We start from the raw sequence: 56,775 nt of genomic DNA, 5'->3' as shown, positions 1-56,775 counted from the left end.
CTTCGAAAATGATGTGAAGTTCTTGGAACAATTTAATTAATTCGAAGTTGAAAATCGTTAAACGTTTGTAAATCTAAAAGAATTCAGGAAAACAAATATGAAATTCAGTGAAAGCTGGTTAAGAGAATGGGTAAGCCCAAACCTGACAACACAAGAGTTAGAAGCTCAAGTGACAATGGCGGGTTTAGAAGTTGATGCAGTTGACCCAGTAGCGGCCGAATTTAGTGGTATTGTGGTTGGTCAAGTTGTGACACGTGAACAGCATCCTGATGCTGATAAACTCAGCTTATGCCAAGTCACTGACGGCACAGAAAACTTTCAAATTGTGTGTGGTGCTGCCAACGTTCGTGAAGGATTAAAAATTCCTTTCGCAAAAATCGGAGCTGTATTGCCTACCCCAGATGGTAAAGGTTTTAAAATTAAAAAAGCTAAGCTTCGTGGTGTCGAAAGTTTTGGTATGTTGTGCGCCGAATCTGAAATGGGCATGGCAGAATCATCAGACGGATTAATGGAATTAGCAGCTGACGCTCCGGTTGGGCAAGATATTCGTGAATATTTGAACCTAGAAGACACTATCATCGAAGTGGATTTAACTCCAAACCGTGCGGACTGTTTAAGTGTGAAAGGTTTGGCTCGTGAAGTGGGTACATTAAACAATATTGATGTTAAACCATTAAACATTGAAACAATGGCGGCTCAAATTGATGATGGTGTAGCCGTAACATTATCAGCCAGTGATGCTTGCCCTAAATATTTAGGTCGGGTAGTGAAAGGGGTGAATGTTTCAGCCGCTACACCTTTATGGATGATTGAAAAACTGCGCCGCAGCGGTATTCGTTCAATCGATCCAATTGTGGATGTGACTAACTATGTTTTGTTAGAACTGGGTCAACCAATGCACGCATTTGATTTGGCCAAACTCGATGGCGGTATTAACGTGCGTTACGCTACTGAGAAAGAAAAGCTAGCGCTATTAGACGGCCAAGAAGTAGAGCTAAATACCGATACCCTAGTGATTGCTGATGCATCTAAGCCATTAGCGATTGCAGGCGTAATGGGCGGTGAGCATTCAGGTGTGACTACTGAAACACAAGATATCTTCTTAGAAGTGGCGTATTTCAATCCGGTTTCTATTGCTGGCAAAGCTCGTAACTACGGTCTGCATACAGACTCTTCGCACCGTTTTGAGCGAGGCGTAGATTATCGCTTACAAAACGATGCAATTGAGCGTGCCACACAACTGATTGTTGAAATTTGTGGTGGGCAAGTTGGCCCTGTAGTGGTGTCACAAGATGATACCCACATGCCAACAGAGGCAACGGTTGAGCTGCGTGCACAGCGTATTATTGATGTATTAGCGTTAGAGTTACCAGCCAGCGACATCGAAACCATGCTAACTCGTTTGGGTATGCAAGTAACGGCTAACGACACTGGCTGGACAGTAAACGTACCTAGCTATCGTTTTGATATCAGCATTGAAGCGGATCTAATAGAAGAGATCGCCCGCATTCATGGCTATAACAACCTGCCAGTATCAACGCCTATGGCCGCACTTGATTTACAAAGCGAGCCAGAAGTTGAAACCCCAATTAATACCCTAAAGCAATACTGGGTGAGCCGTGGTTATCAAGAAGCCATTACATATAGTTTTGTTGATCCTAAAGTTCAAAAATTAGTGGACCCAGAGATTGATGGTTTAACCCTTGCAAATCCAATTTCAGCGGATATGTCGGTTATGCGTTCGACCTTATGGGTTGGTCTCATAAAAGCAGCGGAACATAACCTTAAGCGTCAACAAGATACCGTACGTTTATTTGAAACGGGCTTGCGTTTTGTACCTAAAGACGGTGAGTTAATTCAAGAACCTATGATGTCTGGTTTAATTTGCGGCTCACGTATTGCAAAAGGCTGGACAAACGATTCAGAGAAAGTGGATTTCTACGATCTTAAAGGTGACATCGAAGCCATGCTTGCAGTTAATGGTGGTGTAACGTATCGGTTTGAAGCGGGTGAGCATCCAGCGTTACATCCGGGTCAATGTGCTGCGATTTACCAAGGTGATAAACAAGTGGGTTTGATGGGGGCATTGCATCCGGTACTGCAAAAACAACTTGGAATTAAAACACCTTTGTTTGTATTCGAATTGCTTTTAGATGACATCACGCAAGGTCAATTGCCAGAATTTGGCTCGGTTTCTAAGTTCCCTGAAGTGAGTCGCGATTTGGCTTTTGTACTAGAGGAAACAACCCAGTGGTCACAAGTTGAACAAGCAATTCGCAACAAAGCCGGGAATTGTTTAAAAAATGTGACACTTTTTGACGTTTATCGTGGCCAAGGTATTGAAAATGGTAGAAAAAGTCTTGCTTTAGGCTTGACGTGGCAAGATCCTTCGCGCACTCTTAATGATGAAGAAATAACCAGTTGGGTTGATGCTATTGTCACTGAACTGGCTGAAGGATTAGGTGCACAACTACGAGGTTAGTATGACCGCGATCACCAAGGCTGATATGGCAGAAAAGCTATTTGACGAACTTGGCATAAACAAGCGTGAGGCCAAAGAAATGGTCGATGTCTTCTTTGAAGAGATCCGCACTTGTTTAACCGAAAAAGAACAAGTCAAACTGTCTGGATTTGGTAATTTTGATCTGAGAGAAAAACGGCAGCGCCCTGGGCGCAACCCCAAAACCGGTGAAGAGATTCCTATCTCTGCTCGTTGTGTGGTCACGTTTCGTCCAGGTCAAAAATTAAAAGTACAAGTAGAAGCATATAACGAAGAATAACGTTATACATTGGTGAAAAAGAGCAGCTTTGGCTGCTCTTTTTTTTGCATAAAATAAATTCGTAAATCCCAGTTTTAGCATCATAATGTAACTAATTTAAAAATAGTTAAGCGTGGCCATATATGGAATCTTTATTAGTAATCACAACAGGCGGCACCATTGATAAAGTGTATTTTGATGCCCTAAGTGAGTTTCAAGTGGGCGAACCTGTCGTTGCAAAGATATTAAATAACATGAATGTGGCGTTTGATTTTGAATGTATAGAGATATGCCGTAAAGACAGCCTTGAATTGACAGATGGCGATAGAAACACCTTAAAAGATATCATTCACAGGACTCAGCATAAAAAAATCCTTATAACACATGGCACCGACACCATGGTGAAAAGTGCACAAACCATTGGTGAACAGGAGGATAAAACCATAGTATTTACAGGGGCAATGCAACCTGCTGCATTTACAGAAACAGACGCTGTATTTAATATTGGAACAGCGATTGGTGCGTTAATGTCACAAGGAATGACAGCTGGAAGTTATATCGCTATGAGCGGCCAAGTATATCCGGCCAGTCATGTGGAAAAAAACTATCAAAATAAGCGATTTGAAGGAAAATAAAAAAGCCCTACTAATAGGAGCTAGCTTGTTACAAACAGTTAGGCCTGAGGTGTTAACGCTTCAGGTTTTTTAGCAAAACGGTTGGCTCTCAATACACTTTCAAAATCATTAAATCGCACCCCGTTTTCTTGCAGGACAGGGTATACCTTTTTTGCCACCATTTGACGTAAATAAAATGGCTGACTCACTACAAAATGATGAATAGCGTGAGTGGCACCAAAATTACAACAAAACAACTGTAATGGTAGTAATGACCAATGGTTCATGATCTGGCACTGCTTTAACAGAGAATCCACATCTCCATAATAATGCAATGCAGCAGTCATATTGTGCAGACAAAAAGCACGTAATGCATTTGGAATAATCCAAACCACTAACATCACTTCCACCCAATTTAAAACATCTAAAAACCAAGAAGTGTATTCAAAGCCTAGAAGGGTATTTAGGTTGAATAAATCGAAAGTCAAAAAGGTTAAATAACCATACAAACTAACGACATATATGTGGGTTAATGGTGCACCTTTAAAAGCAAAGCTTAAATATTGATAACCCTTCATGCTACTTAATTCTTTGATGCGTATGGTTATAGATAAAAAACCATCTAACGATGCCACTATTCGTTTAATGCCAAACGTCATACCATTACCCAATATGCGTTCTTCCACATCGTTTTGAGTACCGGAAACTTTATGATGGTTAAAGTGTAATTGACGTCGAAACCATGGGTTTATCGTGTTTGGGCGCATAATCCAAACTATGGCCATCATCATATTTTGAATTAAAGGCTGTTTACGGAAGTACAAGCGATGAATTAAATCGTGTTCTAGCTCATGACTAATAGCTGCAAAAAAAGCGCTGCATAGAATACAGAGCCAAGCCGGAATAAATCCGTAAATGTATCCTAAACCAGAGGCAATCATGCCTATAAATGCAATTAGTCCAATGATCAAACCAATGGCATTTTGATGGCGTAAAATGGGGTGAGCCACTTTCAAATCTGCACCTGCTTGGCGGATAGCGTTTTGAATATTCTTAGTTGCAATGCAATTGTGATCAGTCTTCATAACGTCACATCTAAAACTTTGTTGATACATATAATCCTAGCAGGCCTTAATGAATCGAGCTGAAGGTGGTTAGCCGTTATGATTGGGTGGCGGGTTAATTTTAGAAAGATTGGCTATATGAATCATCACGAGATTAAATATGAGAGTTAATCCATTTAAAACGACTCTCATGGCCATTTTTAGAACTAAAACATGAAATTCAATTCCCTATAATACAAAAAAAGAATAACTCAGCAGGGTAAATAAGCTAAAGAAAATCCTCTATTAGTCGATAAGTGGGTATCACTTAATTAATTTTGGCCAAGGCTGGCTACCAAGATCACTCAGAGGTGTGCCATGTTGTCGTTTAACTCTGCGTTATTCAATAAATCTAACCTGTATTCTCAGCCTGTACAGCCAAAAGTTATGGCTGAAGAAAAACTTGATCAAGACAAATTTGCCCATCAACGTCTAGGGAATGCATTAAAGGACAACCTAGGTGTAGATCTACCCCCTGAGAAAACCGTCTCTGAAGCTAAAAGCCTATTTGATGTAGATGCTGTTGTTGACACGGTTATGCAGCATATTGGTAAGCGTATCGACCAAGCTCGTGCAAATGGAGCCAGTGAAGCCGATCTTAACTCCTTATTTGAAGCGGCTCAAAGCGGTGTAGAAACTGGCTTTAAGCAAGCTAGAGAGCAAATTGATGCTCTAAATAAAATGGATGAACCTTTGGCAGAAAAGATTGATGCGGCCGAACAAGGCATATATGACGGCATTGATCAGCTAAAAGAAGGCACCTTCAATCCAAATCAGGAGATATTCAAAGCCAATACCGTTGAATACGGTAAAGCCTACGAGCGCACCAAAAACAACTTTGAATTTGAACTGACAACCCAAGAAGGGGATGTAGTGAAAATCAAAGCCATGAGCGACTACGAGTCTTATAAAGCAGCACTAGCAGCCAATGATGGTGACACCCAGCTATACGCCAGTTTAAGCGAAGAGACTAACCGTTCAGGTTTCAGTTTAATGGTAGAAGGTAACTTAAACGACGATGAAATGGCCGCTATCGAGTCTTTAATGGCGCAAGTGAATGATTTAGCCGGTGAGTTTTATAGTGGCGATTTAGGCACAGCTTTTGATATGGCCATGAATTTAACCAGCGACGCAGATCAAATCGCACAATTTAGCTTAAATCTAAAACAAAGCCATGTAAGTGCTTCTGAATATGGCGCTATGCAAGGTGATGCATTAGCTGGCTCAAGTAAGGGTAAAGGATATGACGATTTACTACCTAAAGGCTTAGCACAACCCCTTGCTGACTTTGCCCAAGGGGTGAAAGCGGCATATGAGGAAGCCAGCCATTTTGCTAATTCTCGTTCATTGCTTGAGGGTTTATTTGAGCAAATGGATCAAGTAAGTGAGCAATTAGGTAAAAGCCAGATCCCTGACTTACTAAAGCCTATGCTTGATAATCTAAACGCGTAAATAGTGATCAAAGCCATAAAAAATGGGTAATCTTATGATTACCCATTTTTTATGGCTGACGTTTTTAATTCTTGCGTACCATGGTATTCTCAGGAGATTCAAAACTTCTAGGAAATACCGTGCAAATCCAGCTCTTAGGCACCTCGGGTTGTCATCTATGTGAAGTGGCAGAGTCAATCGTTAAGCGTATTGCCCCGGTTTTTGGTTACTCTACAGAATATGTGGATATCGCCAACGACGACGCCTTGGTAGAGCAATACGGCATGCGCATTCCTGTGTTAATGTTTCAGCAAGAGCAAGAACTTGGCTGGCCATTTGATGAACAGCAATTAATTCATTGGCTAGAGTCACTTAATAAAAACAAATAACTAAAACCTAAGGAGGCCCAAGTGCTTCAGCGATTAACCTTAATCATGTGTGTACTGGCCATCAGTGCCTGTAGCAGCAACTCAAGAACACCAGATGAACAGGCCATTAGCTATGCACTGGTTCAAGACGTTATCGTACGTAAATTAACCGATACGTGTAGCGACATAAGCGTGACCGCCAAACAAGCCGCATGGCGCGGGTACCGTAGCTGGTGGAAACGTAATGGCAGCCTAGTAGAAGCGGCAGATTACGGTCTTAGCTACAACTTAATTACCCTGACGGATAATCGTCAAGAAACCGGTGCCCGTTTAGCTATGGGCTTAACATTTGATATTGTTAATGAAGCAGAACAACATGTGAAAGAATTGTTAGCAGAAGGAGATAAAACAGAAACATGTTTAGGTACTATGGCTGAATATCGTGACGGTAACATGGACTTACGCGAAGATTCAAACATGTATCCGTTGCTAGTTAAACTGCAACAACAGCATGATTCTAAAGGTCAAGACTTATACATTAAAATGAGTGAAATTGAAGATAAATCTCATAAAAAATACTCACGCAGTGCATTTGCAGTTGAGCGTCTAACCAAGCGTGAAGGTTGTGTAAACCCTAAAGTACGTACCTTAAAAGCCGATGGCCCTAATGAGGTATTAGAGGCAACCTGTGCGGATAACAGCTTTTTCTTGATTCGCTGTGAATGGCGTAACTGTAAAATTCAAGATTAATTATATATTCAGTTAAGTAAATTTAGAAAAACCGATAAGTAAAAGCTTATCGGTTTTTTTTATTAATCAAATAAATGGTTTTGTTCATGGCGAATGATGATATCAACAATAGGCTGGCTCATTCTCCCTTTGAAACCGTTGCCATTAATGTGTGTATTAATGGCTTTTGAAAAAGCAAGAGGGTGTTGGGTTTTCTGAATTACTTGAACAATTTAGACAGATTCGTTTTCAGTCACTTGAAGAACATATACTAAGCTCTGCGGCTTTAGCTGACACCTTAGGGTTTACTGATGTGAGTAGTTTTTTGAAGGCTAAAAAGCGATGGTCAATCCAAAAAAATTGAGCCTTGGTATTACATAAGCAATAAAACAAAGCGTCCCAAAGAGGCACGTTGTGAAGCAGGGCTGAATCGACTAGGGTAGCTGACAATAATAATGCATATTAAGGTGAATTATGAAATTTAAAAAGTTGGGTAATACAGACATAGACGTAAGCTTAATATGTTTAGGCACCATGACTTGGGGCGAGCAAAACTCAGAAGCACAGGCCCACGAACAATTAGACTACGCCTTAGCGCAAGACATTAATTTTATTGATACCGCTGAAATGTATCCGGTGCCGCCCAAGCCGAAAACTCAGGGATTAACCGAGCAATACATTGGTACTTGGCTGAACAAGCGTGGTAAGCGAGACGATATCATTTTAGCCACCAAGGTAGCAGGGCCGGGAAATGGATTAACTTACTTAAGGAATGGCCCCCGTTTAACCAAAGAGCACATTAATCAAGCCATCGACACCAGCTTAGCTCGTTTGCAAACCGACTACGTGGATTTGTATCAGTTGCATTGGCCTGATCGCAGTACTAACTATTTTGGCCAGCTTGGCTACAAAGCCAATGACAACGAAAGCATGACACCTCTACTAGAAAGCCTGCAAGCCATGGACGAACTGGTGAAACAGGGCAAGGTACGTCATTGGGGTTTTAGCAATGAAACCCCTTGGGGTGTAATGAAAGCATTAAGCTTGTGTGAAGTGCATGGACTTGCCAAACCAGTTTCTATACAAAACCCATATAATTTGTTGAATCGTACTTATGAAATTGGTTTAGCAGAAATTAGCCACCGAGAGAACATTAGCTTGTTAGCGTATAGCCCCATGGCATTTGGTGCCTTAAGCGGAAAGTATTTAGGTGAAACACCACCAGAGGATGGTCGTTTAACATTGTTTGATCGCTTTGTGCGTTATACCAATCCGCAAGCACTTGAAGCCACACAATCTTATGTGGATATTGCCAAAGAGTTTAAATTGACCCCTGCACAAATGAGCTTGGCATTTGTAAATCAACAAAGCTTTGTGGATAGCAATATCATTGGGGCCACCAGTATGGCGCAATTAAAAGAAAACATAGCATCGGTTGATTTAATCTTAAGTGGTGATGTATTAACAGAAATTGAGAAAGTGCACACATTACAGCCGAACCCTGCACCATAAAATGAGTCAAGTACTGTTAGTTTAGTTTATGTATGACACTTATAATACTTAGATAGAAGTAGATGATAAAAATATGGATATCAAGCCCGATTGGAATCAAGTTGCATTAAACCTTGAAGAGAAAAATGATGAAGAATCTCTGAATGGACGTTGGGCATTAGAGTGCCACAAATGGTTAAAGGTGGTCGCAGATCATTTTGGTGGTGATTACACAATCAAGGAGTCAGATAACTTTTTTATCATGTCCAATGAAAGCGATAGGTATGTGAATGTTTTTTCTATCTTTTTAGAAAGAACATTAGATAGAATACTTAAAGCATTAGATGAAATCGCTTCTGATGAAGGGTATGGTAAGCATGCTGTAATGATCTTCAAAAATATTGACCATTATTACGAATATGTGAATTTATTCTATCCTGATGAAGGGGAGTTTGGCTTAAGTTCTGGAATGTATATTAATGATGGTTATGGGCATTTCGCATTCCCTTCGCAGGACATTAGTTATTCAGAGCCGATTGCCGTGCATGAGATGACTCATGCATGCCTTTCGCATCTATCCATACCTACATGGTTAAATGAAGGACTAGCCGTTGTAATGGAGGATGTTTTAGCTGGTAATTCATTATTTTTAGATAATGAAATTATGGCTAGGCATAATCGATATTGGAATAGTCAAACAATTAATGATTTTTGGAGTGGTGATGCATTTTATGGATCGGATGACGGACAAGAGTTGAGTTATAATCTTGCCCATATATTGGTCAAAAAAATGTCCTCTGATTACGATAGCTTCAAAAATTTTGTCAATCATGCTTCATATGAAGATGCAGGTGAGAAAGCGTGTAAGTCTAATTTGGGCTACTCACTTCACTCTTTTGTTGGTTCATTTTTAGGTGACGGTGATTGGATACCAACGACATATGAACCTTAAGGAGTGATTTCAATTTAACAGCCTAGTATCTCTAAGACTCTGGGCTTTTGACATTAGATTTCTATCACTTATTTCATTCTGATTAAGCAACTGGCTCAGCTTATGTGGTGTAAGTGAGATAAATCAGGAATTAGCAGAAATAGCGAAAAATCCGTTAAAAAAATTCCCAGTTTCGATATTTATTATATTGTGTGGGACTTATGTACTCTTTAAATCGCATGTCTTGCATGATTCTTAAATACTTTCGCTTATGACGATTGGCTAGGTATTTGTTTTGATAAACAGTAAAGTGGTATTTTCTAGGACTGGGCATGAGTATGGCTAGAAACGCACCTTGGGCCGCGTTTAATTCACTGGGCGGTAATTTAAAATAGTATAGCGATGCTTGTTGTATACCATAAATATCGGGCCCAAATTCTACAATATTTAAGTAGATTTCTAGTATTTCATTTTTATTGAGCGCTTTTTCTAAGCGTCGTGTAACAAGAATTTCTTTGAATTTTCTATATAGGGTTTTACCGTTTTCAAAATAAATATTTTTCACCGTTTGTTGGCTAATGGTACTTGCGCCAAAACTCCATTCACGGCGTTTGATGTTTTCCCCTAACGCGTTGATGAGTGCGTCATAATCAATGCCTTGGTGGTTAAAAAAATCACCATCTTCACTCATCACAATGGCGTAGAGTAACTCACGATTAATATCGTCGATGCTGCTCCATTGGTACTGTTTAGCAGCTTCTGGGTTGTTAGCTAAATGGGTTTGTACTTGTTTGATGGCTGACGCTTTCACCTGTTTAAATGGATGCTGGTGAAAATACGGTAGGCTGTCGAACATAATGAACGCGCTAATGAATAACACTGTAGCCCCAATCCATACTAAAGCACCGGTTATCATGCAGATAGAACGAATAAGGTGGTAGGGGCTTAAAATCAAACGAATAAAGCGGTTGCGTAATCGCTTCCAAGGTTGGGTTTCAAACTCGTTTAGGTACTCATCCTTGATGCCAAACATGTTATGTCACTTTGCTATTTGAGTGAATAATAACAGCTTACCCTAGGATGAGTGCTTGGCCAAATGTGCCATGGCTGCAAGGGCGTCTGGGTCTTTGGCTTTGATTTTGTTAGCAATGGTATGCTGGAAGAAGTAATGGAAGTCTTTCCTGTGCTGAACACTGAATAAACAATCATCACCAGTTAATACTGGTGTACTGTGTACGTGGTCTTCTTCGACACACATGGCCAGTACAGAGCCGTCGTTGTATAGACGCCAGCTGTGGATTTCTTGAATGGTGAAGCTGTTGAATTGGTCGTGGCTAAACACCGCGTGGCTACCAATTAAATCGGGGATTTCTTGAATAATATCTGCGGCTTGATTAGTCACAACTGGGTAATAATGGGCGCTTTGCTTTAAATACTCGCTTTTATAAGCAGGGGTTTCAAATAGAACTTGGCCAGTACGGGTATCTAAAAAACCTTCCCAATGGCCATTTAAAGGGTCATCAAGGCTACGACAAGCCACGATTTTGTTCATCCAAGGCACAATGCCATCTATGTGACCATCGCTCCATATAGCCCAACACAGAACCTTCAAATTAAAGACTTGGTCTGAAGAGTCATTGGTATATAGCATCTCTATACCATCTAGCTCGGGCACTAAACGGCGTATTTTAGGTAGATTGCGTTTGTGTTGCCTAAAATCAATAACATCGGCTTTTTTGGCCATATTTACTCCAAGGCTGTTGCGACTGCTTCCTGCACCTTCTTTGAGTATAGGTACAAAAAATCCGAGGAGTATGAATAGTTTTGAATAACTGGCAGGGGGCTAATATCCAGTTGATTGATGTCTAAAGGGTTAGTTGCGCCTTTTATCAATAAAAGGCGCTTAAGGTCTAGGTTGCGGTGTTTGATGCAAGGATTACCTTTCGGCTGACCACCCGTAATCGAGCTAACAAAAATACTGCATTAACGCTTAAACCAATGATTAATCCCACCCAAAAACCAGCAGCGCCCATGGGAGCATCTTGCGCTAATCCTAAATAATAACCAAGTGGCAGGCCCACACCCCAAAACGCAATTAAGCTCAGAACAAACGTGGCAAGGGTGTCGTTATAGCCCCGTAAAGCCCCTGCGGCGGTGATTTGGATGCTGTCGCTTATCTGAAAGACAGCGGCATGTAATAACAAGTAGGTGGCGATTTCTATGACATGGTCATCTTGGCTGTATAACGTCACCGCGCGTTCACCTAAAAAGTAGATGAATGCGGCATTGAAGGTGGCCAGAAAGAGGTTAACGTAAAGCGCGTTTTTCCATGCGAGTTTGGCCCCTGTTTGATTTTGTTTGCCTAATTCGTTTCCAACTAAAACCGTTAAAGCCATGCCAAGGCTAAGAGGAATCATAAATAGCACAGTGGATATATTTAGTGTTATTTGATGAGCCGCCACAATGTCAGGGCCGAGACGGGCAATGAATAAAGCGATGATGCAAAATAAGCTGACCTCAGCAAATATGGCTAAGCCAATGGGTAAGCCGATTTTTAAAATGTGTTGCATATGAGCTAAATTCGGTTTTTTAAATGTATGTAAGGGTTTCACCTTTTGGTGAAAGCGGCTGAAATAGGTATAAAGCCAGATGGCGATGGCCATCATATAAAAAACGATCAAGCTGGCTAAGCCACATCCGGCTCCGCCCATGGCATCAATGGGCCCAAAGCCAAACACGAATAACAGATTTAAGGGGACGTTTAATACCAAGCCTGCAAATGCAATGATGGTCACAGGTGATGTTAAATGTACGGCTTCATTGTATGAGCGAAATGCTTGATGCACCGCCACGGCAGGTAATGAAAGTGCGATGTATAGTAGATATTCTTTGGTAATCAGTTGAATCTCTTGGCTTATCTCCATGATATTCATAACAGGAGCCGTGCCAAAAAGTAGAATTAGCATTGCGATTAAGCCAATCACTAACCCAAGGTAAATACCTTGTTGTAAATGACGGGCTGATTGAGCTTTATCTTTAGCACCTTTGGCTTGGGCAACCAGAGGAGAAAGTGCCAGCATGATGCCACTTTCAAATAATACAAGAGGTAGCCAAATGCTACTACCAACAGCGATTGAGGCTAAATCTAAGGTGCCAGCCATGCCCGCAACTAAGGTATCCACGACCCCCATGCCGGTTTGGGCCAGCTGTGTGCCTAAAATGGGGATCATTAACATTAACAGGGGTTTTGCTTGCTTATAAAAAATATTCAATGGCTACTCAAACAATCTGGTAAAAGCTGGCCCCAGTATCAGGAAAATCCACCGAATTGCAATGCTCAAGGCTTGTCACTGGTAGCGCTGGCCCATAACTGGTATAAAGCAGACCAGTAAAATGTTGTAAGAAGTCTATGTATCAATGTCCGACGGTGATTAAGCTTTTTAATGACAGCTTTAAATCATCCTTAAACACCGAATTGGTCAGAGGGGGGCATGAGCCCATTTATATCCCTAGAAGCCAATATTACCCTTGGGATCGTGTGATTTTTGCCCATGGTTTTTTCGCCAGTGCATTACATGAAATAAGCCATTGGTGTATCGCCGGAGAGCAGCGTCGCAAATTAGTAGACTTTGGCTACTGGTATAATCCTGATGGGCGAACTCCAGAGCAGCAAGCAGAATTTGAACAGGTTGAAATTAAACCTCAAGCACTTGAGTGGATTTTATGCAAAAGTGCTCAATTTGTATTCAATGTCAGTATCGATAATTTATCGGCAGACCCTCAAGCCATTGAGGCCTCTGCCAATATCTTTAAAGACAAAATATATGAGCAAGTACAACAGTATTTGCAACAAGGGCTGCCTAAACGGGCACAACAATTCAGCGATGCTTTGATTGCTCATTACCGAAGTGATCAGCCGCTAAGCCCATCAGAATTTAAACGGGAAGAGTTATAAATGCCAATTGGATTGATCAAAAAACTGTTCAGTAAGGACGAGCCCGCTAAGCCGTCGCCAAAACAAATCAGTGATAAAAAAGCGACAGCACCAAAAAAGCCAAAAGAAACGGTTAAAAAAACACCAAAGCCTAAAAAGAAGCCAGAACCTTGGGATGCCGCTCAATTTAAAGTTGAACCTCAAGAAGGCAAAACTCGCTTCCATGATTTAGATCTTGATGAACGCATTATGCATGGTATTTTTGATTTAGGGTTTCAGTATGCAAGCCCAATTCAAGCGGCCGCTTTGCCCTATACTTTGGCTGGGCATGACATTATTGGTAAAGCACAAACCGGTACCGGTAAAACAGCTGCCTTCTTAATTACCGTATTGCAAAAATTACTTACCAAGCAGCCAGCTGAACGTTATGCCAGCGAGCCGCGAGCTCTTGTTATTGCGCCTACTCGCGAGTTGGCCATGCAAATTGCAAAAGATGCTGAAGGCTTGTCTAAGCACACAGAACTAAATGTAGTAACCATTGTTGGTGGTGTGGATTACGATAAACAAAAACAACAACTTAATGATATTGTCGATATTGTAGTGGCCACCCCTGGTCGTTTACTTGATTTTCTTCAGCAGAAAGTAGTGTTTTTAGACCAAGTAGAAATGTTAGTTATTGACGAAGCCGATCGCATGCTCGATATGGGTTTTATTCCTGACTTAAAACGCATTATTCGCGGCACTCCAGAAAAAGACATACGCCAAACTCAATTGTTCAGTGCGACCTATCCATACGACGTTGTGGCGTTAAGTGAAAGCTGGACCTACAAACCTCAGCAGGTTGAAATTGAGCCTGAATCCGTTGCAACTGATACTGTCGATCAGCGTTTTTATAGCCTGCAAGAAACAGAAAAAGATCAAGTGCTGGTGGATTTTTTAAATCAAGCCACGACCGGTAAAGCTATTATTTTTGCTAACCGTCGTGACACCTCAAGGGATCTAGCCGATCGCTTAAATAAAATGGGCGTAAAAGCCATGTTATTAAGCGGTGAGGTGGCTCAACAAAAACGGGTGAAAACCCTAGAACGCTTTAAGAGCCAAGACAACACCGTATTGGTCGCCACGGATGTAGCCGGACGTGGTATTCATGTAGATGGTATTACTCACGTATTTAACTATAACCTACCAGATGACCCAGAAGACTATGTACACCGTATTGGTCGTACTGGTCGCGCTGGAGCAAGTGGCATGGCCATTACCTTTGTCGATGAATATGAAGCGTATGGTTTAATGGATCTTGAAACCTATTTAGGTAAGAAAATCATTACTGAGCCTGTGCCTAAAGGTTAAATCATGCAAGTGAAGTGGCTCACTCTTGTAATATGTTTATTTTTTGGCGCGCATGCTTTTTCCATGAATGTAAAACATGGTCATGAGTTAATTCATAAACAAGCCCTTAATTTTCTGGGGAGCGCCAGCCAACTGGTTAGTGTTAATTATGTTGACCAGCTTTTGAATGTGACCGAGAGTATTCAGCACGAGAAGCTTTTAGGTTGGCACTATTCTCGTGATGGATTCCTTGTACGTTTTGAAACAGGCCAATCAATCTTCTCTAAAAACACAGGCATAAATAATGTAAATTTATTGTCTAGTTCGTTTTCAGATACTTTACACCAAAGTCATTCCACCTCATTTTTTGTACTCAGTCCTTAGTTGTGAAGCAAGCTCATTTAATTGATATTTCAGCAGTATTCTTTCGCTATTATTTTGCCCCCGGGCCAAGTATCGTCACCGATGATGGCTGGGAAGTGTATCCGTTGCTGGCTTCGTTACGCTGGCTGGTGCAGCCTAGGTTTATTCAGTCGGATGTAACGGTAGCAGCATTTGATGAAAGCTTAGGAACCTGTTTTAGGCATGAATTAGACCCTCATTACAAAGCAAATCGGGCTATGCCCAATGAAGACATTTTGTACCAGTTAAGTTTGTTAAAGTCGTTCTGTGAGCATTTAGGGTTTGTGGTATTAGCCGGAACTGAATTTGAAGCGGATGATTACTTGGCCACAAGTGTGGCTTTATTACCTGAGCATGAGGTTACTCTTCATTCTAGAGATAAAGACCTGCGCCAATTACTCACCACGAATGTCATCATGCAAGACAATGCCACCGAGGCTATTTGGGATGTAGAACGTCTAAAACAAGAGGTGGGGTTAGCTCCTAATCAAATAGTGGACTTCCTATCCCTAGTGGGAGATGCCAGCGACTTTATTGAAGGAGTGAGTGGTATCGGTGTGAAAACCGCCACCAGCTTGCTGCAAACCTACGGCGATTATCAGGGTATTTATCGTGTGATTGATTCAAATGCCAGTTTGAGCGTGCGAGGTGCTGAGCGCATTGCTCAGTCATTAATTGATCAAAAGGACAGAGTACTGTTAAATCGTCAATTAATCGAATTACGTAAAGACATTCCAATATCGTTAACGGCTTTACCTTTTGATCAAGATGGCTACTTTTTTGTCTATGCCTTGGTTGAACAGCTAGGGCTGATGAGACCGTTTAATAAACAACTTGAAATACTGGCAGGATTGCACCAATGAAAATAGTTGCAGACGAGAATATCCCATTATTAAATGCGTTCTTTTCGGATATGTGCCAAGAGCTAGTCACCTTGCCCGGTCGAGAAATGCGTGCTGAGCATGTTAAAGATGCTGATATTTTATTGGTGCGCTCCATCACCCAAGTGAATGCCAAGTTACTACAAAACTCTAAGGTTAAATTTGTAGGCACCTGTACCATAGGCACAGATCACTTAGATACAACTTATTTGGAGCAGGCTGGTATTCAATATGCCAATGCACCTGGCTGTAACGCAAAAGCTGTGGTGGATTATATTTTAAGTGCTTTATTGGTATTGCAAGAGCGCAAGCAAACCCCTTGGCAATCACTGAGTGTTGGAATTGTTGGTGCGGGAAATGTTGGTGGGCTGTTATACGATACCTTAAAGGCATTGGGTATGAAGGTTGTCGCGTACGATCCAAATGTAGAGGCATTTGCTAGTAATGAATGCTCTGAACAAGTTTGGCAGCAAGATGTGGTGACGTTACATACGCCAATTATCAAACAAGGTGAACATACTACCTATCACTTAGTTGATGAAAATCGCTTCGCTAAGATGAAAGACACAGCATGTTTAATTAATAGTTGTCGCGGTGAAGTAGTGGATAACCAAGCTTTATTAAAGCATAAAAATAGTCATCCTAACTTTGAATGTATTTTAGATGTATACGAGCAAGAGCCAGCACCAACGGATGAACTAATTAAAGCATGTTTATTGGCCACCCCTCATATAGCGGGTTATAGCTTAGATGGTAAATATGGCGGCACCGCCATGATTTATGAAGCCTTATGTGATGTTTTAGCTTTACCAAAACGGTTACGTTTAGCTCAACTAATTTCCGAAGCGCCACTTCGCAAATTAAGCTTCTCTGGTGAAGCGGATATACAATACATTTTAAAACAAGTGATTCAATCGGCCTACGATATTAGAGATGATCACTTTCGTATGCTCAGCTTGCTTGGGCTAACTAAAGATGAAAAAGCAAAAGCATTTGACGGCTTACGCAAAGAGTATCCGATGCGTCGTGACTTGACTTGTCAGGTGGTCTCGTCTCGGCGCTTGTCTCATGCTGTTTGGTTGCAAGCCATGGGTGTGCGTATAAAACAATAAATATTTATGATGAAGTTATTAAATATTTGTGACATAAAAAAAGCAGCCTATGGCTGCTTTATATTCTAGAAAAACGTTAAGACTTGGTGGCTTGTAAGATTTCCTCTAAGGCTTTTTGGATCATCTCCTCAGTAATGGGAGTCTCCTTGCCTTTGCTATCCACTAAGGCTGCACCATGTAGGTAATCTTGCTCTGCTTGTGCGGTCTGTGTGGTTGAGTTCTTCATGACATCACCCAATTAGTATGTAACCTCAGTATAGTAATAGGCTAAGCTCTAAGCCAAGAGATTTATGGAAAATAATTCAGTTTTTAATTTAATTGTTGAAAGTTTGCCCAGTAGTCAAGCCAAGCGCCTTGTTCATGGACGCGGTGGTGTAATAAAGGGTTGGGAACAGATAAATATTGAGGTGTATCCGCCTGTTCTTTGGGTAATGGTGTACCAAAGTTTAGATGAAACCGATTTATTAAAAACTTTGAATGAGATTGCTTCTCAAGCTCAAGGGCTTGGTATTGAGGCCATATATATTCAGCGCCGTTTCCAAAAAGATGACCCTGTGGAAGTGTTTTATGGTAGTGATGCTTTTATCGGCATTGATCACAGGATAATAGAAGACAATTTATCTTATTGGGTGAACCTTGGTCGAAACCAAAACACTGGTTTATTTTTAGATATGAGTGAAGGGCGTGCTTGGGTTAAAGCAAACGCACAAAATAAACATGTATTAAACTTATTTTCTTATACGTGCAGTTTAGGTATTACAGCAGCGGCGGGTTATGCGTCGTCTGTAGTGAATATTGATATGGCAAAAGGGGCGATTAAACGTGGTCAGCAAAATTTAGCGCTGAATGATGTGCCATGTGTGAGCAATACATTTATTGCACAAGACATTTTTAAGATGATTAAAAAACTCACGCAAAAAGGGCCATATGATTTATTAATTGCCGATCCACCTAGTTTTCAAAGCAAAGCATTTGATGTGCGTCGTGATTATGAAAAACTGCTGACAAAGTTAAAACCATCATTAGCGCCTAATGCACAATTAATGTTGTGTTTGAACTCGCCAGCATTAACCCCAGATTTTCTACATGAACTGGTAGAGAGAGTATTTCCACAAGCACAGTTTATTACGCGAATAAAAAATCCGCCTGTGCTGGCGGATCAAAACGAAGAGCATTCTTTAAAAGTGATGTTGTATCAACTGCCTGCTTAAAAAGCGTGAAAAAAATATTGTTCAATAATGCGCTGCATATCAATGCTGGATTGTTCTCGCAGCGCTTGTTGAATTTGAAATGCGAGAGTGCTTTCGCGTTTTTCAATAGAATGAGCGTTGGCTAATTTTTCCTTACTCAGATTAGGTGTAATCAATTTCACAAATGCTTTTTGAGTGAGAGTACATTCCTCTGCGCTTTCTTGTTTAATGATATCCAAATAACGAATATAACCTTCGTCATGTAGCCACATAAGTGCGCCAACGGCGGACAAGTAGCGTTGGCTATGTAGGCCAAATTCATCCATCTCATCAGGCCCGCTAATATCATCAATAAATAAACTAACCTTGCGAGGAAACTGCTGAAAAAGGCTTAACAAAATAATGCCAATGTCATGATAAAAATCGTCGATGTTGACATCGTTCATAACCTTTTCCTATTGGCTGTAGTGTTCAAAGAAATTGCCAATTTTGCCAATGGCTTCTTGTAGATCATCAACCCTTGGTAAAAAAACCAAACGGAAGTGATCAGGCTCAGGCCAGTTAAAGGCACGACCATGCACAATCAATATTTTTTGTTGTTCAAGTAAATCCAATACCATTTTTTCATCGTTTTTAATGTTGAACTTGCTTTGATCCATTTTTACAAAGCTGTATAGGGCGCCTTTAGGAAGGGTACAGCTTAACCCTGGTATATCGTTGATCAGTTCATGGGTTAATTGGCGTTGCTCATAGATACGCCCCCCTGGGCGCACAAGGTCGTTAATGCTCTGATACCCACCCAGTGCGGTTTGAATGGCGTACTGGGATGGTACGTTAGCGCATAGGCGCATGCTTGCTAGCATGTCTAAGCCTTCTAGGTAGTCTTTTGCCTTATGTTTGGCACCACTGACCACTAGCCAGCCACTTCTAAAGCCTGCAAGGCGATAGGTTTTTGATAAACCATTGAAGGTAATGATCAGTAAATCCTCAGCTAAAGAGGCAGTGGATACATGCTCGGCTTCATCAAAGATGATCTTGTCGTAAATTTCGTCTGAGAACACCACTAAGTTGTGCTGGCGGGCGATTTCTAGCATGCCCAGTAATACTTCCTTGGGATATAAGGCACCCGTTGGGTTGTTTGGGTTTATTAGCACCAAAGCTTTTGTATTTGCGGTTATCTTCTTACGGATGTCGTCTAAGTCAGGGTTCCAGTCCGATTGCTCATCGCAGCGGTAATGCACTGGTGTGCCGCCAGCTAGGCTTACTGCTCCAGTCCAAAGAGGGTAATCCGGAGAGGGAATCAGGATCTCGTCGCCATTATTAACTAAGCCTTGTAGTGCCATTACGATAAGTTCGCTGACACCGTTGCCCAAATAAATATCATCAATATCGACCCCTTTAATGCCTTTTTGTTGGCAGTACTGCATCACTGCTTTGCGACCGGAGTAAATCCCTTTACTGTCAGAATAACCTTGGGCATTGGGTAGTTGATGAATCACATCTTGAAGAATTTCATCTGGCGCGTTTAATTCAAATGGAGCAGGGTTGCCGATGTTGAGTTTTAAAATACGATGGCCTTCATCTTCCATACGCTTGGCGGCACTGAGTACGGGCCCGCGAATGTCGTAAAATACATTGGCCAGTTTGTTTGATTTATGCAATTCGTGCATGAAAGACCCCAGAAGCCCTATGGTTTAATGATGGCAATAAATAGATTATAAAGATGTGCGGATAATACCTAGCTTTTGCGTTGGCTCCAAATGCTAGCTGAAGACAATAAGAAGAATACTTAATTTTAAGGTAATTAAAGTGGATAAGATCAAAAAAACACCACAGCAATGGCAACAAGAACTGGACCCAGAAACCTATCGTATTACCCGTGAGCATGGCACTGAAAGAGCGTTTACTGGTGCGTTATACTCCAACCAAAAAGCGGGTATGTATTTGTGTGTATGCTGTGCTCAACCTTTATTTGAATCGGATACGAAATACGACAGCGGTTCCGGCTGGCCAAGCTTTTACGCACCGGTTGAAGGTGGCGCTATTGATGAAAAATCAGATAGCTCTTTGATGATGCAGCGTACTGAAATTCTGTGTAGTCGTTGTGATGCGCATTTGGGTCATGTGTTTCCTGATGGGCCTGCTCCCACTGGTTTAAGGTATTGTGTCAATAGTGCATCTTTAACGTTTGAAGAAAAATAATGAAAGATTTTGACTGGATTTATCATCGAGCCGAAGAGCTAAAAGGCGCGGATTTTGAACGCCTACTACCTGAGGTGATTAGCGCTCAGGAATTGGTTGAGCGCTCTAGTGACTATTATTTATCTTTAATTGGCTTAAGGATATTTCGTGCCGGATTAAAACACAGTGTAGTGGATAGTAAATGGCCCAACTTTGAAAAAGTATTCAATGGCTTTAAACCTGCCTATGTGGCCAGTTTGAGTGATGAAGCCTTAGAACAACATATGTTGGAGCCTGGGTTAATCAAGCACTGGGGTAAAATAAAAGCCTTGCGTATTAATGCTGCTTGGTTGCTCGACCTAGAGAGAGAGCAGGGTGGTTTTGGCCAGTACATTGCTAACTGGCCTGTTACGGATATTGTTAGTTTATGGCTTGAAATGAAAAAGCACGGGGCGCAGCTGGGTGGTCGCAGTGCGCAGGCTATAATTCGTATGGCAGGCAAAGATACCTTTCAGCTCAGTGAAGACGTTATGGTGCAATTGAGGGCCCTTGGGGTGGTGAGCAAGGTTACAGATAACAAAGCAAAACGAGATTTAGTGGCTATTCAGCATGCATTTAATGAGTGGCACCAACAATCTGGTTATCCCATGTCCCATATTTCAAGAATGCTGTCGTTTACTTAATATATTCTTGTTTGATTAAAAACTAGACACTTTTAATTGATTGCTGTAAATTATAATTGTGTACAATTTAATTTATGGCAATTTAAGTCTAAAGGGGATTTATGTCAGTATATGATTTTCAAGCGTTGGATATTCAAGGTAATCAGCGCTCATTATCTGAGTTTAAAGGCAAAGTTTTATTGGTGGTGAATACGGCTAGCAAATGTGGCCTGACGCCACAATTTGAAGGCTTAGAATCCATGTATGAAGACCTTAAAGCACAAGGCTTAGAAGTACTTGGATTCCCATGTAATCAATTTGCGGAACAAGATAAGGGCACAGACTCTGAAATTGCTGGTTTCTGTATGAAGAATTACGGTGTAAGTTTTCCCATGTTTTCAAAAATTGAAGTGAATGGAGATGATGCTCATCCGCTTTATAAATATTTGAAAAAAGAAGCTCGAGGCGTATTAGGCAGCCAAAAAATCAAATGGAATTTTACTAAGTTTTTAATCAATCAAAATGGCCAAGTGGTTAAGCGATTTGCGCCAACAACCAAGCCCAGTGCCATTAAAAAACACGTAGAAGCTTTGCTAGAGAGTTAAATGACGTTTGACCCAGTGGGCGGTTACAGGTAAGTTTCACGATTATTAAATAGATATAAAAAGGGCTTTCATGGATAAAGTAGATGAGTTACTAAAGTTAGATAACCAGTTGTGTTTTCAACTTTATAGTGCTTCTCGGTTTATGACCAAGATTTATCAGCCTTTATTAAAACCCTTGGATTTAACCTATCCACAGTATTTAGTTATGTTGGTTCTTTGGGAAATGCCCATAGGGCATAAATTTACGGTGACCAGCTTGGGTGAGCGTTTAAAACTCGATAGTGGTACATTAACGCCACTTTTGAAACGCTTAGAAAGTAAGCGATTAATTCAGCGACAGCGCAGTAATGAAGATGAACGACAAGTGTGGGTTCGGCTGACTGCGTTGGGTGAGTCGTTAAAGCAGCAAGCTAAGAAAATACCTGAAAAACTCATGTGTGATGCTAGCATCAAACCACAAGAGCTGGTTGCACTGCGTGATACTCTAAAAAAATTATTTAATAGTGCAGAAGGTTAGTCGTAAATATTTTTTTTACTTTCCCAATCTTCTTCTTCTTTGATTTTATCCATACCACTTGAAAGCTTATTGGCAGACTGCTGACTGGCTTTCTTCCTGCCTTCATTAAGCCTATGTTCTATTTTTTTAATGACTCTTTCTAGTTCGTCTTTAAATGGTGTTAGCGCTTGTTTAGACGGACTTTTTAGTACCAAGCTCAAGGTGACTTTAAATTTACTCATGGCAGGGCCAAACTTCTTATTACTGAGTAGATGTTGGGCAATATTGTAATGCATATCCATAACAGTACGTTGCATGATGACTTTTAGGTTTTTCACTACTCGAGAACCTTGAGATTTGGGGATTAACCCTGTTTTGACAGATTTTAATATTTGATCATGCAGAAATTTAATCGTTTGGCGAATCTCGTGGGCTGTATCTGGGTCATTAATTTGACTGTGTTTATTCATGCGTTTAACGCTGTCGTCTTTTGCCTCCAAGGTTTTTTCTAATCGGATTTCTAGATCTTGGTAGAGTGCATTGAGGTTTTGGTTGTCTTGTCCCAGTTCTAGTACTTTTGAAATTAGGAGCATGGTGCGCTTTAGCATGAAGATGCGAGTAGGGATGTCAAAGTAGATACCAGGAATAATATTCATGGCATTTTGCATGCGGCGCAGGTCATCGTGGATATCGACCAGTTCTCGCGCTTTTTCAATACGGCGCTTCTCAAGGTAGTTCTTGACGAAGATACTGCTGATCAAAGTGATCACCAGTAGTGCGCCTAATACGATTATTGAGTCCATGGCGTTTCTATTTGTCCTTTACTTATATTCAGTGTAGACCGTATTTCAGAACTTTTTTATGAGAAAAAACTTGACGTAATTCAATGAGATACATAAAATGCGCGCCACATCAAACGTGACTGACGTTTTTTGGATAGTGTCCCGTTCGTCTAGAGGCCTAGGACACCGCCCTTTCACGGCGGTAACAGGGGTTCGACTCCCCTACGGGATACCATTTTTATCTTGTGTTTGGCAAGATACCCAGTGAAAGCTGGTCATTAGGGTAGTGAAAGACTCTAATATTGCGGGAATAGCTCAGTTGGTAGAGCACGACCTTGCCAAGGTCGGGGTCGCGAGTTCGAGTCTCGTTTCCCGCTCCAATCTCTCATTAGTCTAGGCCAAAACGCCTAATGAGTTCAGTCATTTAGTGTCCCGTTCGTCTAGAGGCCTAGGACACCGCCCTTTCACGGCGGTAACAGGGGTTCGACTCCCCTACGGGATACCACTTATTTAGAATGTGTTGGTTGTTTCAGTTTAACTGGGAATAACGGACATAAGAGGCTAGGACACCGCCAATATTTATCAGCGGCGGAACTGGTTTAGGGATATCCCCTAAGGGATACCACTTATTCAAAGCTATGCTGGCTGATTTTATTAAGTAGCGAGCATAGAAAACTAGGACACCGCCAATATTTATCAGCGGCGGAACTGGTTTAGGGATATCCCCTACGGGATACCACTTATTCAAAAGTATGCTGGTGACTACAAGTGACCAGTATAGAAGCTAGATAGCTATTCTTTTACCAAGTAGAGTACTGGCTTAGGGTATACCTTAAACGATACCCCTTAATTCTGACGTATTAGCATTTATGTAGGCTAATGCTCAGAAACAGAATTGCGGGAATAGCTCAGTTGGTAGAGCACGACCTTGCCAAGGTCGGGGTCGCGAGTTCGAGTCTCGTTTCCCGCTCCAAATTAAAAAACCAGAACTTTGTTCTGGTTTTTTTACGCCTAAAGAAAAGTAACATCCTATAGGCGGTGTTTATGAGTTGGCTTTGAAGATGGCTTGTTTGGAGGCTAAATAGTCGAAACTGTCATCTGCATCGGCTACTAGGTCATCGAGTTGTTGGAATCGGGCGATCTCTTCGTCTGGCATGAAATGCAAGGCTTCTCCGCCAAAATACCAGAGTACTTCGCGACCAAGGTGCGGAGCAAATGTTGGGTAGTTGCGAAATAATCTTGCTAACCAGTCTTGGCCTTCAAATGTGGCGTTTACATCACGGGCTTCAAGTTGTGCGATGACCTGTTTTAGTTGCTGTAGAAACGATGCGTCATTTTCGTCTAAGGTTTCTTGGTTAAATGGAATACCTTGTTGCAATGATTGTAGGAAATCTTTCAACAAAATCAGAGTATGATGGTGAGGATTATAGGTTTGCATAGAAACAATACTGTTATGAGCTCATTAAATGATTATCAAGGGCCCGCACTAAGTATTACGGGACTCAAAAAAGTATATGAAAACGGTTATGTGGCACTTAAAGGTATTGACCTAGAAGTGGCACAAGGGGACTTTTTTGCGTTATTGGGCCCAAATGGTGCTGGTAAGTCTACCACACTTGGCATTGTTTCTGGCTTAGTAAATAAAACTCAAGGGCAGGTGAAACTGTTTGGCTTAGACATTGAAGGGGATTGGTATGCAGCCAAGCGCCTGTTAGGTGTGGTACCGCAAGAGTTTAATTTTAATCAGTTTGAGAAAGTACAAGATATTGTTGTGACTCAGGCGGGTTATTATGGCATGCCTAAAAAACAGGCACAGGCTGAATGTGATAAATATCTAAAAGCACTGGATTTATGGGATAAGCGAGATGTGCCTTCACGCATGTTATCAGGAGGTATGAAGCGCCGCTTAATGATCGCTCGTGCATTAGTACACAACCCTAAATTACTTATATTAGATGAGCCGACAGCAGGCGTAGACATTGAGTTGCGTCATAGCATGTGGGAGTACTTGGTTAAATTAAATAAGCAATTTGGCACAACGGTTATTTTAACTACTCATTATTTAGAAGAAGCCGAAAGTTTATGCCATAACATTGCCATTATTAATCATGGTGAGATCATCAAAAACACCAGTAAACGCGCTTTACTTGAAGAGCTCCGCAAGCAAACATTTGTGGTGGAATTAGCTAAGGCTTATCCGCAGCGTCCTGACTTATTAGGGTTGTGCGTTAACTGGCAAGACGACCGGTGTTTTGAAGTGGATGTTGAGAAGGGCACAGCAATTAATGATTTATTTAGTGTATTTAATAAACAAGATATTTGTGTGAGCGGTATTCGTCCCAAGTCGAATCGTTTAGAAACTTTATTTGTTGATGCAGTAAGGAAATAATCTAATGACGTTTATACGAGCCTACTGGATTGCCTTTAGCACCATTTTAGTAAAAGAAGTACGACGCTTTATGCGTATTTGGCAGCAAACCTTATTGCCACCTGCTATTACCATGACTCTTTATTTTATTATTTTTGGGAATCTTATTGGTTCACGAATTGGTGAGATGTCAGGTTTAAGCTATATGGCGTTTATTATGCCGGGTTTAATCATGATGAGCGTGATTAACAATGCCTATGCGAATGTATCGAGTTCATTTTTTAGCAATAAATTCCAACGCAGTGTTGAAGAGTTGTTGGTGGCTCCTGTACCCAATAGCGTCATTTTAGCTGGCTTTGTATTTGGTGGCGTGGCTCGCGGAATTTTAACTGGGCTAATTGTAACGGTTGTGGCGGTCTTTTTTACCGATATTCAAGTGCATAATTTTTGGGTGCTGATATCAATTGTTTTGTTGTCGTCTATTTTATTTTCATTGGGTGGGTTTATTAATGCCTTGTATGCTAATAAATTTGATGATGTGTCTATTATTCCTACTTTTGTATTAACGCCACTTTCATATTTAGGTGGCGTTTTCTTTAGTACAGATTTACTGCCTGAGGGTTGGCGTTTGGTATCAGAATTTAATCCAATTTTGTATATGGTGAATGGATTTCGCTTTGGTATGTTAGGGGTAAGTGATGTCAATTTAATTACTTGTTATGCCATTTTAGTCAGTGTGATTTTGGTACTTACAGCTTACAGCATGTGGTTATTAAAACGTGGTAAAGGAATTCGAAGTTAATGAGTCACGAAAAAAAAGAATTATTACTAGGTAAGCATACTCATTATGTTTCTGAGTATGATGCTTCACTTATTTTTCCTATTGCTCGTGATGAGAATCGAGAAAAATTGAATCAGCCGGTCATTAAGGTAAATGGTTCTTTACCGTTTTTTGGTTTTGATGTTTGGACTGGTTATGAGGTGTCTTGGTTGAACCTTAAGGGTAAGCCACAGGTGGCTATTGCGCAGTTCATTATTCCTGCTCAATCCAGTCATATTGTTGAGTCTAAATCGTTCAAATTGTATTTGAATAGTTTTAATCAAACTCGATTAGATCATCGGCAAGACGTTGAAAAACGCTTGCAGCAAGACTTATCAGCTGGGTTTGGTGCTCAAGTTCAAGTTCAGTTACATGGGGTTATGGGGTTCCCTATTAACCATCAGAACCTCGGGGTGAATATTGATTACTTAGATGTTGAAGTTAACGAGTATTCCCCAAATGCCCAGATATTAAGCCTAGATGAGCAACAGGTTAGTGAAACTGTGCACTCCAATTTATTAAAGTCTAATTGCCCTGTAACCAGTCAGCCTGACTGGGCCACTCTTGTGATTCAATATAAAGGGGTGAGACTGAATCATGAAGCCTTGCTTAAATACATCATTAGTTATCGCGGTCACGATGATTTCCACGAACATTGCGTAGAGCAAATTTTTTGCGATTTGCTTAATTTGGGAGGATTTGAAGAGCTGACAGTGTCTGCTCGATATACACGTCGTGGTGGATTAGATATTAATCCAACTCGCAGTTTGCTGCCAATTGATCAAGAAACGCTCATTGGACGGTTAGACCGACAATAATTGTTTGCTCTGCATCAAGATAGGCAGAGCTTCTTCATTTTAATGTAATAAATACATCTATTTATTATCATTTCCTTATGAGAAGTATTATCATTACGGTAGTTTTGTTTTGAGGTACTTCCATGTCTATGTTATTTCAAGACCTAAAAGTGGGTGATTCAGCAATAATTTCCAATAATGTTGGCTCATTGGAGGGTTCTAGTCAGGTTCAAAGATTAATGGTTTTAGGCTTAACCCCAGGTACACGCTTTCAGGTTACACGTGTTGCACCGCTTGGGGACCCTATTGAAATTCGCTTAAGAGGATTTAATTTGAGCTTGCGTCGTGAAGAAGCCAAAGGTGTGAAGGTTGATAAACTATGATTGAGAAAGGTTACACCATTGGCTTAGTTGGTAACCCAAATTGCGGTAAAACAACCTTATTTAATGCATTAACCGGTACTCGCCAGCGTGTTGGGAACTGGCCCGGTGTAACGGTTGAGCGTAAAAGTGGTTCATATTTCCATGCTCAGACGGAATATGAAGTTGTTGATTTACCCGGCACCTACAGTGTTATTGCGGATGTGCAAGGGGACTCACTTGACGAGCAAATTGCGCAGCAGTTTATTTTAAATAAAGAGGCTGACTTAATCATTAATGTCCTAGATGCATCTAGTTTAGAACGTGGCCTGTATTTGACCTCGCAATTATATGACGCGGGTATCCCGATGATTGTGGCGTTAAACATGGTTGATGTGGCCCACAACAAAGGTATGCACCTAGATCATCAAGTGCTTGCAGAGCGCTTAGGCTGCCCTGTGATTCCTTTAATTGCCTCACGTGGTGATGGTTTAGTCACATTGATGGATATGATTGAAAATCGTATTCAAAAGGGTGCATGTTTATCTCGGCCTTATGACTTTTCAACTGAAATTGAACGTCAATTAAGTGATTTGCAATCTCACTTAATCCACAATAATCCTGAAGCGTCTCCATTACTTGCCACATTATTGTTAGAGCAGGCTAAATACCCAGATGACTTTGATCATGTGCCATTAGAGTCAGCTAGTTCTGAGTTGATTCAGTCTCGGTACGCATGGGTGGATGATGTCTGTAATGATGTCATTCAGCAGCATCATCATGAAAAGAAAACCATAGGTGAGCGCATTGATGATTTAGTATTGAATCGTGTGCTGGCACTGCCCATATTTTTAGGGGTGATGTATTTATTGTTTTTGTTTGCTATTAATTTTGGCAGTGCATTCATCGATTTTTTTGATTTAACCGCCGCCGCAATTTTTGTAGAAACCCCAAGGTGGCTACTTTCAGCGATTGGTTCGCCTGAATGGCTTACTACCTTTATAGCCGATGGTGTTGGCGGGGGCATTCAGCTAGTAGCGAGTTTCATACCTGTTATTGCGGCCTTGTTTTTGGCCCTCTCATTTTTAGAAGATGTGGGCTATATGGCTCGCGCAGCGTTTATTATTGATCGCATGATGCGCTCACTGGGTCTGCCCGGTAAGGCGTTTGTTCCTTTGATAGTAGGTTTTGGCTGCAATGTTCCTGCGGTAATGGCGGCAAGAACCCTAAACAGAGAAGGGGATCGTTTAGTAACCACTATGATGGCACCGTTCATGTCATGTGGTGCCCGTTTAACTGTGTATGCGTTATTTGCAGCAGCCTTTTTTCCTGAGAATGGTCAAAATATCGTATTCGCATTGTATTTGATTGGTATTGCGGTGGCTGTATTAACGGCATTCTTAATGCGCCGATTCATGCTTCCAGCACAGGGTAGTTCATTTATTATGGAGTTGCCTCCGTATTTATTGCCTACTACTCGTAATTTGTTTATGCATACTTGGCATCGCTTGAAGGGCTTTGTAATGCGTGCAGGTAAAGCCATTGTGCTGGTGGTGATTGTGCTTAATGTGTTGAACTCAGTTGGTACTGATGGCTCGTTTGGTAATGAAAACCAAGAAAACTCTGTGCTATCAGAAGTGGGTAAAACCATTACACCTATCTTTACGCCAATGGGTATTGAAGAGGATAACTGGCCAGCAACAGTTGGTATTTTTACTGGTTTGTTTGCAAAAGAAGTGGTGGTTGGGACCTTAGATGCGTTGTATTCAAAAGGGGAGTCGACAGTTGAAGAGTTTAATCTTGTTGATGCCATCGGTGAAGCTTTTGCAACCATTCCTGTAAATGTGATGGATGTGCTATCTAATCTTACTGACCCATTAGGGCTTGATATGGGGGATTTGAATGACACTCAAACCATAGCAGCTAGCCAAGAAATTCAAGTCACCACGCTGGGTGCTTTGCAAACCTTTTTTGTGACGCCTTGGGCTGCCTTTAGTTACTTATTGTTTATTTTACTTTATATGCCATGTGTGGCCACTGTGGGAGCTATTGTTAAAGAGCATGGTAATTACTGGGCAGGGTTTAGTATGCTTTGGTCGTTTAGTGTGGCCTATGTTTTAGCTGTGGGTGTGTATCAAATTGCCATGTGGAGTTTACATCCTACGTCTTCAGCTATTTGGGTTATCAGTCTATTGTTATGGCAAAGTTTACTTACAGTTTGGATTTTACGTTCGGGTAAGCGTCAAGCAGCGAAAGAAAACCTGATTCCACTGGTTCAGGTAAAGTAATGGTTCAATGTGAAAGCCCGACTCGAAAGAGTCGGGCTTTTTTGTGCCTAAAGAACACTAAACAACCCTAATGGGTGATGGCTTCTGGCGATAGTGACCATAAACAATACACAAATAATAGCTGCGGCATAATAGCTTCTGCGTTTCATGATTGATGGGTTTTTCATTGTTTGAATACCAAACATAATATAACCCACTAGCAAAACTAACTTAGCGGTTAGCCATGCCTGCTCTGGAGGGAAAAAACCAGTGGCAAACATCAAGCTAACCCCCGTTAATAACAATAAAGTATCAATTGAATGGGCGGCAATTTTCACTCCTTTTCGTTCTTGCCACTGTTTTCCTGTGATACTGAAACCACCTCGTACGATAAAAAATAAAATACTAATGGTCACAAATAGTAGGTGAGTATGTCTGAGTGGTAGGTATAAAGATTCCAAATTGGTATTCCTATATTAATTATGTGTAATGTTTCTTGACAACCGAAGCCTTTAACACTTAAATGATAATGATTATCATTTAAGTGTTAAAGGCAATTATGAAAAACCCTAAAAATATACAGGAAGTACTGCAAGATTGGGAATCACATACACTCAATGCTGATCAACTCTACCACCAAAAGGAGTTTAAGAAAGCCAGTAAAGGTTTTGCAAAAAGTGTGGATATTATCGAGCCATGGCTAGAAAGAGGCGATAAAGAGCTTAATACCATTCTTCATTTATTTGTACTGTCATGCCATAACACAGCTCATGCCTTGTATAAACAGGGTAAAAAGAAAGAGGCTGAGTATTACTATAGCCATGCTCATTTTCGTTTATTAAGTTTGGTTAGTCAGCCTAAGCCTTCGTCAAAAGTGTTGGAGCTAGCTGTGCTTGAAATTAAAGCCACTTTTAACCAGCTAAAAACATTTTTGGAATCTATGAATAAGTCACAATTAGCTGGCAATATTAAGGAAGAAAGTCAGAGGGTGCTAAGGCAGAGTTACATGGAGTATGTGGATGATATGTTTGTTGTGTAGCAGGCAAGTAATACTTGTCTGCTACACCCATATTGCCTAGTGATTTTAATAACCAATGGCTCCTATTTGGAACTGTTCGCTTTCTAAATTTACGTGATATTGTAAATCTAGTCTTATGGATTCATCCAATAATTGCTCGCTACTCATTTGGCTAAACTTTTGGGTTAAAAGGGCGTGATGCACCAAGGATACTTCTCGGTCAGACAAGTCTTTACCTTCTTGTGCGCTAAAGAAATGATTGCGGATAAGTTCGTTGCGCCACGCATTGGGGTCATTGTCATTGACCATGATGTGTTGAACGATTGTGCTTACAATTGGGTTCATTTCTGACATTCGACACCTTTTTATCATTGAATGTGATCACTTAATCTAGGCGGGTTATGTCGTTATTTCCAGAAATATCCATTGTTCATGAGTGAATGTTCTAACTAGATTTTTTTTGTAAATTATTCATATATTGAATCCTATGTGTACAGCTGGATCATAAAAAGTTTGTCTAAAAAAATGATAAAAAATAGACTGTGCATAACTTAATTCAGAGTACATCCATTTAATTTTTAATAACTATAAATATAAAATTGTTAAAGATGATGAATTTGATTTTTACTGGGGAGGATGCGATTCAAGAGTATTTAAGACAAGGCGGATTAACGAGTTTATAAGCATATTAAACAATAAAGCTGTTTGGCTTTATTGTTTAAATTCCCACTTGGCTATAGTAGATTTAAGTATCTCTAGCTTAATGGGTTTACTTAGAAAGTCACTCATACCCGCAGCAAAACATTCTTTTTGTTCTGCTTCGGTAGCTCCTGCTGTTAAAGCGATAACAGGAAGGTGAGAAAGCTTTTTGTTGAGACGAATGCGTTTTGTTGCACTTATGCCATCAAGTACGGGCATTTGGCAGTCCATTAAAACCATGCAGTATTGGGTTTTATCTAAAGCGAGAATGGCTTCTTCGCCATTCTCTGCGATATCAAATTCATATCCTAAACGTTTAAGCATGGCGGAGATAACCAGTTGATTCGTACGGTTGTCTTCTGCCACTAAAATGCGATTATTTGCTAGCGGTAAGGCAGATACGTGTTCATGTACCTGCTCTTTTTGTATTGCTGCGCCTTCTGAAAGGGTTATGGTGAATATGAAAGTGGAACCTTCTTCCAATTTACTTTCAACATAAATACGGCCCTGCATTAATTCTATTAAGCGTTTACTAATTTTTAACCCCAAGCCTGTACCGCCATATTTGCGGGTAGTAGAAGAGTCTACTTGGGTAAAGGCTTCAAATAAGGTGTTGAGTTTATCTTGAGGAATACCAATACCGGTATCTATTACCCTAAATTCAAGTTCAATGTTTGGTTGGCTTTTTAGGCAACGAACATCTAAGTGAATGCCGCCTGTAGATGTGAATTTCAAGCCGTTACTAATTAGGTTTAATAAAATTTGTTTAATACGAAGAGGGTCCCCATGTAAAAATTCTGGGATATGAGGATCAATATCAAACGTATATTTAAGGTTTTTCTCTTTCAATTGAGCCACAAAGATATCTTCTAAGGACTCGCAGATTTCTCTTAATGAAAAGTTAATGATCTCTAGTTCTAGTTTTCCGGCTTCAATTTTAGAAAAATCTAATATGTCATTAATAATTGATAATAACGTTTCACCGGATTTCTCTATGGTTGTGACATATTTTGATTGTTCATCAGTAAGTTGAGTTTGGGATAAAATATCCGCAATACCAATGATACCGTTTAACGGTGTTCTAATTTCATGGCTCATATGAGCTAAAAATTGAGATTTAGCTTCGGATGCAGCTTCCGCAGTGCGAGAGTCTTGCTCCGCTGACATAATTTGACGCTGTAATTCAGCTGCGTGTTTAATATCACGATAAGAGCGCAGGGCGTTTAACAGTGCCATTCTTAGTTTGTGTGCGGTGATATCTGTTTTACTTAGGTAGTCATTAATATCGTAATCTTGAAAAACAGACTCTTCTGGGGCCGCACCTGGTTGCCCGGTGCGTATTAATAAGCGGATTTCGTTGTTGTTGTATTCGTTACGTATGTGATTGACTAACTCTAGGCCTGCGTCATCGGTTTCCATGACCACATCAACCAATGCAACGGCTACATTATCGTGTTGAGACAGGTAATCAATGGCTTCTTTGGCGCTCATGGCGCTGGCCAGCTGAATAGGGCTGCCATCAAATTCGAAGCCACGCAAAACCATTTTGGTTAGTTGATGAACGTACTCGTCGTCATCTACTACCAAAACAAGGTAATCTTGATCTGTACTGCTTGATTCCACAACGGAATCATCAGAGGTGAATTCTGTTTCATCACCAAATAGCAGATCATCACCTGGGTCCATCTAGATCCTCCATAACCCGTACAACAAGGGTGCAATTGTAAGTATAGACACCCAAACATTATTATTTGCGCATTACCTCATATTATAATGACTTTTGCTTTGGATTTTTAGGATTAACCCATAAATTCAGCATATGGGTTAAGTCATTGAACTTAAATGGTTTCCCTAGGAAGTCATTCATACCACACTCCATGCATGCGGTGCGGTTACTGTCACGAATGTCTGCAGTTAAGGCAATCACAGGTGTGGCGGTTAATTGATTGTTTTTTTCGTGATGACGGATATGTTCTGTGCATTCTAGTCCGCTCATACCGGGGAGCATACAATCCATGAATACACAATGAAAGCGGTGTTCTTTAAAAAGTTCAAAGCCTTTTTCTCCTGTGTCTCCCCATTTTATTACACAGCCCATTTTCAGTAGGTACTGCTCAATTACCATGTAATTGATGGGATTATCTTCAACTACGAGAATGTGTAAGCCTTCAAATTCGGGGTTTACAGGGGCCGAAATCATTTTTTAAAACCCTTGAGACCTATGGAATATAAAAATGTGATTATTTGGTTATAAAAAATCACGCTACATACCAAGAGTGAGTGGTCATTTAACTATGGCAAAGGAATGCTTATTTAGCCAGAAAGAGAGGGAAATAAGGCCAGCATTACTGGCCTTACTGTTGGGATATTGTGGCGTTATTTTTTTGAAGTAGATGCCTCCTTGGCTTCTTTTTCCTTTTCATCCTCATGGTGTTCGTCTTCACGACCAATGTCCGAAATATCCCGAAGTCGCTCTAATACTTTGTAATTGACAGAGCCCCGAGGGAAAGTACCTTTCTTGGATAGTTTACCGGCATTTTTATCGGTTAATATTTCTAAGGCCTGATCAACCGATTCAATGCCGTAAATATAAAAGTCGCCATTACTAACCGCATTAATCACTTCTTGTTTTAATACTAGGTGTTTAACATTTGATGCAGGAATTAGCACCCCTTGTTTTGAGTTTAAACCTCTGGCTTTGCATATGGCGAAAAATCCTTCGATTTTTTCATTAATACCACCAACGGCTTGAACCTCACCATACTGGTTGATAGAGCCTGTCACAGCAAAACTTTGATGAATTGGCGTGTGGCTCAACGCGCTAATGAGTGCGCAGGCTTCTGCTAGTGATGCACTGTCACCATCCACATAGCCATAGCTTTGCTCCATTGCAATGGAAGCACTAACCTCAAGGGGAAATTCTTGAGCATAAGTATGCCCAAGATAACCGGTTAAAATCATCACACCTTTGGTATGAATATTTTGTCCAAGATTGGCTTCGCGTTCGATATCGACAATGCCGCGACCACCAGGATAAACCGTGGCGGTGATTCGTGCAGGGGCACCAAAGGAGTTGTCGCCAATTGATAATACGGTTAGACCATTGATTTTACCAACGGCCTCCCCTTGAGTGTCAATTAGTATGGTGCCGTCTAAGATATCATCTAGAATTTCTTTTTGAATGCGACCACTGCGTTGCTCTTTTGCATCTAAAGCTCGGCTTATGTGCTTCTCATTGATGCATTCATCTTGCGCTAATTTACGAATGAATTCTGATTCTGCTAGTAATTCAAATAAGTCACCAATGCGTGCGCTTAACTGACGTTGATCTTCAGCTAAGCGAGCACTGTGTTTAATTAAGCGAATTACGCCATCACGGCTTAGAGGTGCGTATTCTTTTTCTTCGCAGCGACTTTGTAATAAACGGGAGAAAGATTCGATATGTTCAGCTGTACAGGGTAGGTGATCATCGAAGTCCACCAGTACACGAAACATTTCGTTAAAGTCATCGTCAAGATCTTGTAGTAGATAATAGGTACTACGAGAGCCTATCAACACAATTTTAACATTTAATGGAATCCACTCAGGGATTAACGTTGTAGTGCTGATCATGCCCATTTCACTGTAAGGGCTTTCAATTTTTAATTGATTCGAAGATAAGGCACGTTTTAGAGCTTCCCAAACAAAGGGTTCGTGCAAGATTTTTTCAGCGTCCACAATTAAATAACCACCGTTAGCACGGTGCAATGCTCCGGGGCAAATTTTACGGTAGTGCGTCACTAATGCACCTTGGTCGCTTGTGTATTCAATGCGACCAAATAGGTTGGCGTAGTTTGGGTGAGCTTCATAAACCACTGGCGCGCCGGAATCTTGCTGGCGGCTGACCAGTAGATTTGGCATGTAAGTTTCTTCAAGAAACGTGCGTTTTGCACTGTCTTCACGGCTTTCTAAAATACGGTCGTCAGTTAACTCTGCAATGACCGTTCGATGCAGATTTTCTTTCATTTTGTTCAAATAGCTGACGATATCAGCAAGCTCTGCATATTTTTCAAGCAGCGGGTTTAATAATGGTACGACCGCTTCATCAATGGTTTCTTGATTTAACTTTTTTAAATCTTCGGTGCTTTCTCGTTTCCATTGGGGTAGTGGTACGAGTTCATCATTAAGCTGGCCTTCTAGCTCGTGAATATTATTGTGGAATGCTTCACGGGTGGCTTCGTCTAATTGTGCAAACTCGGTTTCATCCAGACTTTTTCCATCTTTCATAGGGGTGAAACTGATGGATGTACTATCGCGGTACATAGCAATGTTTAGTTTTAAAGCAGATTGTTCTATACGGTCAATGACTCGGTCATACCGTAAATTAAAATCTCGGTCGATGAGGCTTTTCTTTTGTTGATAAGTTGGGTGTTCAAACGCCGCAGGAAAGGTTGCTAACAGGCTATCAATTAGGCTGTTTAAATCTTTTTTGAAGGCTTGGCCTAAGCCTGCTTCTAACTCTAATTTTAGCGGTTCGCGGTTATTATCAAAATTGTTCACATAGGCCCAGTCACTCGGGCTGTTTTGACGCTTGGCTTCGCTTTTTAGGTACTCGGTAATGTATGAGCTGCGGCCAGTGCCAGAATCACCCATAACGTACACATTATAACCCGGTCGATCCATCGCTACGCCAAATTGGATGGCGCTTACGGCTCGGTCTTGACCTAATACACCATTATAAGGAGTGAGCTCATTGCTTTTTTCAAAGGTTAGGGTGTCTTTTGGAATTTGGATGCTTAATTGATCAGGTGTCAAAGAAGGGTGTGTCGCTTTTGCCATTAAAGGTAGAACTCCATTTTTATCTATTTTGAACCTTATGGTGATTTGCCTTTTCGAGCAAGCAAATCTGGGGGTTTTCCTGTGTTTTGGACTGACAGCGACAACTTTTTGATGGTTAAGCAAATTTATTGGTTAAAAAATTGACATATTAACGATGACAGGTCATATTTAATTGGGAATTTTAATGGGAGATTTTTAATATGGGCGTTCAGTTAGAAGATCGTACGACCATTGATATGTTCAAAGAGGCGCAAAGAGGGCGTCCTCGCTCAAACCCTTATCCTCGTGAGGTTCAAATTCGCATTAACAAGCGCGTGCAACGTATGCGAGATAAGCACCGTGGGATGCGACGTATGGAGGTGAAAATGCCACAAGATTTAGTGGCACGTTTAGATGAGTACGCTAAACAGCAGCTTTGCACTCGCACTGAAATCGTTGAGTTGTGCATTACAGAGTGGTTTGAAATGATGGAACAAGAATCACCTTAAATAGTTTTTACTAAGCAGTGTCTCCTGCTTGTAAGCCGCTAAAGCTTGTCTTTAGCGGCTTTTTTTGCTTTTTAAAAGCTGTGGTAAGATGCGCACTCCTTAATGCAGTTGGCTTGTGAATGTCTGAACTTCAACTTAATCAAGATGGGCAAAATTTAAGTTTACCCATTTATGCTCACCGCAACTCTTTGTATGAAGAATTGCATACCCGCCCATCACCCAAAATTGAGACTCCGTGTTATGTGACTCACTTGGCTATGATCCGAGGTGAGGGAGATGTTCAAGAAGAATATAATTTAGTAGTGGCCTTGTGTCAGCGTTTTAGCGTGAACCCTCCGGCTCCGGAAGCGTCTTGTTTTTATCAAAGCTTTGGCGGGTTTGAATTTCGTTGGGAATGTCATACTGAATTTTCAACCTATACCTTTATCCGCGCCATTGATAGTCAAAAAGAAGACGAATTTGGCTTAGCATTTATACCTAAAGATTGGATTAATCAATTGCCCGGTGAAATTGTCGTGGCGCTGAATATTCGCGCTCAAAATGACGAAATGGATGAAAGTCAGCAGTCTCATTTTTTTGAAGGGCAGCGCCCTGTGGGTTCTCATGTGGCCAATGGTAAGGCCAAGGCTTTAACTACTTTTAGATTGCACAGTGATGGTTTTGGTCGATGCCTCATTAATAATAAAGGCTTGAACGACTATCAGGCGGGTCGCTTAATTCAGAGAATATTGGAGTTGGAAACCTATCGTTTAATGGCGCTAATGGGTTTGCCGGTAGCTCGAGACCTAGGTAGTGAGGTATCTGAAATGGAGCGGTCTTTAGCGCAGCTTAACCAAGAAATTGCTGAGATCAAATCAGAGGAGAGTGAACGCGCACTTTTGAAGCGTATTTCTTTGATTGCGGCCAAAGTGGAGCAATTTCGTAGCGATACTAATTATCGTTTTTCGGCAACAAATGCTTATCACGCCTTAGTAGGTAAGCGAATGGAACAAGTTTACGAGCAAAGAATAAGCGGTATACAGACCATGCGTGAATTCCTTGAGCGCCGTTTAACCCCGGGGATTCGTACTTGTAATAGCGTAAGAGATCGGCTTGAAGACTTAAGTCGACGCATTCATCGTACTACTAGCTTGTTACGTACCCGGGTTGAAGTGAGTATTGAAAGCCAAAACCAGCGCTTATTGGTGTCTATGGATCGCCGCTCTAGCCTACAATTGAGGCTGCAACAAACGGTTGAGGGTTTATCTGTTGTGGCTATTAGTTACTACTTATTAAGTTTACTGGGTTATGGATTTGAAGGCATGGCTAGGTGGGGGTTACCGCTTGACGCCAAGGTCGCCTCAGGTATTGCTATGCCGATTGTTCTTGGTGGGGTGTATTTAAGTGTACGGCATCACATTAAGGCCATTGCACGCAAGTCAAAGTGATGAAATAAATGTTAGGATATTGGCATACTTATCGCTTCACTGTGGCAAGAATTACCTAAAGGACAGCTTTATGACACAGTCAATTGATCCTAGCTCTCAAAGCAACTACAAACGTCAGGAAGACGGCCTTCCAGATTGGCAATCAATGGCGAGCGCCAAAAGCTCGCCAGATCAAGCAGCTAATATGCTTCAGGCCAGTATATTGTTCTTACGTCGCTTCATTTGCCATGAATCCCTTTATGGTGATAGCGAAGGGGCGAAAGAGCTCTTAAAAGTGCAGGATTTACTGGGTTCCTTAGAGTCTTACAAAGAAGAAGCCTTTAATCAGCAGCTACGTGATAGTTATGACTTTGTTTGTTGTTATCTGGAACTGTTGTATGAGACGCAAGCTCCTTGGGATTTATGCCTAGAATTTGAACGCTTAGTGAAGATACTCGAAGCCATTCAATGTATGCAACAACAGGCAGTCTTAGGTGTAATGGGTTCTTTGGCTCAGTTAAATAGCTACCTTAAACCTCATTCTTAGGTATGAGTTTTAGTTCCACTTCAAATAAGTAACAGATTGTTTCTGTCTAACCCTTGCATGTTAGGCAGCATACTTTTATAAAGGCCAGCTACTTAATATGAAAGCCGTCTTTATATCGTATGTTACGCCTTGTTCAGTTGTACCAAAATACTATTTTGGCTCGCCCTAAATCAGCACTTATTGTCATTTTGCTACTGATATTGGCGGTGTTTCAAGGTGCTAAGCATTTTGAATTAGATGCATCGGCGGAGTCTCTTGTTCTAGAAAATGATCAAGACTTGATCAATTATCGTGACGTGGCTGAAACATTTGGCAGCAGTGAGTTTTTGATCGTCACCTACACGCCTCCTTGGCCGTTGTTTTCTGAAGCCTCGTTAAGCCTATTGAAAGAAATACGGGATGAATTAAAGGTATTACCCCGTGTTGAATCTATCTATTCCTTGCTAGATGTACCGTTATTAGAAAACCCACCTGTCCCAGTGACAGACTTGGTTAATAATATTAAAACCCTTGAGCATCCAGATGTGGATGTAGAAGCGGCAAAGCAAGAGCTGGCAAACTCCCCCATTTATAACAACATGCTGTTGAACTTAGAGCAAAACACAACGGCCATTCAAATTAATCGTCCATTTAATGATCGCCACCGCGCGTTAACTAAAGCACGAGAAGATATTTGGAAAAAACAAGAAATTGACCACTTATCAGCACAAGATTTACAAAAGCTAAATGAATTAGAGCATTCAATTAAAGAGCTGAATGCTGAAAACGCAGCTGTGTTGCATAAAGACATAATCAAAATTCGCCAAGTAATCGCTCCTTATAAATCTCAAGCTGAGATTTATTTAGGTGGTGTGCCAATGATTGCTGATGACATGATTACCTATGTTGAAAGTGATTTATTTACCTTTGGCATGGGTGTGTTTTTATTTTTAATTGTTACTTTAATGCTCATTTTCCGCCGAGTGCGTTGGGTAATTATTTCTTTAGGGTGCTGCGCTATTACAGTGGCAGTAATGATTGGTGTATTGGGGTTATTTAACTGGCGAGTGACGGTGATCTCTAGCAATTTTGTCAGCTTGCTTTTGATCATGTCCATGTCTATGTGTATTCACTTAATAGTGCGATATAGAGAAGCCCATAGTGAACACCCTGATGCTAGCCAGCTAGATTTAGTAAAAGAGACTATTGGTCATATATTTAAGCCTTGTTTGTATATGGCGTTAACCACCATGGTTGCCTTTAATTCACTAATATTCAGTGGTATTCGACCAGTTATTGATTTTGGTTGGATGATGGCCACAGGTGTATTTGTCGCTTTGGCTATTGTGTTTGTACTATTCCCTATTTTTGCTTTATTGGCGGGTAAACGAACTGAATCGGGTAATGTAAACAATCACAGCCCAATAACGGACTTATTTTTATGGGTTACGCTTAAGCATGGACGTAAGTTGATCTTTGCCAGTATTGGGCTATTTGCATTAGTGGTGTTGGGGTTGGCCCAGCTAAAAGTGGAAAATAGTTTTATTAATTACTTTAAGCAATCCACTGAAATATATCAGGGTATGGAAGTGATTGATCAGCGCTTAGGTGGTACCACGCCTTTAGAGGTAGTTTTGCAATTTCCGGTTGTGAATCAAGACTGGCAAGAAGAAGAAAACGACGATTTTTTCTTTGACGAACAAGAACCAGAAGATCCAACAAAGTACTGGTTCACCACTGAAAAAATAAACCGTATTAAGCAGGTGCATGCCTATTTAGATGCGCAACCTGAAATTGGTAAAGTATTGTCTTTAGCCACTATGGTAGAAGTGGCCGAAAAGATTCATGGCTCAGAGCTAGGCAGCTTTGAGCTGGCGCTTTTATACAGCGCCATTCCAGAAGAGTTCAAATCCATTGTGATTACCCCGTATGTGTCCCCTGAAAATGGACAGGCACGTATTAGTTTACGCATTTACGACAGCCTTCCGGATTTAAAAAGGGCTGAGCTATTACAACGTATTGAAACCGACTTACAGGCTAAACTAGAGCTAAAGCCGGATGATTACATGTTGGCTGGTATGATGGTGCTGTACAACAACATGCTTCAAAGTTTGTTCACCTCACAAATATTGACACTGGGGGCCGTGTTTGTGGGCATTATGTTCATGTTTATTTTATTATTTGGTTCGTGGAAAATGGCCTTAATCGCCATCGTGCCAAATTTATTAAGTGCCGGTGTTGTATTATCGGTTATGGGTTGGGCGGGTATTCCGTTAGACATGATGACCATTACCATTGCGGCTATCACCATTGGTATCGCGGTGGATGATACCATCCACTACATACACCGATTTAAAGAAGAGTTTGACGTGGTAGGCCAGTATCAGCAGGCGGTGATAAATTGCCATGCGTCTATTGGTAAGGCGGTTTATTACACCTCTTTAACCGTAATAGTAGGTTTTTCAATTTTAGCGTTGTCGAACTTTATTCCGACTATTTATTTTGGTCTTCTAACAGGGCTTGCCATGCTGATTGCATTGATATTAGTGCTAACCCTGTTGCCTAGATTGTTGATTATCTTTAAGCCTCTTGGCGCTGAATCCAAGCCTTAACCTCTTGCTCTAGAAGATCAAGAGGTAACGGCCCTAGGTTTAAAATATACGCATGATAGGCTGGCAAATTAAAACGTCGGCCTAATGTTTTTTGCGCTAACTGCTTTAACTCTAAGAATTTTAATTGTCCTACTTTATACGCAGTTGCCTGACCTGGCATGACTAAGTATCGCTTGATGGCATTGAGCGAGTCTTCTTTTGAAAAAGGTGTGTTTGCTAATCGAAAGGCCAATGCTTGTTCTATGTCCCAGCCGTAATAATGTAGCCCTGTATCAATGACTAAACGATTGGCGCGCCACAACTCCATTAGTAGGCGGCCGTACTCATTCCAAGGGTCTTGATAGGCCCCTAGCTCTTTTGCAAGGGTTTCTGCATATAACCCCCAGCCTTCACTGTATGCGGTAAAGTGATTGTGACGACGAAACTCAGGAATCACAGTGCTTTGTTGTGCATAAATTGTTTGTAGATGATGGCCGGGAATCGTCTCGTGATAAGCCAATGCTTCAAATTGAAACTTGGGCATTTCATTGAGTTTAGATGGGTTCATATAGTAACGACCGGGGCGATTACCATCATCACTTGGGCTTTGGTAAAAAGCCACAGGCGCGCTTTGTTCGCGATAGGATTCTACTGCAACCACTTCCATTGGAATGGCCGGTATATCAATAAACGCTTTAGCTAGTTGAGAGTTCATAGATTGAATATAGGCTTTGCTGTCTTTTAAAGCGTGTTGGTTGTCTTTGTAATAAAGGCTTTTCTCATTGCGGGTGTATTCAAATAAGGCTTCAATGGTTGGTTGCCCTAGTTTTGGCAATAACAGGGTGATTTCAGCTTTAATACGTTCAATTTCATTTAAACCTAATTGATGAATTTGCTCTGCACTTAGTTGGGTGGTGGTGATGGCTTGCAGTCTTAGGTTGTAATAATCTTTACCTGCTTTAAATTGATGCAACCCAGTATCTGCACTGGCAAATGCTTTTTGTTTTTTTAAGTGATTAATTAATTTTGTATAAGCCTTCTTAAAGTCTCGCTTTAAATAATATTCAAGACGGTTTTCAAGGATTTTAGAGCTCGAGTCATATAAGCCCAGCGGTTCAATTTTTTTCAGGTAATTACTCCAAATTACATTATGGATTTTGCTTTTATCAATGGGGTACCCTGAAATAGTCTTCTCACATGCTGCAATTACGTTGTCATATACAAACGCAGGAGGGCGAATACCTTGTTGCTCCCTGAGTGTTAACTGGTTGATAAGTTGATCCATCAATAGGTCTACATCTTTAACACGATCAATGTAATGACGAGCGTCTTCAATATTTTCAACTTGATGAATATTGCTTAAAAAATTTGGGATTTCTGTGTGAATACCAAACATTTGGTTAACAGGGAAGCTCATTAAACGATATTCATGGTGTTTGATGTGGTTTTCTAAGTCTCTTTTCAATATGGCGATGCTCAAGGAGTTTGCTTGATCTAACGCTGCAAGATCGATGGCGCTAATCTTGGTTAAAAAGGCTTGGACTTGCTCTAGTTGTTTGGTTTCAAATTCAGGGGAGTAATCGTCCCATTTTGTGTAATTGGTTTTAAGGCCACGATATGCTTGTAGCATTGGGCTACTGGCCAGAAGCCATTCGCCATATTCTTCAATGACGGCTAGCGCTTGGGCTAAGCTTTCATCCTTTTGTTGTTGGCTGATAATAGGTTCAGGGCTAACTTGAGGTTTGCTATTTAACTGGCAGGCAGAAGTTAGAGCCAATAGGGAGCTAAATAAGGTAATTTTTACGGATTGAGGTAATGACATTATTTCAATAATCCAGCTTGTTGTGCTTGAAGATATGCAGATTGAAAAATTTGTAAAAAGTTTAACAGTTCTTTGGCTGAATTCCTCTGATTGTGTTCAAAAAGCAGATGACTAACCGTCTCTATGGTACTCAAACCGAGGTTGCTTTGATTACGTCTAAGGGCATATTTACTGTTTGGCGCATTTAGGCTGATTCGTGGCAGTTGTGCAAGCCACGGGCTTTGCCGCAACATTTTACGGGACTCTTGCCATGTGGCATCGATCAATAGATAGCCTTTAATATCGTGTTGATCCTTTAGTGGGGTTTTATTTGTAGTATCAGACAGGAATTCGGGCTCGTGAGGGTACAGTAGAGCAAAACCTTCAAATTGCGCGCTTTGTTGGTGGTTTTTTAATCTGTGCCAAGTTTCACTTTGGACATTCGTAGCAATTTTGACCAGTCTGCCTGTGTTACTGTGTTTACTGTATTCCCTAGGGTGAAACAGCAAGCTACATGGTTTAGGGAGTTGTATACTAGGTGCTTGCTGGCAAACACAGTCCTGCATAGGTAAAGTACAACGATAGCAATAAATTAAAGACACTTTCACATCCAGTTTTTTAGGATTAAATTACACTTAGTGAAATATAAAAACGTGCAAGGTAGCTACATGTTAACAAAATTGGTTCAACTTTTAGTTTTAATTACCGCAACTCATACTGCTTTTGCTCTGGAGCCGATCCTAGGTAGTGAGCAAAAAATATATAATACTCAGGAATCTAAAGATCACTGGCTGATATTAGGCGCCATACAGCGTATTAGTGGCAGTTTAAAACCAGAAGCAGAAACCCGCCTTCAAGCTAATGTTACCCAGTGGTTATGGAAACTTCCTGAGGGACACAATAGCCAAGAGGGGTTTAATACCTTAAAAGCCCAGTTAAGTAAGCAAACAACCACGTTATTTGAATGCAAAGGCCGAGAATGCGGGTTAAGTAACGACTTTGCGAATCAGGTATTTAAGCAATCTATTTTGTATGGCCGTGATAGTGATCAATATTACTGGGCTGGATTAAGTGATGGGCGTAAACCCAGCGTTTGGGTGATCTATACTTCACAGCGTAGCGCTAAAAGAGTCTACGGATATGTGCAAAAAATAGAATTAAACAAAGGCGAGGTGGATAAATTAGATGGATTTGTTCAACAAGGCTTAGCACAAACTTTATTTGATCAAGGTTACATAGTGCTTTCTAAGCTAGGTGATGAAACCTTGTTGCGTGATGCACAAATACAGTGGCTTAAAAGCCTATTGAAAGAAAACCCCAATGAGCGTTTTGCTTTAGTGGTGCATCGTTATGGCGGTATGGAAAACCAAGCCTTAATTGAGCGTACTCAATTACAAGCAGATGGTCTGCTTGATCAAGTAGCCAAGGCTGGAGGCTTTATTAAAAATCTTTATGCGCATGGTGGCGGTGCGATGTTACCAAGAGCAAATTTAAATGATCGTATTGAACTGGTAGTACTTAAAAAATAAATGAAAAGTATCTCGTTAGTATTAGGTAGTGGTGGGGCTCGAGGGTACGCTCACATAGGGGTTATTCGTGCTGTATTAGAAAAAGGTTACGAGATAAAAAGCATAGCGGGTTGCTCTATGGGAGCGGTGGTTGGTGGGTTTTATGCCGCGGGTAAACTGGATGAATATGAACAATGGACTCGTTCTCTTAGTTACTTAGACGTACTCAAATTGGTGGATATTAGTTTATTAAGTAATGGTGCCATTCGTGGTGATAAGCTGTTTGCAAAATTGGCTCAGATGCTAAACGGCATTCAAATTGAAGATTTGAATGTTCCTTTTACAGCGGTTGCCACAGATTTAACTCAGCAAAAAGAAATTTGGTTTACCAAGGGGAGCTTAGAAGAGTCGCTGCGGGCATCAAGTGCGATTCCCTCGTTATTGATGCCAGTCATGAAAGGCTCCCGTGTATTGGTAGATGGTGCGGTGCTAAACCCATTACCTATTACACCTGTTGTAGGTTCCCATTCGGATGCTATCTTTGCTGTGGATTTAAGTGCCGATGTGCCTTTGCCCGGAGGGAAAGCCCCAGATGAAAACGAAGAAAAACAAGCTAAGCATCAATTAGAACAACATAATTGGTTTGCTCATTTAAAACTTAAAACGCTACAGTTTTTTGAGCGTGATGATGAAGTTGAAACCGAGAAGGCTTTGACAGCCAACCTTGGTAAGTTAGGTGTGGTGTACCAAATGTTTGATACCATGCAGGCATCGTTAACTCGATATAAAATAGCGGGCTATCATCCAGATTTACTTATACGTATCCCTAAAAACTCCATACGTTTTTATGAGTTTTATCGAGCAGACGAACAAATACAGTTGGGATACGACATAGCCTGTCGAGCGTTAGAAGGGTTCGAGCGCAGTGAAGCGAATACTTATGGGCAGCTTTAAGCGAAACATTGCGTTAAACTGCGCAAAAAAATTACGAGACTTTTAGTGAAAACAGACATGCAACAAGCGGTAGAGCAGCTACCCAGTATTATCGATTGGATCCGCTTTGCTGCCAGCGAATTTGAGCGTCAAGGGGTGTATTATGGCCATGGTACAGATAACCCTTGGGATGAAGCGGTACTATTAGTTACAGCGTCGCTTCAGATGCCATTTGAAATGACTCCTCAACAAGCCAGTTGTCGTTTGATTACTTCTGAACGAGAGTTATTAGCCGAGCGTATTGAGCGCCGTATCCAAGAGCGTATTCCTGTGGCTTACCTTATCAATGAGGCTTGGTTCTGCGGAATGCCGTTTTATGTGGATGAGCGTGTATTAGTACCGCGCTCACCTCTGGCTGAGATTATTCAAAATCGTGTTAGCCCATGGATGGACGGTAAAGAGCCCAGTCGTATATTGGATTTATGCTGTGGCAGCGGTTGCATTGGTATTGCTTCACTGCAAGCCTTCCCTGATGCCCAGTTAGACTTAGCGGATTTAAGCCGTGATGCATTGGATGTGGCTGAAATAAATATCGAGCGTCATCAATTATTTGATCAAGTGGCCGCCATTGAATCCGATTTATTCGCTAACCTGCAACCCGGTTATGATTTAATCCTATCCAACCCGCCTTATGTAGACGCTGACGATCTAGCCGACATGCCTGACGAATATCAGCATGAACCGGCTATGGGTCTAGGCAGTGGTGATGACGGCTTAGATATTACCCGTCAAATACTGGCAAATGCATGCGATTACTTGAATCCTGAAGGCGTGTTAGTGGTAGAAGTAGGTAATTCATGGGTCAACCTAGAAGCGACCTTCCCAGATGTGCCGTTTACTTGGTTGGAATTTGAGCAAGGCGGTGATGGTGTGTTTGTCTTTACCCGTGAACAACTAGCCGCGCATCAGCACCACTTCCGTGTATAATAAACCCAATTTTTTAGTTAATAAGCAGTTTACTTATGTCTGGTAATTCATTCGGTAAATTATTCACCGTTACCACCTTTGGCGAAAGCCATGGGGTGGCCCTTGGTTGTATTTTGGATGGCTGCCCGCCGGGTATTGAAATCTCAGAAGAAGAGATTCAAGTTGAGCTAGACCTGCGCAAACCAGGGACTTCTAAGTTTACAACTCAGCGCCGTGAGCCAGATCAAGTGAAGATCATGTCTGGTATTTTCGAGGGCAAAACCACGGGCACGCCCATTGGCATGATCATCGAAAACACCGATCAACGCTCAAAAGATTACGGCGATATTTCACAGAAATTTCGTCCAGCACACGCTGATTATGGTTATACACAAAAATATGGCTTCCGTGATTACCGTGGTGGTGGCCGCTCAAGCGCCCGTGAAACCGCCATGCGCGTGGCCGCTGGCGCGATAGCTAAAAAGTTCTTAGCATCAAAAGGCATTGAAGTACGCGGTTATTTATCGCAACTGGGGCCTGTTAAAGCTGAAAAGTTTGATTGGGAGCAAGTGCGTCAAAACCCATTTTTCTGCCCAGATGCGGACAAAGTGCCAGAAATGGAAGCCTACATGAATGCCCTGCGTAAAGAAGGGGATTCCATTGGTGCTAAAATCACCGTTGTGGCAACAGGTGTGAAACCCGGTTTAGGTGAACCTATTTTTGATCGTTTAGACGCCGATTTAGCCCATGCCCTAATGAGCATTAATGCCGTAAAGGGAGTTGAAGTCGGCGATGGCTTTGATGTGGTTGAGCAAAAAGGTTCTGAACATCGTGACGAAATGACACCTCAAGGGTATTTATCGAATCATTCCGGTGGTGTGTTGGGTGGCATCAGCTCTGGCCAAGATATCATTGCGCATATTGCTCTAAAACCTACGTCTAGCATTACCGTGACAGGTAAAACCATTGATGTGAACGGTGAGCAAACTGAACTCATCACCAAAGGTCGCCATGACCCATGTGTGGGTATTCGCGCAACGCCAATCGCAGAAGCCATGATGGCCATTGTGCTGGCGGATCACTACCTGCGTCACCGTGGGCAGAATGCCGATGTGAATTGCACAACCCCTGTGATTCCACCTCAGGCTTAATGTTTATCAGTGTGACGTTAAAAACGCTCAATGGCTTCATTGGGCGTTTTTTTATGGTTCAGTTATTAGGTTTAATATAAATGAAGAATGCCCATGCCAAATAATCCTGATGTGCCTTATTGGCGACTATCTTCGTTTTATTTTTTCTACTTTGCTTTATTGGGCTGTATTTCTCCCTATTGGGGTTTATTTCTTGATGATAAAGGCTTTAGCGCTCAAGAAATTGGCGAGTTAATGGCCTTGTTTGGCTTGGTGCGCATTCTAGCGCCCAATGTTTGGGGCGCACTAGGGGATTACACAGGTAAACGCATGCCGTTATTGCGTTTAGGCTGCGCTTTTTGTTTTTGCATCTTTTTAAATATTTTTTGGGTAAATGACTTTATTTGGATGGCACTCATTATGGTTGGCTATGGCTTTTTCTGGGCCGCCGTGCTCCCCCAATTTGAAGTGGTGACGCTTAATCATTTAAAAGACCAAACGGATCAATACTCTAAAATTCGTATTTGGGGCTCTATTGGTTTTATCGTATTTGTGGCGTTACTGGGTTGGGCGTTTGATTATATCAGTGTGAGTTTTTTGCCTGCATTTATGCTGCTGTTACTTGCAGCTATATTTTTGAGTAGCACATTGATCAAAGGTAAAGAAATCCCCCATGATCACGAAAGCACAGATGGTTTTTTGTCCTTAGTGTTCAAACCGACGGTTATAGCTTTTTTACTTGCCTCGTTTTTAAATCAAGCTAGTCATGGCGCTTATTACACATTTTTTAGTTTATACCTAGAACAATTTGGTTACAGTAAAAGCATGATCGGTTTCTTATGGGCACTAGGTGTGCTGGCTGAGGTGGGCATCTTTTTAATTGTCCATAGAATATTCGCCAAAATCGATCATAAAACCGTATTAGTGGTGAGCTTATTGTTGGGTGGCCTACGTTGGATAATCACCGCTCATTTTGTTGAAACGCTATGGGTATTGGCATTAATGCAATTACTCCATGCTGTCACTTTTGGAGCAATGCACTCGGTGGCCATGCATTACATTCATTTGTACTTTAAAGGCAAGCATCAAGGGCAGGGGCAAGCGTTGTTTTCTAGCTTCACCTATGGTGCTGGCGGCGCATTGGGTGCGTATGTGTCTGGCTTAGTTTGGATGCAAGACCTAGGCGTTACCATGTTTGAGTGGGCAGGGTACAGTGCCTTGCTTGGATCATTGATCGCTTGGATCTGGGTTAAAAAAGCAAATAACTAACCGTATGGGCGGATTACTCCTCGTTTGTAAGGTTGTTGTTCTGGTATTATTTGTGGAATTGTGCAGAATACATTGTAATAAAAAACATCATGTTTTGATGTATACCGAATACCGGAGATAACATGAAAAAAATACTGCTTATAATTGTAGCGATTATTGTTCTACTACTGTCATTTATGATTTTTAGCAAATCTGGGCAAAACTATTTATATTCTGTTGCCATGGATGCAGCTGAAGAAAAAGCAGGGTTTGTGCAAAATACTGTACAAATTGATGACCATGAAATCGTTTATTTAGATCGTGCTTCAACAAAAGCGGACGCGCAAGTAATTGTTCTGCTACATGGCTTCTCTTCTAATAAGCATACTTGGTTAACCTTTAGTACTCATATTGATGCATCTTTCCGTGTTATTGTCATTGATTGGGCTGCTCATGGTGAAAGCACATATAAGCCTACTGGCGATTATAGTTTAGTGGCTCAATCAAATCGTTTAAAGATGGTGTTTGATAAACTCAATATCCCTAAGGCTCACCTAGTGGGTAACTCTATGGGTGGCGCTATCGCAGCGGATTTTGCTTCAAGATTTCAGGGAAAAGTATCAACACTTACTCTGATGAACTCAGGTGGAGCAGATGACTCTACCTCTGATACAGAGATGGAAAAAGGGCTAAAAGAAGGAAAGTTATTACTACTTGTTGAGAAGCCTGAAGATTATGATCGCACTGCTGCACTTGCTATGGTGGACCCAATTAAAATTCCTTATCCAATTGAACAAGCCATGATTATGCAGTCCGTTAATAGATATGAACGTTTTAAAAATGTTTTCCTTCAAATTTTAAATGATGGAGATGAAATTAGCACAGACTACCTTAAAGAAATTAGCGCCCCTACGTTAATTTTATGGGGAGAACAGGATAAGATTTTAGGTGTAGAAAATGCCAAAATCTTTGATGAAAATATCTCAAATACTAAGCTTATTATCTATAAAAATGTAGGGCATGTTCCTATGCTAGAAATACCAGAGCAGTCAGCTAAAGATATTAGTGAATTTATCATGCAGCACTAAGTACTATCTTTAGGTGTTAACAATAATAAAGGGCGTATTTTTACGCCCTTTATTATTTTTGAGGGTACTTATTGAGTGGTCTGCCCATAATGAACGTGCATTTGTAGAAAGACCTGTAGTACCGTAATTACTTAAACAATCACTTAAATATGATTACGTAAGGTTTAAGTGTCCAAAAAGCGCATGTTGTCGGTAATTCAATTTTCCCCTGATCATTATTCAAGAAAGTGCAAATCTTGATGCTTATGGCATTTATTGAGACGCACTAATTGCGAATCAAATAATCACATCTTTTTTAATGAACCCAATATCCAGGGCTTATTCTATTTAGTTTTAAAAAAGTGAGGTAAGAACACAGGCAGATACAAAAAATTACTTTTCTATTTCTATTTTTGAGTGTATAAAAAACATACAAATAAAAATAATAAAAAGGTCTGTCATGAGTAATATTACCCCATTAACCAAATACCCCTTTTTTCAGTTGATCTCAAATTCAGATCAAGCCGAACTAGCGCTGAGTGTGTTAACCGTATTTGGCAGTCCAAGAGAACAGGCGTTTTTGAAGCCAGAAGCTCAACAAATCCAGCACGATTTTATGAGTAGCGATGGCGGTGCGTGTATTGTGAGTGCTATAAATAATTTACTTAGTGCTTATCTTGAAACCCATGGTGAATTTAGTGATCAACTGACAATATTCTTGAGTAAGAGCTTAGTGCAACAGAAACTGGCGAAGGCTGGGTAGTTTCCATTGCTCTGTTTTTAAAAAGCTTTGTACGGATGTACATGTTCTTTTGCTTGAGTATTTTAAAGAATGGACTCTAAATCGTTTAATATTTATCTAATTATTTGTTGAGAGTGGTTTAAGAAAAATCGACCTATTTTTCTTTTGCTATTTCTGCTTGTGTTAGTTCGGAAGCTCAAAGGTGGTAAACGGATACACAAATGAAGCCTCTAAATTTAAAGTTGGTCAGTCTGCTAAAGTTGTAGAGGTAAAGTCTGTGTTTGACTGGCAGTTAAAATATAAATTAGTAAAGCAATAAAAAAACGGTGGCTAGGCCACCGTTTTTTATGATTGTGAAACTGAATGGATTCCGGCTTGCTTGTACATCGAAGCTGGAATGATAAAAGTTTGAATAATTTTTTGACAAAGGCGAATCGAGAACTTTAGCTGCGTCTCCCGTCAATCAAGCATCATGAAACGTTTCACAGGCATACAAGGTGTTCTCCATTAGTGTGGCCACCGTCATTGGCCCTACACCACCGGGGACTGGAGTAATGTAGCTGGCGCGTTCAGAGGCTACGTTGTAATCCAAATCTCCGGCTAGCTTGCCGTTCTCTAATCTGTTCATGGCTACGTCAATAACGATGGCGCCCGGTTTTATCCAGTTTGAGTCTACAATACCGCGTTTACCAACGGCGACGATGAGTAAATCGGCCTGTGATACATGGTGTTTTAGGTCTTTAGTGAAGCGATGGCATACGGTGGTAGTGCTGCCTGCGAGCAGTAATTCCATGGCCATTGGGCGACCTACGATGTTGGATGCGCCTACGATGACGGCGTGTAGGCCTTTTACATCTAGTTTGTAATGTTCAAGTAGGGTCATGATGCCAGCTGGGGTACAAGAGCGCAGAGTAGGGATGCGCTGGCATAATCGGCCAACATTGTAGGGGTGAAAGCCATCTACATCCTTATTTGGATGAATGCGTTCTAATACTTTGGTGCTGTCGATATGAGCCGGTAATGGCAATTGCACTAAAATACCATCAATGGTGCCATCCGCGTTCAATTCATCAATTAAACTCAGTAGGGCACCTTCTGAGGTTTCGCTTGGCAGGTCATGGCCCACGCTGTGTATGCCAATAGCTTCACAGGCTTGACGTTTTTTACCTACATATACTTGGCTAGCGGCATCGCTGCCGACTAATATGACGGCCAAGCCCGGTGCACGTTTTCCAGCATTTGTGCGTTGTTGAATACGTTGAGCTACTTGCTCCTTGAGGGTGGCGCTAACGGCGTTTCCGTCAATGGGTTGTGCACTCATGGCTTTCCTACTGGTATACAAAAAAATTAGCGCAATTTTCGCATGGTTCGCGTGTAATACAAAGTGCTTGTGATAATTCTTCTAAATTCTTGGAACTGCTTGTTTTATATAAAATTTTTAGAAAAAACAGTTGACGGACAGGGCGCTCATACGTAATATGCGCATCCACTTGGTGAGGACTACTGCATTGAGTGACAAACGCAAGTTTGTGTCTGACGTTGAAACTTTGTTTTAACAGATGAAGCGCCCGTAGCTCAATCGGATAGAGCATCGGCCTTCTAAGCCGAGGGTTACAGGTTCGATTCCTGTCGGGCGTACCAGCCTTTGGTAGAGTAGTATTTGTGGTGACTGTAGCTCAGTTGGTAGAGCGCAGGATTGTGATTCCTGTGGTCGAGGGTTCGATCCCCTTCAGTCACCCCATTATTTCTGTCTTGAGTAGTCCAATTGGGTGCTTGGGACAAAAATGTTATGCGGATGTGGTGAAATTGGTATACACGCCAGATTTAGGTTCTGGTGCCGCGAGGCGTGAGAGTTCGAGTCTCTCCATCCGCACCATTTGTTTTCTATTGCAAATGGTGCTTTATTAGATCTACTGTATCAACTCTTTGAGTTGACCTCTGTTGTGCGGGGGTGGTGAAATTGGTAGACACGCCAGATTTAGGTTCTGGTGCCGTAAGGTGTGAGAGTTCGAGTCTCTCCCTCCGCACCATTTACTTCTAGTAAATGACTTCTTCTATATTTTTATCTCTGTATTTATTTCACTTGGTTTGCGTATTGATTACTGCGCTAATGTTTTTATTTGAGTCTGTTTTTTACTGCTTGGTGTTGGAGTCTCAGTAGTAGGCTTGAGGTGTCCAGTTTTCCGTGGCCGTCGTTTTGCAATTCTGTATAGAGCTTATTCACAATACTGGTAATCGGTAGGTCGGCGTTAATGTCTTGTGCGCTAGCGAGGCAGATCTCTAGGTCTTTTTTCATGTGGTCTACCGCAAAGCCAAAATCATATTCTCCATTGTTCATGGTTTGATGGCGGTTCTGCATTTGCCATGAGGATGCGGCACCTTGGCTGAGGGTGTTCATGACTTTGTCCATATTAAGGCCTGCTTGTTGGCCAAAATGCATGCCTTCGGCAAGTGCTTGAATTAAGCCTGCTACACAAATTTGATTGACCATTTTCGTGAGTTGGCCTGAGCCTATTTCTCCCATGTGGGTGAAAGATTTACTATAGCTTTGGGTGGCTATTTGAGCTTTTTCGGCTGCAATTGGATCTCCGCCACACATGATGGTGAGTTGCCCATTTGTGGCACCTTGTTGGCCGCCAGACACGGGGGCGTCCACGTAATCAATTTGAAGTGCATTGAGTTTTCGGTGCATTTGTTTGGCTAAATCACTGCTGGTAGTGGTGTGGTCGATGACCAGAGTCCCGGGCTTTAGCGAGTTTGCGGCCCCTTTTTCTCCGAAGATGAGTTGCTCTACATCTTGGTCGTTCCCAACACATAAAATTAGTACTTCGCATTCTTTGCACGCTTCTTCGGCGCTAAGGGTTATTTTATGGTTCGGGTGTTGTTTTATCCATGCTTGCGATTTGCTATAGGTGCGATTGTAGATGGTTAGGTCGTGCCCAGCTTGGCTTAGGTGGTTGGTCATTGGTGCGCCCATGTTACCTATGCCGATGTATGTAATTTTCATGGTGTCTTTTTGTTTGTCACTTGTTTTTAGGCATAAAAAAACCGCACTGCGAGCAGGGCGGTTTCTTTCACTGTTTTACAATGTCACGGTGTGATTACTTTTTAGGGTATTCGCGTTTATCGTGACCAGTGTAAAGCTGACGCGGACGAGCAATACGGTATTCGTTACCGATCATTTCGTTCCAATGTGCAATCCAGCCTGGTGTGCGGCCAGTTGCAAAGATTACAGTGAATAGCTCAGTTGGAATGCCAATGGCTTTTAGAATGATGCCTGAGTAGAAGTCTACATTAGGGTATAGACCGCGCGCTTTGAAGTACTCGTCTTCAAGTGCGATTTTTTCAAGTTTCATTGCCATTTTCAGCTGAGGATCATCTTCTAGACCAAGTTCGGCCAGTACTTCGTCACAGGTTTTCTTCATTACTACGGCGCGAGGGTCGTAGTTTTTGTAAACACGGTGACCAAAGCCCATTAGGCGGAAAGGATCGCTCTTGTCTTTGGCTTTTGCTAGGAATTCATCGATACGAGTTTCGTCGCCGATTTCATCAAGCATTTTAAGTACAGCTTCGTTTGCTCCGCCGTGTGCAGGACCCCAAAGGGCTGCAATACCAGAGGCAATACATGCGTACGGGTTAGCGCCAGTTGAGCCAGCCATACGAACAGTTGATGTTGATGCGTTTTGTTCGTGGTCAGCGTGTAAAAGGAAAATACGATCCATTGCGCGAGCAAGTGTCGGGCTGATTTTTTTCTCTTCTGCTGGTGTGTTGAACATCATGTGAAGGAAGTTTTCAGAGTAGCTCAGGTCATTGCGCGGATACATAAACGGCTGACCTTGGTTGTATTTATAAACCATTGCAGCCAATGTTGGCATTTTCGCGATTAGACGATGCGCTGCGATTTCACGGTGCTTGTCATCATTGATGTCTAGCTGATCGTGATAAAACGCTGAAAGTGCGCCAACTACACCGCACATGATGGCCATTGGGTGTGCATCGCGACGGAAGCCATTGAAGAAGTGGGCTAGTTGCTCGTGCACCATTGTGTGGTGTGTGATTGTATCTACGAATTTTTCTTTTTCTTCGGCGGTTGGTAATTCACCGTGAAGAAGTAGGTAGGATGTTTCTAAGAAGTCTGAGTGTTCTGCTAATTGCTCAATTGGGTAGCCGCGGTGAAGAAGTACACCTTTGCCGCCATCAATGTAAGTAATTTTAGATTCGCAAGAAGCGGTGGAAACGAAACCCGGGTCATAAGTGAACTTGCCAAGACCGGCTAAACTTCGAACATCAATTACGTCTGGGCCGATAGTGCCTTCGTAAATTGGCAGTTCTAAGGTTTCATCTAAACCATCAATTTTTAACTGCGCCTTTTTGTCAGCCATGAATGGCCTCCTATCTGCTATTTCTGATACTGGTATTTAAATTGGTTTAAATACCCTCAAATTTCGAGCAATGAACGCTCTGTACCGTTGCAAAGATGGCCAACTATAGAGCCAAAATAGTGATTGTCAATTATTGACCATAAGTTACTTTGCGAACTTAGGTAAAACTGACTAAACATTGATCTATTCTGGGTTTGTAAGCGTAAATATGTACTAAATACGGATTTTAAGTGTAGGTGCTTATTTGTATTTAACAATCACTGTGTCTATAATTCGGCGCGTTTGCGAAGGCACTAAAAAGACCCGTAAGTTCGCATTATTATTGATAAAAGTGCACAACGATCGAGCCTGCCCACATAAGCTCGCTTCATTTCGAAGCGTGAGAGAGAGTGTAGAGAACCGTGAATCAACAACGACCAATAAATCTAGATCTGACTAAGTTCAGTTTTCCTTTACCTGCATTAACTTCAATAACCCACCGTGTGGCGGGTGTGATTTTATTCGTAGGTGTTATTTTCCTGTTATGCGCCCTTAGCTGTTCTTTAGAGTCAGCAGAAGGTTTTGCTACCACGAAAAAATCCATGACTACCGGTTTTGGTAGTTTCATTACTTGGGGCTTACTAGCCGCATTAGCATTCCATTTTGTAGCGGGTATCAAACACCTTCTTATGGATATTGGCTTTGGCGAAACAAAAGAAAGTGGTTTTTATGCTGCTGTCTTCACTATCGTTGCTTCAAGTATCTTAATCATCCTTGCAGGAGTTTGGGTATGGGCGTAAGTGTAACTAACTTCAGTCGCAATGGTTTGTCTGACTGGATACTCCAACGTTTTTCAGCGGTTGTATTAGCTGTTTATACTGTTTTTATGGTTGGGTATTTATTAGCGAACCCGAGTTTAGATTATGCTCAGTGGAAAGAGTTTTTCTCTTGCACGGGTGTTCGTATTTTCACTCTTTTAGCGTTAATTTCGACGGTTGCTCATGCTTGGATCGGCATGTGGACCATTTCAACCGATTACTTTAAGCCTGCTGCTCTGCGTTTCGTATTCCAACTCGTTTGTTTCTTAGCGATGTTTGTATACTTCGTTTGGGGCATTGACATTATTTGGGGTGTATAAACAATGTCTAATAGTATTCGCACAATGACATATGACGCCATCGTAATTGGTGGCGGTGGTGCAGGCATGCGTGCTGCGCTGCAGCTTACCGAAGCAGGTATTAAAACCGCTTGTGTAACAAAAGTATTTCCTACGCGTTCTCACACAGTATCTGCCCAAGGTGGTATTACGTGTGCAATCGCTTCTAACGATCCAAACGATGATTGGCGTTGGCACATGTACGATACCGTTAAAGGTTCTGATTATATCGGTGACCAAGACGCGATCGAATATATGTGTAAAGTTGGTCCTCAGGCGGTATTCGAATTAGACCATATGGGTCTGCCTTTCTCTCGTACAGAAGAAGGCCGTATCTATCAGCGTCCATTTGGTGGTCAATCAAAAGATTTCGGTAAAGGCGGCCAAGCAGCTCGTACTTGTGCAGCAGCTGACCGTACTGGCCATGCACTTTTACATGCGCTCTATCAAGGTAATTTAAAAGGCGGTACTACCTTCCTTAACGAATGGTATGCCGTAGATCTTGTTAAGAATGAAAACGGCCAAGTAGCGGGTTCGATTGTTATTTGCATCGAAACAGGTGAAACCGTTTACATTCAAGCCAAAGCTACAGTGCTTGCTACTGGTGGTGCTGGACGTATTTACCAGTCTACTACTAACGCATTGATCAATACCGGTGACGGTATGGGTATGTCTTTACGTGCTGGCGTGCCTGCACAAGACATGG

General features: G+C 41.4%; 58 protein-coding genes and 8 tRNA genes (2 of these 66 running past the window's edge). 47 read left to right on the top strand and 19 right to left on the bottom strand.

Annotation, left to right across the window (positions count from 1 at the left end; genetic code table 11):
* The 4 genes from pheS to ABWV45_RS02705 all read left to right on the top strand — a co-directional run.
* Positions 1–40, top strand: partial view of a phenylalanine--tRNA ligase subunit alpha gene (pheS, locus tag ABWV45_RS02720; protein WP_353348424.1) — the 3' portion only. The gene continues 953 nt to the left of window position 1, outside the view; the window shows 40 of its 993 coding nt (coding positions 954–993); the start codon falls outside the window, past its left edge; it ends in the stop codon at positions 38–40.
* 57 nt (positions 41–97) lie between these two features.
* Positions 98–2,482, top strand: coding sequence for a phenylalanine--tRNA ligase subunit beta (pheT, locus tag ABWV45_RS02715; RefSeq protein WP_353348422.1), 2,385 nt, complete (start codon positions 98–100; stop codon positions 2,480–2,482).
* A 1-nt stretch (position 2,483) separates the two neighbouring features.
* Complete coding sequence (gene ihfA, locus ABWV45_RS02710; RefSeq protein WP_283786854.1) at positions 2,484–2,780, top strand: integration host factor subunit alpha; 297 nt, start codon at positions 2,484–2,486, stop codon at positions 2,778–2,780.
* A 122-nt stretch (positions 2,781–2,902) separates the two neighbouring features.
* Positions 2,903–3,394: an asparaginase domain-containing protein gene (locus tag ABWV45_RS02705; RefSeq protein ID WP_353348419.1), complete on the top strand. Its 492-nt coding sequence runs from the start codon at positions 2,903–2,905 to the stop codon at positions 3,392–3,394.
* Positions 3,395–3,432: 38 nt separating this feature from the next.
* Here ABWV45_RS02705 and ABWV45_RS02700 read toward each other — a convergent pair whose 3' ends face one another.
* Entirely contained in the window at positions 3,433–4,458 is a 1,026-nt protein-coding gene (locus ABWV45_RS02700) for a fatty acid desaturase (protein WP_353348417.1), read from the bottom strand.
* A gap of 336 nt (positions 4,459–4,794) precedes the next feature.
* Between ABWV45_RS02700 and ABWV45_RS02695 the strand changes: the two genes are divergently transcribed.
* The 5 genes from ABWV45_RS02695 (at position 4,795) to ABWV45_RS02675 (ending at position 9,447) form a co-directional block, all read left to right on the top strand.
* Positions 4,795–5,928 (top strand): DUF5610 domain-containing protein, encoded by a 1,134-nt coding sequence (locus ABWV45_RS02695; protein WP_353348415.1) that lies wholly within the window; start codon positions 4,795–4,797, stop codon positions 5,926–5,928.
* Between the two features lie 119 nt (positions 5,929–6,047).
* Entirely contained in the window at positions 6,048–6,296 is a 249-nt protein-coding gene (locus ABWV45_RS02690; protein ID WP_353348413.1) for a glutaredoxin family protein, read from the top strand.
* 21 nt (positions 6,297–6,317) lie between these two features.
* Positions 6,318–7,025 (top strand): hypothetical protein, encoded by a 708-nt coding sequence (locus tag ABWV45_RS02685; protein ID WP_353348411.1) that lies wholly within the window; start codon positions 6,318–6,320, stop codon positions 7,023–7,025.
* Positions 7,026–7,478: 453 nt separating this feature from the next.
* On the top strand, positions 7,479–8,516 hold the full coding sequence (locus ABWV45_RS02680; RefSeq protein WP_353348409.1) for an NADP(H)-dependent aldo-keto reductase: 1,038 nt from the start codon (positions 7,479–7,481) through the stop codon (positions 8,514–8,516).
* Between the two features lie 73 nt (positions 8,517–8,589).
* A complete protein-coding gene (locus ABWV45_RS02675; RefSeq protein ID WP_353348407.1) occupies positions 8,590–9,447 on the top strand; it encodes a gluzincin family metallopeptidase in 858 nt (285 codons plus the stop codon).
* A 154-nt stretch (positions 9,448–9,601) separates the two neighbouring features.
* Here the strand turns inward: ABWV45_RS02675 and ABWV45_RS02670 are convergent, their stop codons facing one another.
* The 3 genes from ABWV45_RS02670 to ABWV45_RS02660 all read right to left on the bottom strand — a co-directional run bounded on the left by ABWV45_RS02670 (position 9,602) and on the right by ABWV45_RS02660 (position 12,662).
* Positions 9,602–10,459: a transglycosylase domain-containing protein gene (locus ABWV45_RS02670; RefSeq protein ID WP_353348405.1), complete on the bottom strand. Its 858-nt coding sequence runs from the start codon at positions 10,457–10,459 to the stop codon at positions 9,602–9,604.
* 42 nt (positions 10,460–10,501) lie between these two features.
* Positions 10,502–11,170, bottom strand: a complete 669-nt coding sequence (locus tag ABWV45_RS02665) for a hypothetical protein (RefSeq protein WP_353348403.1) — start codon at positions 11,168–11,170, stop codon at positions 10,502–10,504.
* 166 nt (positions 11,171–11,336) lie between these two features.
* Positions 11,337–12,662, bottom strand: a complete 1,326-nt coding sequence (locus ABWV45_RS02660) for an MATE family efflux transporter (protein WP_353348401.1) — start codon at positions 12,660–12,662, stop codon at positions 11,337–11,339.
* 173 nt (positions 12,663–12,835) lie between these two features.
* Between ABWV45_RS02660 and ABWV45_RS02655 the strand changes: the two genes are divergently transcribed.
* The 5 genes from ABWV45_RS02655 to ABWV45_RS02635 all read left to right on the top strand — a co-directional run bounded on the left by ABWV45_RS02655 (position 12,836) and on the right by ABWV45_RS02635 (position 17,084).
* The gene (locus tag ABWV45_RS02655; RefSeq protein ID WP_353348399.1) at positions 12,836–13,381 is read left to right on the top strand and encodes an elongation factor P hydroxylase; all 546 of its coding nucleotides are present in this window, start codon (positions 12,836–12,838) and stop codon (positions 13,379–13,381) included.
* Complete coding sequence (locus tag ABWV45_RS02650) at positions 13,382–14,710, top strand: DEAD/DEAH box helicase family protein (RefSeq protein WP_502914652.1); 1,329 nt, start codon at positions 13,382–13,384, stop codon at positions 14,708–14,710. It abuts the gene before it with no gap.
* A gap of 63 nt (positions 14,711–14,773) precedes the next feature.
* Entirely contained in the window at positions 14,774–15,073 is a 300-nt protein-coding gene (locus tag ABWV45_RS02645; RefSeq protein WP_353348397.1) for a hypothetical protein, read from the top strand.
* A gap of 2 nt (positions 15,074–15,075) precedes the next feature.
* Positions 15,076–15,954 carry a 5'-3' exonuclease gene (locus tag ABWV45_RS02640; RefSeq protein WP_353348395.1) on the top strand — a complete coding sequence of 293 codons (879 nt, stop codon included), beginning with the start codon at positions 15,076–15,078 and terminating at the stop codon, positions 15,952–15,954.
* Positions 15,951–17,084 (top strand): 4-phosphoerythronate dehydrogenase, encoded by a 1,134-nt coding sequence (locus ABWV45_RS02635; RefSeq protein WP_353348393.1) that lies wholly within the window; start codon positions 15,951–15,953, stop codon positions 17,082–17,084. Before ABWV45_RS02640 ends, ABWV45_RS02635 begins: the two co-directional genes overlap by 4 nt.
* A gap of 76 nt (positions 17,085–17,160) precedes the next feature.
* On the opposite strand, the gene ABWV45_RS02630 is transcribed toward ABWV45_RS02635, so the two are convergent.
* Positions 17,161–17,310 carry a PA1571 family protein gene (locus ABWV45_RS02630; protein WP_353348391.1) on the bottom strand — a complete coding sequence of 50 codons (150 nt, stop codon included), beginning with the start codon at positions 17,308–17,310 and terminating at the stop codon, positions 17,161–17,163.
* A gap of 64 nt (positions 17,311–17,374) precedes the next feature.
* Here ABWV45_RS02630 and ABWV45_RS02625 point away from each other — a divergent pair, with 64 nt between their 5' ends.
* Positions 17,375–18,295 (top strand): class I SAM-dependent methyltransferase, encoded by a 921-nt coding sequence (locus ABWV45_RS02625; RefSeq protein WP_353348389.1) that lies wholly within the window; start codon positions 17,375–17,377, stop codon positions 18,293–18,295.
* Here the strand turns inward: ABWV45_RS02625 and ABWV45_RS02620 are convergent.
* Together ABWV45_RS02620 and ABWV45_RS02615 are read right to left on the bottom strand one after the other, a co-directional pair.
* Complete coding sequence (locus ABWV45_RS02620; RefSeq protein ID WP_353348387.1) at positions 18,292–18,720, bottom strand: hypothetical protein; 429 nt, start codon at positions 18,718–18,720, stop codon at positions 18,292–18,294. The two genes, ABWV45_RS02625 and ABWV45_RS02620, sit on opposite strands and share 4 nt — an antisense overlap.
* 9 nt (positions 18,721–18,729) lie before the next feature.
* Complete coding sequence (locus ABWV45_RS02615) at positions 18,730–19,944, bottom strand: pyridoxal phosphate-dependent aminotransferase (protein ID WP_353348385.1); 1,215 nt, start codon at positions 19,942–19,944, stop codon at positions 18,730–18,732.
* A 139-nt stretch (positions 19,945–20,083) separates the two neighbouring features.
* Between ABWV45_RS02615 and msrB the strand changes: the two genes are divergently transcribed.
* From msrB to ABWV45_RS02595, 4 genes are all read left to right on the top strand, one after another.
* Positions 20,084–20,476, top strand: coding sequence for a peptide-methionine (R)-S-oxide reductase MsrB (msrB, locus tag ABWV45_RS02610; protein ID WP_353348383.1), 393 nt, complete (start codon positions 20,084–20,086; stop codon positions 20,474–20,476).
* Positions 20,476–21,138: a DNA-3-methyladenine glycosylase I gene (locus ABWV45_RS02605; protein ID WP_353348380.1), complete on the top strand. Its 663-nt coding sequence runs from the start codon at positions 20,476–20,478 to the stop codon at positions 21,136–21,138. Before msrB ends, ABWV45_RS02605 begins: the two co-directional genes overlap by 1 nt.
* A 101-nt stretch (positions 21,139–21,239) precedes the next feature.
* On the top strand, positions 21,240–21,722 hold the full coding sequence (locus tag ABWV45_RS02600; RefSeq protein WP_353348378.1) for a glutathione peroxidase: 483 nt from the start codon (positions 21,240–21,242) through the stop codon (positions 21,720–21,722).
* 70 nt (positions 21,723–21,792) lie between these two features.
* Positions 21,793–22,239 carry a MarR family winged helix-turn-helix transcriptional regulator gene (locus tag ABWV45_RS02595; RefSeq protein ID WP_353348376.1) on the top strand — a complete coding sequence of 149 codons (447 nt, stop codon included), beginning with the start codon at positions 21,793–21,795 and terminating at the stop codon, positions 22,237–22,239.
* Here the strand turns inward: ABWV45_RS02595 and ABWV45_RS02590 are convergent.
* The gene (locus tag ABWV45_RS02590) at positions 22,236–23,021 is read right to left on the bottom strand and encodes a hypothetical protein (protein WP_353348374.1); all 786 of its coding nucleotides are present in this window, start codon (positions 23,019–23,021) and stop codon (positions 22,236–22,238) included. The two genes, ABWV45_RS02595 and ABWV45_RS02590, sit on opposite strands and share 4 nt — an antisense overlap.
* A gap of 138 nt (positions 23,022–23,159) precedes the next feature.
* On the opposite strand from ABWV45_RS02590, the gene ABWV45_RS02585 reads away from it, so the two are divergent.
* From ABWV45_RS02585 to ABWV45_RS02570, 4 genes are all read left to right on the top strand, one after another.
* Positions 23,160–23,235 (top strand) — tRNA-Glu (locus tag ABWV45_RS02585).
* A 69-nt stretch (positions 23,236–23,304) separates the two neighbouring features.
* A tRNA-Gly gene (locus tag ABWV45_RS02580) sits at positions 23,305–23,380 on the top strand.
* 49 nt (positions 23,381–23,429) lie between these two features.
* A tRNA-Glu gene (locus ABWV45_RS02575) sits at positions 23,430–23,505 on the top strand.
* Positions 23,506–23,897: 392 nt separating this feature from the next.
* A tRNA-Gly gene (locus ABWV45_RS02570) sits at positions 23,898–23,973 on the top strand.
* A gap of 69 nt (positions 23,974–24,042) precedes the next feature.
* Here the strand turns inward: ABWV45_RS02570 and ABWV45_RS02565 are convergent.
* Positions 24,043–24,438, bottom strand: coding sequence for a PA2817 family protein (locus tag ABWV45_RS02565; RefSeq protein WP_353348372.1), 396 nt, complete (start codon positions 24,436–24,438; stop codon positions 24,043–24,045).
* A 15-nt stretch (positions 24,439–24,453) separates the two neighbouring features.
* Between ABWV45_RS02565 and ABWV45_RS02560 the strand changes: the two genes are divergently transcribed.
* The 5 genes from ABWV45_RS02560 to feoB all read left to right on the top strand — a co-directional run bounded on the left by ABWV45_RS02560 (position 24,454) and on the right by feoB (position 29,632).
* Positions 24,454–25,389, top strand: a complete 936-nt coding sequence (locus ABWV45_RS02560) for an ABC transporter ATP-binding protein (protein ID WP_353348370.1) — start codon at positions 24,454–24,456, stop codon at positions 25,387–25,389.
* Positions 25,390–25,393: 4 nt separating this feature from the next.
* Positions 25,394–26,170: an ABC transporter permease gene (locus ABWV45_RS02555; RefSeq protein WP_353348368.1), complete on the top strand. Its 777-nt coding sequence runs from the start codon at positions 25,394–25,396 to the stop codon at positions 26,168–26,170.
* Positions 26,170–27,006, top strand: a complete 837-nt coding sequence (gene queF / locus ABWV45_RS02550) for an NADPH-dependent 7-cyano-7-deazaguanine reductase QueF (RefSeq protein WP_353348366.1) — start codon at positions 26,170–26,172, stop codon at positions 27,004–27,006. Before ABWV45_RS02555 ends, queF begins: the two co-directional genes overlap by 1 nt.
* 122 nt (positions 27,007–27,128) lie before the next feature.
* Positions 27,129–27,368 carry a FeoA family protein gene (locus ABWV45_RS02545; protein ID WP_353348363.1) on the top strand — a complete coding sequence of 80 codons (240 nt, stop codon included), beginning with the start codon at positions 27,129–27,131 and terminating at the stop codon, positions 27,366–27,368.
* Positions 27,365–29,632, top strand: a complete 2,268-nt coding sequence (gene feoB / locus ABWV45_RS02540) for a Fe(2+) transporter permease subunit FeoB (RefSeq protein WP_353348361.1) — start codon at positions 27,365–27,367, stop codon at positions 29,630–29,632. Before ABWV45_RS02545 ends, feoB begins: the two co-directional genes overlap by 4 nt.
* A gap of 47 nt (positions 29,633–29,679) precedes the next feature.
* Here feoB and ABWV45_RS02535 read toward each other — a convergent pair whose 3' ends face one another.
* Positions 29,680–30,072 carry a SirB2 family protein gene (locus ABWV45_RS02535; protein WP_353348359.1) on the bottom strand — a complete coding sequence of 131 codons (393 nt, stop codon included), beginning with the start codon at positions 30,070–30,072 and terminating at the stop codon, positions 29,680–29,682.
* 98 nt (positions 30,073–30,170) lie between these two features.
* On the opposite strand from ABWV45_RS02535, the gene ABWV45_RS02530 reads away from it, so the two are divergent.
* Entirely contained in the window at positions 30,171–30,650 is a 480-nt protein-coding gene (locus ABWV45_RS02530; RefSeq protein ID WP_353348357.1) for a DUF2753 family protein, read from the top strand.
* Positions 30,651–30,695: 45 nt separating this feature from the next.
* On the opposite strand, the gene ABWV45_RS02525 is transcribed toward ABWV45_RS02530, so the two are convergent.
* The 4 genes from ABWV45_RS02525 to ABWV45_RS02510 form a co-directional block, all read right to left on the bottom strand.
* Positions 30,696–30,983 (bottom strand): hypothetical protein, encoded by a 288-nt coding sequence (locus tag ABWV45_RS02525; RefSeq protein WP_353348355.1) that lies wholly within the window; start codon positions 30,981–30,983, stop codon positions 30,696–30,698.
* Between the two features lie 357 nt (positions 30,984–31,340).
* Positions 31,341–33,014: a response regulator gene (locus ABWV45_RS02520; RefSeq protein WP_353348353.1), complete on the bottom strand. Its 1,674-nt coding sequence runs from the start codon at positions 33,012–33,014 to the stop codon at positions 31,341–31,343.
* An 82-nt stretch (positions 33,015–33,096) separates the two neighbouring features.
* Positions 33,097–33,528: a response regulator gene (locus ABWV45_RS02515; RefSeq protein WP_353348351.1), complete on the bottom strand. Its 432-nt coding sequence runs from the start codon at positions 33,526–33,528 to the stop codon at positions 33,097–33,099.
* A gap of 176 nt (positions 33,529–33,704) precedes the next feature.
* Positions 33,705–36,146 carry an AAA family ATPase gene (locus tag ABWV45_RS02510; protein ID WP_353348349.1) on the bottom strand — a complete coding sequence of 814 codons (2,442 nt, stop codon included), beginning with the start codon at positions 36,144–36,146 and terminating at the stop codon, positions 33,705–33,707.
* 200 nt (positions 36,147–36,346) lie between these two features.
* Here ABWV45_RS02510 and ybfE point away from each other — a divergent pair, with 200 nt between their 5' ends.
* From ybfE to ABWV45_RS02490, 4 genes are all read left to right on the top strand, one after another.
* Positions 36,347–36,634 (top strand): LexA regulated protein, encoded by a 288-nt coding sequence (gene ybfE, locus ABWV45_RS02505; protein WP_353348347.1) that lies wholly within the window; start codon positions 36,347–36,349, stop codon positions 36,632–36,634.
* Positions 36,635–36,753: 119 nt separating this feature from the next.
* Entirely contained in the window at positions 36,754–38,061 is a 1,308-nt protein-coding gene (locus ABWV45_RS02500) for a DUF3422 family protein (protein ID WP_353348345.1), read from the top strand.
* 70 nt (positions 38,062–38,131) lie between these two features.
* On the top strand, positions 38,132–38,587 hold the full coding sequence (locus ABWV45_RS02495; protein WP_353348344.1) for a hypothetical protein: 456 nt from the start codon (positions 38,132–38,134) through the stop codon (positions 38,585–38,587).
* A gap of 119 nt (positions 38,588–38,706) precedes the next feature.
* Entirely contained in the window at positions 38,707–41,178 is a 2,472-nt protein-coding gene (locus ABWV45_RS02490) for an efflux RND transporter permease subunit (RefSeq protein ID WP_353348343.1), read from the top strand.
* Here the strand turns inward: ABWV45_RS02490 and ABWV45_RS02485 are convergent.
* Positions 41,147–42,979 (bottom strand): DUF885 domain-containing protein, encoded by a 1,833-nt coding sequence (locus ABWV45_RS02485; protein ID WP_353348341.1) that lies wholly within the window; start codon positions 42,977–42,979, stop codon positions 41,147–41,149. The genes ABWV45_RS02490 and ABWV45_RS02485 overlap by 32 nt on opposite strands.
* Positions 42,979–43,560 (bottom strand): DTW domain-containing protein, encoded by a 582-nt coding sequence (locus ABWV45_RS02480; protein WP_353348339.1) that lies wholly within the window; start codon positions 43,558–43,560, stop codon positions 42,979–42,981. The genes ABWV45_RS02485 and ABWV45_RS02480 overlap by 1 nt, the downstream gene beginning before the upstream one ends.
* Positions 43,561–43,626: 66 nt before the next feature.
* Between ABWV45_RS02480 and ABWV45_RS02475 the strand changes: the two genes are divergently transcribed.
* The 7 genes from ABWV45_RS02475 (at position 43,627) to ABWV45_RS02445 (ending at position 50,573) form a co-directional block, all read left to right on the top strand.
* Entirely contained in the window at positions 43,627–44,487 is an 861-nt protein-coding gene (locus ABWV45_RS02475) for a DUF4892 domain-containing protein (protein ID WP_353348337.1), read from the top strand.
* Complete coding sequence (locus ABWV45_RS02470) at positions 44,488–45,420, top strand: patatin-like phospholipase family protein (RefSeq protein WP_353348335.1); 933 nt, start codon at positions 44,488–44,490, stop codon at positions 45,418–45,420.
* A gap of 45 nt (positions 45,421–45,465) precedes the next feature.
* Positions 45,466–46,386 (top strand): 50S ribosomal protein L3 N(5)-glutamine methyltransferase, encoded by a 921-nt coding sequence (gene prmB / locus ABWV45_RS02465; protein ID WP_353348333.1) that lies wholly within the window; start codon positions 45,466–45,468, stop codon positions 46,384–46,386.
* 35 nt (positions 46,387–46,421) lie between these two features.
* A complete protein-coding gene (gene aroC, locus ABWV45_RS02460; RefSeq protein WP_353348331.1) occupies positions 46,422–47,516 on the top strand; it encodes a chorismate synthase in 1,095 nt (364 codons plus the stop codon).
* Positions 47,517–47,609: 93 nt separating this feature from the next.
* Positions 47,610–48,764, top strand: a complete 1,155-nt coding sequence (locus ABWV45_RS02455; RefSeq protein ID WP_353348329.1) for an MFS transporter — start codon at positions 47,610–47,612, stop codon at positions 48,762–48,764.
* A gap of 122 nt (positions 48,765–48,886) precedes the next feature.
* Positions 48,887–49,831 (top strand): alpha/beta fold hydrolase, encoded by a 945-nt coding sequence (locus ABWV45_RS02450; protein ID WP_353348327.1) that lies wholly within the window; start codon positions 48,887–48,889, stop codon positions 49,829–49,831.
* Positions 49,832–50,270: 439 nt separating this feature from the next.
* Entirely contained in the window at positions 50,271–50,573 is a 303-nt protein-coding gene (locus ABWV45_RS02445; protein WP_353348325.1) for a hypothetical protein, read from the top strand.
* A 442-nt stretch (positions 50,574–51,015) separates the two neighbouring features.
* On the opposite strand, the gene folD is transcribed toward ABWV45_RS02445, so the two are convergent.
* Entirely contained in the window at positions 51,016–51,873 is an 858-nt protein-coding gene (folD, locus tag ABWV45_RS02440) for a bifunctional methylenetetrahydrofolate dehydrogenase/methenyltetrahydrofolate cyclohydrolase FolD (protein WP_353348323.1), read from the bottom strand.
* Between the two features lie 243 nt (positions 51,874–52,116).
* Here folD and ABWV45_RS02435 point away from each other — a divergent pair.
* From ABWV45_RS02435 to ABWV45_RS02420, 4 genes are all read left to right on the top strand, one after another.
* Positions 52,117–52,193, top strand: a tRNA-Arg gene (locus ABWV45_RS02435).
* 24 nt (positions 52,194–52,217) lie between these two features.
* A tRNA-His gene (locus tag ABWV45_RS02430) sits at positions 52,218–52,293 on the top strand.
* A 50-nt stretch (positions 52,294–52,343) separates the two neighbouring features.
* Positions 52,344–52,428 (top strand) — tRNA-Leu (locus ABWV45_RS02425).
* Between the two features lie 69 nt (positions 52,429–52,497).
* Positions 52,498–52,582: transfer RNA gene (locus tag ABWV45_RS02420), tRNA-Leu, on the top strand.
* A gap of 86 nt (positions 52,583–52,668) precedes the next feature.
* Here the strand turns inward: ABWV45_RS02420 and ABWV45_RS02415 are convergent.
* Positions 52,669–53,559 (bottom strand): NAD(P)-dependent oxidoreductase, encoded by an 891-nt coding sequence (locus ABWV45_RS02415; protein WP_353348321.1) that lies wholly within the window; start codon positions 53,557–53,559, stop codon positions 52,669–52,671.
* A 94-nt stretch (positions 53,560–53,653) separates the two neighbouring features.
* The gene (gene gltA / locus ABWV45_RS02410; protein ID WP_353348319.1) at positions 53,654–54,934 is read right to left on the bottom strand and encodes a citrate synthase; all 1,281 of its coding nucleotides are present in this window, start codon (positions 54,932–54,934) and stop codon (positions 53,654–53,656) included.
* A 401-nt stretch (positions 54,935–55,335) separates the two neighbouring features.
* Here gltA and sdhC point away from each other — a divergent pair, with 401 nt between their 5' ends.
* The 3 genes in view from sdhC to sdhA are tightly spaced (at most 3 nt apart) and all read left to right on the top strand, a layout consistent with a single transcriptional unit that may run on beyond the window.
* Positions 55,336–55,713 (top strand): succinate dehydrogenase, cytochrome b556 subunit, encoded by a 378-nt coding sequence (gene sdhC / locus ABWV45_RS02405; protein WP_353348317.1) that lies wholly within the window; start codon positions 55,336–55,338, stop codon positions 55,711–55,713.
* A complete protein-coding gene (gene sdhD, locus ABWV45_RS02400) occupies positions 55,704–56,051 on the top strand; it encodes a succinate dehydrogenase, hydrophobic membrane anchor protein (RefSeq protein ID WP_353348315.1) in 348 nt (115 codons plus the stop codon). Before sdhC ends, sdhD begins: the two co-directional genes overlap by 10 nt.
* Before the next feature lie 3 nt (positions 56,052–56,054).
* Positions 56,055–56,775, top strand: the 5' end (the start) of a protein-coding gene (gene sdhA / locus ABWV45_RS02395; protein WP_353348313.1) for a succinate dehydrogenase flavoprotein subunit. The gene runs 1,055 nt beyond the window's last position; 721 of the gene's 1,776 nt are visible here — the first part of the coding sequence; the start codon lies at positions 56,055–56,057; its stop codon lies beyond the right edge, outside the window.

Origin of the sequence: Oceaniserpentilla sp. 4NH20-0058 (genome assembly GCF_040371755.1) — a bacterium.
Classification (GTDB): domain Bacteria; phylum Pseudomonadota; class Gammaproteobacteria; order Pseudomonadales; family Oceanobacteraceae; genus Bermanella.
The sequence above is the reverse complement of the archived record's forward strand: the minus strand, read 5'-3'. Positions and strand labels throughout refer to the sequence as shown.

Excerpts from the sequence above, each read along its gene's own strand:
- pheT (WP_353348422.1), top strand. The coding sequence starts at position 98 with ATGAAATTCAGTGAAAGCTGGTTAAGAGAATGGGTAAGCCCAAACCTG.
- ihfA (WP_283786854.1), top strand. The coding sequence starts at position 2,484 with ATGACCGCGATCACCAAGGCTGATATGGCAGAAAAGCTATTTGACGAA.
- ABWV45_RS02705 (WP_353348419.1), top strand. The coding sequence starts at position 2,903 with ATGGAATCTTTATTAGTAATCACAACAGGCGGCACCATTGATAAAGTG.
- ABWV45_RS02700 (WP_353348417.1), bottom strand. The coding sequence starts at position 4,458 with ATGAAGACTGATCACAATTGCATTGCAACTAAGAATATTCAAAACGCT.
- ABWV45_RS02695 (WP_353348415.1), top strand. The coding sequence starts at position 4,795 with ATGTTGTCGTTTAACTCTGCGTTATTCAATAAATCTAACCTGTATTCT.
- ABWV45_RS02680 (WP_353348409.1), top strand. The coding sequence starts at position 7,479 with ATGAAATTTAAAAAGTTGGGTAATACAGACATAGACGTAAGCTTAATA.
- ABWV45_RS02675 (WP_353348407.1), top strand. The coding sequence starts at position 8,590 with ATGGATATCAAGCCCGATTGGAATCAAGTTGCATTAAACCTTGAAGAG.
- ABWV45_RS02670 (WP_353348405.1), bottom strand. The coding sequence starts at position 10,459 with ATGTTTGGCATCAAGGATGAGTACCTAAACGAGTTTGAAACCCAACCT.
- ABWV45_RS02665 (WP_353348403.1), bottom strand. The coding sequence starts at position 11,170 with ATGGCCAAAAAAGCCGATGTTATTGATTTTAGGCAACACAAACGCAAT.
- ABWV45_RS02660 (WP_353348401.1), bottom strand. The coding sequence starts at position 12,662 with ATGTTAATGATCCCCATTTTAGGCACACAGCTGGCCCAAACCGGCATG.
- ABWV45_RS02655 (WP_353348399.1), top strand. The coding sequence starts at position 12,836 with ATGTATCAATGTCCGACGGTGATTAAGCTTTTTAATGACAGCTTTAAA.
- ABWV45_RS02650 (WP_502914652.1), top strand. The coding sequence starts at position 13,382 with ATGCCAATTGGATTGATCAAAAAACTGTTCAGTAAGGACGAGCCCGCT.
- ABWV45_RS02645 (WP_353348397.1), top strand. The coding sequence starts at position 14,774 with ATGAATGTAAAACATGGTCATGAGTTAATTCATAAACAAGCCCTTAAT.
- ABWV45_RS02635 (WP_353348393.1), top strand. The coding sequence starts at position 15,951 with ATGAAAATAGTTGCAGACGAGAATATCCCATTATTAAATGCGTTCTTT.
- ABWV45_RS02630 (WP_353348391.1), bottom strand. The coding sequence starts at position 17,310 with ATGAAGAACTCAACCACACAGACCGCACAAGCAGAGCAAGATTACCTA.
- ABWV45_RS02625 (WP_353348389.1), top strand. The coding sequence starts at position 17,375 with ATGGAAAATAATTCAGTTTTTAATTTAATTGTTGAAAGTTTGCCCAGT.
- ABWV45_RS02620 (WP_353348387.1), bottom strand. The coding sequence starts at position 18,720 with ATGAACGATGTCAACATCGACGATTTTTATCATGACATTGGCATTATT.
- ABWV45_RS02615 (WP_353348385.1), bottom strand. The coding sequence starts at position 19,944 with ATGCACGAATTGCATAAATCAAACAAACTGGCCAATGTATTTTACGAC.
- ABWV45_RS02605 (WP_353348380.1), top strand. The coding sequence starts at position 20,476 with ATGAAAGATTTTGACTGGATTTATCATCGAGCCGAAGAGCTAAAAGGC.
- ABWV45_RS02600 (WP_353348378.1), top strand. The coding sequence starts at position 21,240 with ATGTCAGTATATGATTTTCAAGCGTTGGATATTCAAGGTAATCAGCGC.
- ABWV45_RS02595 (WP_353348376.1), top strand. The coding sequence starts at position 21,793 with ATGGATAAAGTAGATGAGTTACTAAAGTTAGATAACCAGTTGTGTTTT.
- ABWV45_RS02590 (WP_353348374.1), bottom strand. The coding sequence starts at position 23,021 with ATGGACTCAATAATCGTATTAGGCGCACTACTGGTGATCACTTTGATC.
- ABWV45_RS02565 (WP_353348372.1), bottom strand. The coding sequence starts at position 24,438 with ATGCAAACCTATAATCCTCACCATCATACTCTGATTTTGTTGAAAGAT.
- ABWV45_RS02560 (WP_353348370.1), top strand. The coding sequence starts at position 24,454 with ATGAGCTCATTAAATGATTATCAAGGGCCCGCACTAAGTATTACGGGA.
- ABWV45_RS02555 (WP_353348368.1), top strand. The coding sequence starts at position 25,394 with ATGACGTTTATACGAGCCTACTGGATTGCCTTTAGCACCATTTTAGTA.
- queF (WP_353348366.1), top strand. The coding sequence starts at position 26,170 with ATGAGTCACGAAAAAAAAGAATTATTACTAGGTAAGCATACTCATTAT.
- ABWV45_RS02545 (WP_353348363.1), top strand. The coding sequence starts at position 27,129 with ATGTCTATGTTATTTCAAGACCTAAAAGTGGGTGATTCAGCAATAATT.
- feoB (WP_353348361.1), top strand. The coding sequence starts at position 27,365 with ATGATTGAGAAAGGTTACACCATTGGCTTAGTTGGTAACCCAAATTGC.
- ABWV45_RS02530 (WP_353348357.1), top strand. The coding sequence starts at position 30,171 with ATGAAAAACCCTAAAAATATACAGGAAGTACTGCAAGATTGGGAATCA.
- ABWV45_RS02525 (WP_353348355.1), bottom strand. The coding sequence starts at position 30,983 with ATGTCAGAAATGAACCCAATTGTAAGCACAATCGTTCAACACATCATG.
- ABWV45_RS02520 (WP_353348353.1), bottom strand. The coding sequence starts at position 33,014 with ATGGACCCAGGTGATGATCTGCTATTTGGTGATGAAACAGAATTCACC.
- ABWV45_RS02515 (WP_353348351.1), bottom strand. The coding sequence starts at position 33,528 with ATGATTTCGGCCCCTGTAAACCCCGAATTTGAAGGCTTACACATTCTC.
- ABWV45_RS02510 (WP_353348349.1), bottom strand. The coding sequence starts at position 36,146 with ATGGCAAAAGCGACACACCCTTCTTTGACACCTGATCAATTAAGCATC.
- ybfE (WP_353348347.1), top strand. The coding sequence starts at position 36,347 with ATGGGCGTTCAGTTAGAAGATCGTACGACCATTGATATGTTCAAAGAG.
- ABWV45_RS02500 (WP_353348345.1), top strand. The coding sequence starts at position 36,754 with ATGTCTGAACTTCAACTTAATCAAGATGGGCAAAATTTAAGTTTACCC.
- ABWV45_RS02495 (WP_353348344.1), top strand. The coding sequence starts at position 38,132 with ATGACACAGTCAATTGATCCTAGCTCTCAAAGCAACTACAAACGTCAG.
- ABWV45_RS02490 (WP_353348343.1), top strand. The coding sequence starts at position 38,707 with ATGTTACGCCTTGTTCAGTTGTACCAAAATACTATTTTGGCTCGCCCT.
- ABWV45_RS02485 (WP_353348341.1), bottom strand. The coding sequence starts at position 42,979 with ATGTCATTACCTCAATCCGTAAAAATTACCTTATTTAGCTCCCTATTG.
- ABWV45_RS02475 (WP_353348337.1), top strand. The coding sequence starts at position 43,627 with ATGTTAACAAAATTGGTTCAACTTTTAGTTTTAATTACCGCAACTCAT.
- ABWV45_RS02470 (WP_353348335.1), top strand. The coding sequence starts at position 44,488 with ATGAAAAGTATCTCGTTAGTATTAGGTAGTGGTGGGGCTCGAGGGTAC.
- aroC (WP_353348331.1), top strand. The coding sequence starts at position 46,422 with ATGTCTGGTAATTCATTCGGTAAATTATTCACCGTTACCACCTTTGGC.
- ABWV45_RS02455 (WP_353348329.1), top strand. The coding sequence starts at position 47,610 with ATGCCAAATAATCCTGATGTGCCTTATTGGCGACTATCTTCGTTTTAT.
- ABWV45_RS02450 (WP_353348327.1), top strand. The coding sequence starts at position 48,887 with ATGAAAAAAATACTGCTTATAATTGTAGCGATTATTGTTCTACTACTG.
- ABWV45_RS02445 (WP_353348325.1), top strand. The coding sequence starts at position 50,271 with ATGAGTAATATTACCCCATTAACCAAATACCCCTTTTTTCAGTTGATC.
- folD (WP_353348323.1), bottom strand. The coding sequence starts at position 51,873 with ATGAGTGCACAACCCATTGACGGAAACGCCGTTAGCGCCACCCTCAAG.
- ABWV45_RS02415 (WP_353348321.1), bottom strand. The coding sequence starts at position 53,559 with ATGAAAATTACATACATCGGCATAGGTAACATGGGCGCACCAATGACC.
- gltA (WP_353348319.1), bottom strand. The coding sequence starts at position 54,934 with ATGGCTGACAAAAAGGCGCAGTTAAAAATTGATGGTTTAGATGAAACC.
- sdhD (WP_353348315.1), top strand. The coding sequence starts at position 55,704 with ATGGGCGTAAGTGTAACTAACTTCAGTCGCAATGGTTTGTCTGACTGG.